67 protein-coding genes, 1 other RNA gene and 1 pseudogene (2 of these 69 cut by a window edge) are annotated in these 52,865 nt (G+C 60.3%); 28 read left to right on the top strand and 41 right to left on the bottom strand.

The window, feature by feature from the left end:
• Positions 1-72, top strand: partial view of a DNA ligase D gene (gene ligD, locus PYR65_RS06145; protein ID WP_276120323.1) — the end only. The gene continues 2,541 nt to the left of window position 1, outside the view; 72 of the gene's 2,613 nt are visible here — the last part of the coding sequence; its start codon lies off the left edge, out of view; the stop codon is at positions 70-72.
• A gap of 2 nt (positions 73-74) precedes the next feature.
• Here ligD and ybgC read toward each other — a convergent pair whose 3' ends face one another.
• Positions 75-518: a tol-pal system-associated acyl-CoA thioesterase gene (gene ybgC / locus PYR65_RS06140; protein ID WP_276120322.1), complete on the bottom strand. Its 444-nt coding sequence runs from the start codon at positions 516-518 to the stop codon at positions 75-77.
• Positions 519-643: 125 nt separating this feature from the next.
• On the opposite strand from ybgC, the gene PYR65_RS06135 reads away from it, so the two are divergent.
• The 3 genes from PYR65_RS06135 to PYR65_RS06125 are packed head-to-tail and all read left to right on the top strand — an operon-like array spanning position 644 to position 3,664.
• Positions 644-1,864, top strand: coding sequence for an NAD-dependent epimerase/dehydratase family protein (locus tag PYR65_RS06135; RefSeq protein ID WP_276120321.1), 1,221 nt, complete (start codon positions 644-646; stop codon positions 1,862-1,864).
• Positions 1,861-2,763, top strand: coding sequence for a glycosyltransferase (locus PYR65_RS06130; RefSeq protein ID WP_276120319.1), 903 nt, complete (start codon positions 1,861-1,863; stop codon positions 2,761-2,763). The genes PYR65_RS06135 and PYR65_RS06130 overlap by 4 nt, the downstream gene beginning before the upstream one ends.
• Positions 2,764-2,776: 13 nt before the next feature.
• Complete coding sequence (locus PYR65_RS06125) at positions 2,777-3,664, top strand: NAD-dependent epimerase/dehydratase family protein (RefSeq protein ID WP_276120318.1); 888 nt, start codon at positions 2,777-2,779, stop codon at positions 3,662-3,664.
• A 39-nt stretch (positions 3,665-3,703) separates the two neighbouring features.
• On the opposite strand, the gene PYR65_RS06120 is transcribed toward PYR65_RS06125, so the two are convergent.
• From PYR65_RS06120 to ruvC, 9 genes are all read right to left on the bottom strand, one after another.
• Positions 3,704-4,213 carry an NUDIX hydrolase gene (locus PYR65_RS06120; protein ID WP_276120317.1) on the bottom strand — a complete coding sequence of 170 codons (510 nt, stop codon included), beginning with the start codon at positions 4,211-4,213 and terminating at the stop codon, positions 3,704-3,706.
• A 3-nt stretch (positions 4,214-4,216) separates the two neighbouring features.
• Positions 4,217-5,089, bottom strand: a complete 873-nt coding sequence (locus PYR65_RS06115; RefSeq protein WP_276120316.1) for a metallophosphoesterase — start codon at positions 5,087-5,089, stop codon at positions 4,217-4,219.
• Positions 5,090-6,130: a Holliday junction branch migration DNA helicase RuvB gene (gene ruvB / locus PYR65_RS06110; protein ID WP_276120315.1), complete on the bottom strand. Its 1,041-nt coding sequence runs from the start codon at positions 6,128-6,130 to the stop codon at positions 5,090-5,092. It abuts the gene before it with no gap.
• A complete protein-coding gene (locus PYR65_RS06105) occupies positions 6,127-6,531 on the bottom strand; it encodes a PIN domain-containing protein (protein WP_276120314.1) in 405 nt (134 codons plus the stop codon). Before PYR65_RS06105 ends, ruvB begins: the two co-directional genes overlap by 4 nt.
• Positions 6,531-6,773: an AbrB/MazE/SpoVT family DNA-binding domain-containing protein gene (locus tag PYR65_RS06100; protein WP_276120313.1), complete on the bottom strand. Its 243-nt coding sequence runs from the start codon at positions 6,771-6,773 to the stop codon at positions 6,531-6,533. Before PYR65_RS06100 ends, PYR65_RS06105 begins: the two co-directional genes overlap by 1 nt.
• A 100-nt stretch (positions 6,774-6,873) precedes the next feature.
• Positions 6,874-7,491 carry a Holliday junction branch migration protein RuvA gene (ruvA, locus tag PYR65_RS06095; protein WP_276120312.1) on the bottom strand — a complete coding sequence of 206 codons (618 nt, stop codon included), beginning with the start codon at positions 7,489-7,491 and terminating at the stop codon, positions 6,874-6,876.
• A 57-nt stretch (positions 7,492-7,548) separates the two neighbouring features.
• Positions 7,549-7,962, bottom strand: a complete 414-nt coding sequence (locus PYR65_RS06090; protein ID WP_276120311.1) for a type II toxin-antitoxin system VapC family toxin — start codon at positions 7,960-7,962, stop codon at positions 7,549-7,551.
• Positions 7,962-8,210, bottom strand: a complete 249-nt coding sequence (locus PYR65_RS06085; protein WP_276120310.1) for an AbrB/MazE/SpoVT family DNA-binding domain-containing protein — start codon at positions 8,208-8,210, stop codon at positions 7,962-7,964. The genes PYR65_RS06090 and PYR65_RS06085 overlap by 1 nt, the downstream gene beginning before the upstream one ends.
• Positions 8,211-8,264: 54 nt before the next feature.
• A complete protein-coding gene (gene ruvC, locus PYR65_RS06080; protein WP_276120981.1) occupies positions 8,265-8,777 on the bottom strand; it encodes a crossover junction endodeoxyribonuclease RuvC in 513 nt (170 codons plus the stop codon).
• A 173-nt stretch (positions 8,778-8,950) separates the two neighbouring features.
• On the opposite strand from ruvC, the gene PYR65_RS06075 reads away from it, so the two are divergent.
• On the top strand, positions 8,951-9,952 hold the full coding sequence (locus PYR65_RS06075; protein WP_276120309.1) for an LLM class flavin-dependent oxidoreductase: 1,002 nt from the start codon (positions 8,951-8,953) through the stop codon (positions 9,950-9,952).
• Between the two features lie 49 nt (positions 9,953-10,001).
• On the opposite strand, the gene PYR65_RS06070 is transcribed toward PYR65_RS06075, so the two are convergent.
• The 8 genes from PYR65_RS06070 to PYR65_RS06035 form a co-directional block, all read right to left on the bottom strand.
• Complete coding sequence (locus PYR65_RS06070) at positions 10,002-10,358, bottom strand: cupin domain-containing protein (protein WP_276120308.1); 357 nt, start codon at positions 10,356-10,358, stop codon at positions 10,002-10,004.
• A gap of 92 nt (positions 10,359-10,450) precedes the next feature.
• Positions 10,451-11,197, bottom strand: coding sequence for a YebC/PmpR family DNA-binding transcriptional regulator (locus PYR65_RS06065; RefSeq protein ID WP_037099910.1), 747 nt, complete (start codon positions 11,195-11,197; stop codon positions 10,451-10,453).
• An 87-nt stretch (positions 11,198-11,284) separates the two neighbouring features.
• Positions 11,285-11,764 carry a hypothetical protein gene (locus PYR65_RS06060; RefSeq protein ID WP_276120307.1) on the bottom strand — a complete coding sequence of 160 codons (480 nt, stop codon included), beginning with the start codon at positions 11,762-11,764 and terminating at the stop codon, positions 11,285-11,287.
• Positions 11,765-11,781: 17 nt separating this feature from the next.
• Positions 11,782-12,621: an MBL fold metallo-hydrolase gene (locus PYR65_RS06055; RefSeq protein WP_276120306.1), complete on the bottom strand. Its 840-nt coding sequence runs from the start codon at positions 12,619-12,621 to the stop codon at positions 11,782-11,784.
• Positions 12,622-12,738: 117 nt separating this feature from the next.
• Positions 12,739-13,056: a BrnA antitoxin family protein gene (locus tag PYR65_RS06050; protein ID WP_276120305.1), complete on the bottom strand. Its 318-nt coding sequence runs from the start codon at positions 13,054-13,056 to the stop codon at positions 12,739-12,741.
• Positions 13,043-13,297, bottom strand: a complete 255-nt coding sequence (locus tag PYR65_RS06045; RefSeq protein WP_276120304.1) for a BrnT family toxin — start codon at positions 13,295-13,297, stop codon at positions 13,043-13,045. The genes PYR65_RS06050 and PYR65_RS06045 overlap by 14 nt, the downstream gene beginning before the upstream one ends.
• Before the next feature lie 54 nt (positions 13,298-13,351).
• Positions 13,352-14,176 carry a TIGR00282 family metallophosphoesterase gene (locus PYR65_RS06040; protein ID WP_276120303.1) on the bottom strand — a complete coding sequence of 275 codons (825 nt, stop codon included), beginning with the start codon at positions 14,174-14,176 and terminating at the stop codon, positions 13,352-13,354.
• Positions 14,154-14,765, bottom strand: a complete 612-nt coding sequence (locus PYR65_RS06035; RefSeq protein ID WP_276120302.1) for a 5-formyltetrahydrofolate cyclo-ligase — start codon at positions 14,763-14,765, stop codon at positions 14,154-14,156. The genes PYR65_RS06040 and PYR65_RS06035 overlap by 23 nt, the downstream gene beginning before the upstream one ends.
• A gap of 282 nt (positions 14,766-15,047) precedes the next feature.
• On the opposite strand from PYR65_RS06035, the gene PYR65_RS06030 reads away from it, so the two are divergent.
• Positions 15,048-15,260, top strand: coding sequence for a helix-turn-helix domain-containing protein (locus PYR65_RS06030; RefSeq protein ID WP_060639582.1), 213 nt, complete (start codon positions 15,048-15,050; stop codon positions 15,258-15,260).
• On the opposite strand, the gene PYR65_RS06025 is transcribed toward PYR65_RS06030, so the two are convergent.
• Positions 15,255-15,476, bottom strand: coding sequence for a hypothetical protein (locus PYR65_RS06025; protein WP_276120301.1), 222 nt, complete (start codon positions 15,474-15,476; stop codon positions 15,255-15,257). The two genes, PYR65_RS06030 and PYR65_RS06025, sit on opposite strands and share 6 nt — an antisense overlap.
• A 104-nt stretch (positions 15,477-15,580) precedes the next feature.
• On the opposite strand from PYR65_RS06025, the gene PYR65_RS06020 reads away from it, so the two are divergent.
• Entirely contained in the window at positions 15,581-16,453 is an 873-nt protein-coding gene (locus PYR65_RS06020) for a LysR family transcriptional regulator (RefSeq protein ID WP_276120300.1), read from the top strand.
• 21 nt (positions 16,454-16,474) lie between these two features.
• On the opposite strand, the gene ssrS is transcribed toward PYR65_RS06020, so the two are convergent.
• The 3 genes from ssrS to PYR65_RS06005 form a co-directional block, all read right to left on the bottom strand.
• Positions 16,475-16,634: non-coding RNA, 6S RNA (gene ssrS / locus PYR65_RS06015), on the bottom strand.
• 60 nt (positions 16,635-16,694) lie between these two features.
• On the bottom strand, positions 16,695-17,072 hold the full coding sequence (locus tag PYR65_RS06010; RefSeq protein WP_276120299.1) for a cell division protein ZapA: 378 nt from the start codon (positions 17,070-17,072) through the stop codon (positions 16,695-16,697).
• Positions 17,073-17,102: 30 nt separating this feature from the next.
• Positions 17,103-17,375, bottom strand: coding sequence for a DUF4164 domain-containing protein (locus tag PYR65_RS06005; RefSeq protein WP_060639397.1), 273 nt, complete (start codon positions 17,373-17,375; stop codon positions 17,103-17,105).
• Positions 17,376-17,715: 340 nt separating this feature from the next.
• Between PYR65_RS06005 and tkt the strand changes: the two genes are divergently transcribed.
• The 6 genes from tkt (at position 17,716) to PYR65_RS05975 (ending at position 24,983) form a co-directional block, all read left to right on the top strand.
• The gene (gene tkt / locus PYR65_RS06000; protein ID WP_276120298.1) at positions 17,716-19,698 is read left to right on the top strand and encodes a transketolase; all 1,983 of its coding nucleotides are present in this window, start codon (positions 17,716-17,718) and stop codon (positions 19,696-19,698) included.
• 74 nt (positions 19,699-19,772) lie between these two features.
• Positions 19,773-20,783 (top strand): type I glyceraldehyde-3-phosphate dehydrogenase, encoded by a 1,011-nt coding sequence (gene gap / locus PYR65_RS05995; protein WP_060639395.1) that lies wholly within the window; start codon positions 19,773-19,775, stop codon positions 20,781-20,783.
• 83 nt (positions 20,784-20,866) lie between these two features.
• Positions 20,867-21,430, top strand: coding sequence for a putative glycolipid-binding domain-containing protein (locus PYR65_RS05990; RefSeq protein ID WP_276120297.1), 564 nt, complete (start codon positions 20,867-20,869; stop codon positions 21,428-21,430).
• A 13-nt stretch (positions 21,431-21,443) separates the two neighbouring features.
• Complete coding sequence (locus PYR65_RS05985; protein ID WP_276120296.1) at positions 21,444-22,643, top strand: phosphoglycerate kinase; 1,200 nt, start codon at positions 21,444-21,446, stop codon at positions 22,641-22,643.
• A 219-nt stretch (positions 22,644-22,862) separates the two neighbouring features.
• The gene (locus PYR65_RS05980) at positions 22,863-23,888 is read left to right on the top strand and encodes a class I fructose-bisphosphate aldolase (protein WP_276120295.1); all 1,026 of its coding nucleotides are present in this window, start codon (positions 22,863-22,865) and stop codon (positions 23,886-23,888) included.
• Between the two features lie 174 nt (positions 23,889-24,062).
• Positions 24,063-24,983 (top strand): PhzF family phenazine biosynthesis protein, encoded by a 921-nt coding sequence (locus PYR65_RS05975; RefSeq protein ID WP_276120294.1) that lies wholly within the window; start codon positions 24,063-24,065, stop codon positions 24,981-24,983.
• Positions 24,984-25,009: 26 nt separating this feature from the next.
• On the opposite strand, the gene PYR65_RS05970 is transcribed toward PYR65_RS05975, so the two are convergent.
• The 3 genes from PYR65_RS05970 to PYR65_RS05960 form a co-directional block, all read right to left on the bottom strand.
• Positions 25,010-25,378 (bottom strand): response regulator, encoded by a 369-nt coding sequence (locus PYR65_RS05970; RefSeq protein ID WP_276120293.1) that lies wholly within the window; start codon positions 25,376-25,378, stop codon positions 25,010-25,012.
• A complete protein-coding gene (locus tag PYR65_RS05965) occupies positions 25,371-26,885 on the bottom strand; it encodes a sensor histidine kinase (RefSeq protein WP_276120292.1) in 1,515 nt (504 codons plus the stop codon). Before PYR65_RS05965 ends, PYR65_RS05970 begins: the two co-directional genes overlap by 8 nt.
• 125 nt (positions 26,886-27,010) lie before the next feature.
• A complete protein-coding gene (locus PYR65_RS05960; protein ID WP_156383220.1) occupies positions 27,011-27,166 on the bottom strand; it encodes a hypothetical protein in 156 nt (51 codons plus the stop codon).
• A gap of 179 nt (positions 27,167-27,345) precedes the next feature.
• On the opposite strand from PYR65_RS05960, the gene PYR65_RS05955 reads away from it, so the two are divergent.
• From PYR65_RS05955 to rcdA, 3 genes are all read left to right on the top strand, one after another.
• Entirely contained in the window at positions 27,346-28,626 is a 1,281-nt protein-coding gene (locus PYR65_RS05955) for an MFS transporter (protein WP_060639389.1), read from the top strand.
• On the top strand, positions 28,623-28,811 hold the full coding sequence (locus PYR65_RS05950; protein ID WP_276120291.1) for a DUF1192 domain-containing protein: 189 nt from the start codon (positions 28,623-28,625) through the stop codon (positions 28,809-28,811). The genes PYR65_RS05955 and PYR65_RS05950 overlap by 4 nt, the downstream gene beginning before the upstream one ends.
• Before the next feature lie 380 nt (positions 28,812-29,191).
• Positions 29,192-29,710 carry a protease adaptor protein RcdA gene (gene rcdA, locus PYR65_RS05945; protein WP_060639387.1) on the top strand — a complete coding sequence of 173 codons (519 nt, stop codon included), beginning with the start codon at positions 29,192-29,194 and terminating at the stop codon, positions 29,708-29,710.
• A gap of 87 nt (positions 29,711-29,797) precedes the next feature.
• On the opposite strand, the gene PYR65_RS05940 is transcribed toward rcdA, so the two are convergent.
• From PYR65_RS05940 to PYR65_RS05915, 6 genes and pseudogenes are all read right to left on the bottom strand, one after another.
• Complete coding sequence (locus PYR65_RS05940) at positions 29,798-30,442, bottom strand: CDP-alcohol phosphatidyltransferase family protein (protein ID WP_276120290.1); 645 nt, start codon at positions 30,440-30,442, stop codon at positions 29,798-29,800.
• Entirely contained in the window at positions 30,432-30,845 is a 414-nt protein-coding gene (locus PYR65_RS05935; protein ID WP_407951280.1) for a hypothetical protein, read from the bottom strand. Before PYR65_RS05935 ends, PYR65_RS05940 begins: the two co-directional genes overlap by 11 nt.
• Positions 30,830-31,780: a phosphatidate cytidylyltransferase gene (locus tag PYR65_RS05930; protein WP_276120288.1), complete on the bottom strand. Its 951-nt coding sequence runs from the start codon at positions 31,778-31,780 to the stop codon at positions 30,830-30,832. Before PYR65_RS05930 ends, PYR65_RS05935 begins: the two co-directional genes overlap by 16 nt.
• Positions 31,777-32,421: a lysophospholipid acyltransferase family protein gene (locus PYR65_RS05925; protein WP_276120287.1), complete on the bottom strand. Its 645-nt coding sequence runs from the start codon at positions 32,419-32,421 to the stop codon at positions 31,777-31,779. The genes PYR65_RS05930 and PYR65_RS05925 overlap by 4 nt, the downstream gene beginning before the upstream one ends.
• A 97-nt stretch (positions 32,422-32,518) precedes the next feature.
• Positions 32,519-32,749 (bottom strand): annotated as a pseudogene (locus tag PYR65_RS05920) (GFA family protein); the annotation flags it as partial.
• 16 nt (positions 32,750-32,765) lie between these two features.
• Positions 32,766-33,191, bottom strand: a complete 426-nt coding sequence (locus PYR65_RS05915; protein ID WP_276120286.1) for a rhodanese-like domain-containing protein — start codon at positions 33,189-33,191, stop codon at positions 32,766-32,768.
• A gap of 87 nt (positions 33,192-33,278) precedes the next feature.
• Between PYR65_RS05915 and ftrA the strand changes: the two genes are divergently transcribed.
• Positions 33,279-34,265, top strand: a complete 987-nt coding sequence (gene ftrA / locus PYR65_RS05910) for a transcriptional regulator FtrA (RefSeq protein WP_276120285.1) — start codon at positions 33,279-33,281, stop codon at positions 34,263-34,265.
• A gap of 82 nt (positions 34,266-34,347) precedes the next feature.
• Here the strand turns inward: ftrA and rpmE are convergent, their stop codons facing one another.
• Entirely contained in the window at positions 34,348-34,569 is a 222-nt protein-coding gene (gene rpmE, locus PYR65_RS05905) for a 50S ribosomal protein L31 (protein WP_037099961.1), read from the bottom strand.
• 217 nt (positions 34,570-34,786) lie between these two features.
• Between rpmE and PYR65_RS05900 the strand changes: the two genes are divergently transcribed.
• Both PYR65_RS05900 and PYR65_RS05895 read left to right on the top strand, forming a co-directional pair.
• On the top strand, positions 34,787-36,592 hold the full coding sequence (locus PYR65_RS05900) for an ABC transporter transmembrane domain-containing protein (RefSeq protein ID WP_276120284.1): 1,806 nt from the start codon (positions 34,787-34,789) through the stop codon (positions 36,590-36,592).
• Positions 36,593-36,709: 117 nt separating this feature from the next.
• Positions 36,710-37,699 (top strand): Bug family tripartite tricarboxylate transporter substrate binding protein, encoded by a 990-nt coding sequence (locus PYR65_RS05895; RefSeq protein ID WP_276120283.1) that lies wholly within the window; start codon positions 36,710-36,712, stop codon positions 37,697-37,699.
• A 45-nt stretch (positions 37,700-37,744) separates the two neighbouring features.
• On the opposite strand, the gene PYR65_RS05890 is transcribed toward PYR65_RS05895, so the two are convergent.
• The 7 genes from PYR65_RS05890 to PYR65_RS05860 all read right to left on the bottom strand — a co-directional run bounded on the left by PYR65_RS05890 (position 37,745) and on the right by PYR65_RS05860 (position 45,261).
• On the bottom strand, positions 37,745-39,388 hold the full coding sequence (locus tag PYR65_RS05890; protein ID WP_276120980.1) for an FAD-binding dehydrogenase: 1,644 nt from the start codon (positions 39,386-39,388) through the stop codon (positions 37,745-37,747).
• Between the two features lie 98 nt (positions 39,389-39,486).
• Positions 39,487-40,518: a peptidoglycan -binding protein gene (locus PYR65_RS05885; protein ID WP_276120282.1), complete on the bottom strand. Its 1,032-nt coding sequence runs from the start codon at positions 40,516-40,518 to the stop codon at positions 39,487-39,489.
• Positions 40,518-41,618: a MotA/TolQ/ExbB proton channel family protein gene (locus PYR65_RS05880; RefSeq protein ID WP_276120281.1), complete on the bottom strand. Its 1,101-nt coding sequence runs from the start codon at positions 41,616-41,618 to the stop codon at positions 40,518-40,520. The genes PYR65_RS05885 and PYR65_RS05880 overlap by 1 nt, the downstream gene beginning before the upstream one ends.
• 158 nt (positions 41,619-41,776) lie before the next feature.
• A complete protein-coding gene (locus PYR65_RS05875) occupies positions 41,777-42,577 on the bottom strand; it encodes an inositol monophosphatase family protein (RefSeq protein WP_060639377.1) in 801 nt (266 codons plus the stop codon).
• 70 nt (positions 42,578-42,647) lie between these two features.
• A complete protein-coding gene (gene efp, locus PYR65_RS05870; RefSeq protein ID WP_276120280.1) occupies positions 42,648-43,211 on the bottom strand; it encodes an elongation factor P in 564 nt (187 codons plus the stop codon).
• A gap of 106 nt (positions 43,212-43,317) precedes the next feature.
• Positions 43,318-44,598 carry a tetratricopeptide repeat protein gene (locus tag PYR65_RS05865; protein ID WP_276120279.1) on the bottom strand — a complete coding sequence of 427 codons (1,281 nt, stop codon included), beginning with the start codon at positions 44,596-44,598 and terminating at the stop codon, positions 43,318-43,320.
• Positions 44,599-44,607: 9 nt separating this feature from the next.
• A complete protein-coding gene (locus PYR65_RS05860) occupies positions 44,608-45,261 on the bottom strand; it encodes a thiamine phosphate synthase (protein ID WP_276120278.1) in 654 nt (217 codons plus the stop codon).
• 103 nt (positions 45,262-45,364) lie between these two features.
• On the opposite strand from PYR65_RS05860, the gene PYR65_RS05855 reads away from it, so the two are divergent.
• Together PYR65_RS05855 and PYR65_RS05850 are read left to right on the top strand one after the other, a co-directional pair.
• Positions 45,365-46,144 carry a sulfite exporter TauE/SafE family protein gene (locus PYR65_RS05855; protein ID WP_060639374.1) on the top strand — a complete coding sequence of 260 codons (780 nt, stop codon included), beginning with the start codon at positions 45,365-45,367 and terminating at the stop codon, positions 46,142-46,144.
• Between the two features lie 131 nt (positions 46,145-46,275).
• Positions 46,276-46,536, top strand: coding sequence for an ArsR/SmtB family transcription factor (locus PYR65_RS05850; RefSeq protein ID WP_060639373.1), 261 nt, complete (start codon positions 46,276-46,278; stop codon positions 46,534-46,536).
• 205 nt (positions 46,537-46,741) lie between these two features.
• On the opposite strand, the gene PYR65_RS05845 is transcribed toward PYR65_RS05850, so the two are convergent.
• On the bottom strand, positions 46,742-46,915 hold the full coding sequence (locus PYR65_RS05845) for a YdcH family protein (RefSeq protein WP_037099985.1): 174 nt from the start codon (positions 46,913-46,915) through the stop codon (positions 46,742-46,744).
• A 177-nt stretch (positions 46,916-47,092) separates the two neighbouring features.
• Here PYR65_RS05845 and PYR65_RS05840 point away from each other — a divergent pair, with 177 nt between their 5' ends.
• From PYR65_RS05840 to PYR65_RS05810, 7 genes are all read left to right on the top strand, one after another.
• On the top strand, positions 47,093-47,296 hold the full coding sequence (locus PYR65_RS05840) for a YdcH family protein (RefSeq protein ID WP_060639372.1): 204 nt from the start codon (positions 47,093-47,095) through the stop codon (positions 47,294-47,296).
• A 115-nt stretch (positions 47,297-47,411) separates the two neighbouring features.
• Positions 47,412-47,876: a 5-(carboxyamino)imidazole ribonucleotide mutase gene (gene purE, locus PYR65_RS05835; protein WP_060639577.1), complete on the top strand. Its 465-nt coding sequence runs from the start codon at positions 47,412-47,414 to the stop codon at positions 47,874-47,876.
• Entirely contained in the window at positions 47,873-48,922 is a 1,050-nt protein-coding gene (locus PYR65_RS05830; protein WP_276120277.1) for a 5-(carboxyamino)imidazole ribonucleotide synthase, read from the top strand. The genes purE and PYR65_RS05830 overlap by 4 nt, the downstream gene beginning before the upstream one ends.
• 183 nt (positions 48,923-49,105) lie before the next feature.
• Complete coding sequence (ykgO, locus tag PYR65_RS05825) at positions 49,106-49,231, top strand: type B 50S ribosomal protein L36 (protein ID WP_034855034.1); 126 nt, start codon at positions 49,106-49,108, stop codon at positions 49,229-49,231.
• A gap of 175 nt (positions 49,232-49,406) precedes the next feature.
• A complete protein-coding gene (locus PYR65_RS05820) occupies positions 49,407-50,000 on the top strand; it encodes a hypothetical protein (RefSeq protein WP_276120276.1) in 594 nt (197 codons plus the stop codon).
• A gap of 95 nt (positions 50,001-50,095) precedes the next feature.
• Positions 50,096-51,118: an alpha/beta fold hydrolase gene (locus tag PYR65_RS05815; RefSeq protein ID WP_276120275.1), complete on the top strand. Its 1,023-nt coding sequence runs from the start codon at positions 50,096-50,098 to the stop codon at positions 51,116-51,118.
• Between the two features lie 75 nt (positions 51,119-51,193).
• On the top strand, positions 51,194-51,913 hold the full coding sequence (locus PYR65_RS05810) for a hypothetical protein (RefSeq protein ID WP_276120274.1): 720 nt from the start codon (positions 51,194-51,196) through the stop codon (positions 51,911-51,913).
• A 68-nt stretch (positions 51,914-51,981) separates the two neighbouring features.
• On the opposite strand, the gene pyk is transcribed toward PYR65_RS05810, so the two are convergent.
• Positions 51,982-52,865, bottom strand: partial view of a pyruvate kinase gene (gene pyk, locus PYR65_RS05805; RefSeq protein WP_276120273.1) — the 3' portion only. It continues 556 nt past the right edge of the window; 884 of the gene's 1,440 nt are visible here — the last part of the coding sequence; its start codon lies beyond the right edge, outside the window; its stop codon occupies positions 51,982-51,984.

Raw genomic sequence — 52,865 nt, 5'->3', positions numbered from 1 at the left:
TGGGCGGACGCCAAGGACTGGAAACAGAGCCTGACAAAGGCCATGCTGAAGGCTGTTGACGCCGACGGCTGACGTCAGCTTTCCCCAAGAAACCTCTTGCCGAGCGCCTCCGGCAACCGGCGCGGACGGCCCTGCCCGTTGATGACGGCGATGATCACCTTGGCTGCGATCAACAGCGTACCCTCCCGGCGGATTTCCTGGGCGAGCACCATTTTGGCACCTCCCGCCTTTTCCGTCGCCGTGGTGATCGTCAGGATATCGTCCATGCGCGCCGGCTGCTTGAAATCGATCTCCATCCGGTGGACGACGAAGACCAGGCCTTCGCTATCCCCCGCGATTGCCAGCGTCGCCTGCTCGACACCCAGGAGCCGCAGGTAATCCGTGCGCGCCCGCTCCATGAAATGCAGGTACCGGGCGTGGTAGACGACGCCGGAAAAATCGGTGTCCTCGTAGTAGACACGCTGTAGCAGCCGGTGTCCGGCATCCGTCAGCTCGCCGGAAAGCGCAATCAAAGTCATCCGCAGCCTCGCAAAATTATTCTTTTTTCTGTGCAGGAACCAAACGGGTTTTGCAAGCATTGCAGGTTTGTCACAATGTTCTCCTATCACCGGCGCATGACTTCGATCCCACAGGAGATTGGCGCATGAAAATTGCAGTCCTTGGCGGTGACGGCTTTGTCGGTTGGCCGACAGCCCTGCATCTGTCCGATGCCGGACATGACATCCACATTCTCGACAACCTGTCCCGCCGCTGGATCGATACCGAGCTTGGGGTCCAGTCGTTAACCCCCATGGACAGCATTCAGGAACGCACGCGCATCTGGCATGCGCAGACCGGACGGCGTATCCATTTTCACCTGATCGATCTCGCCCGCGACTATGAGCTCTTGAAAAACTGGCTTGCGGAAAACCGCCCGGACGCCGTCATCCATTTCGCCGAGCAGCGGGCCGCACCCTATTCGATGAAGAGCGACCGTCACAAGAATTACACGGTCAACAACAACGTCAATGCCACCCATAACCTGTTGAACGCCATGGTCGAGATCGGCCTCGATGCGCATCTGGTCCATCTTGGTACCATGGGCGTCTATGGATATTCCACCGTCGGCGCGGCGATCCCGGAAGGCTATCTTCCGGTGGGCATCGAAACCGAAAGCGGGGAAACGGCAAAGCAGGATATCCTCTACCCCGCCAATCCCGGCTCGATCTACCACATGACCAAATGTCTCGATCAGCTGCTGTTCCAGTTTTACGCCAAGAATGACGCGCTGCGGATCACCGACCTGCACCAGGGCATCGTCTGGGGCACCCATACCGAACAGACCCGCCGCCATGAACAGTTGATCAACCGCTTCGATTATGATGGCGACTATGGCACTGTGCTCAACCGCTTCCTCATTCAGGCGGCGATCGGATATCCGCTGACCGTGCATGGTACCGGCGGCCAGACGCGCGCCTTCATTCACATCCAGGATTCGGTCCGCTGCATCGAGCTGGCGCTGAAAAACCCGCCGCAGCGCGGCGCCCGCGTCGAGATCTTCAACCAGATGACCGAAACGCACCGGGTCCGCGATCTCGCCGAAATGATCGCCGGCCTTACCGGTTCCGAGATTGCCTGGCTGCCCAATCCGCGCAAGGAAGCGGCCGAAAACGATCTGGTCGTGCGCAACGAAAAATTCCGCCAGCTGGGCCTCAATCCGATCACGCTGCAGGACGGTCTGCTGGAAGAAATCGTCGATGTCGGCAAGAAATACGCCTACCGCGTCGATCGCAGCCGCGTGCCGGCCGTTTCCGCCTGGACCAAGGACATCGCCGCCAAGATTAATCATGATCCGGAAGGAAGAAGGCTGAAATCGGTTTCATGACGCAGCCAGGAATTGCTTCCAATGGCATCGCGCCTTCCGGCTCTGCCGGATCGCGGCACGCCTTCGTGACGCTGGTGACGAATGCGGATTATGCGATGGGCGCAACCGCACTTGCCCGTTCAATCCGACGAACCGGGGCGCAAGCCGATATCGTCGTTCTGCACACGGGCGGCGTCCCAGAATACGCGCTGGCGCCGCTCGCGCAGTTCGGCTGCCGTTTCGCCGCGACCGAATTGCTGCCACTCTCGGACGCTTTCAACGCGCGGCATGCCCGGACGTCGCTGCACAGCGCAGCCCCTTTTACCAAGGGTCGCAAACCTGACTTTCACTCGCCACTCGACAATTTCTGCAAGCTGAGACTGTGGCAGCTGACCGAATATGAGCACTGCATCTTCATCGATGCCGATGCGCTGGTCTTGAAAAACATCGACCGCTATTTCGGCTATCCGGAATTTTCGGCGGCACCCAATGTCTATGAAAGCCTTGCCGATTTTCACCGGCTGAACTCCGGGGTCTTCGTTGCAACACCGAGCCTTCAGACATTCGAAAACATGCTGGCAAAGCTCGATACACCCGATGCCTTCTGGCCACGCACCGACCAGACATTTCTGCAGAATTTTTTCACAGATTGGCATGGCCTGCCTGTCACGATGAATATGCTGCAATATGTCTGGCTCAACATGCCGGACCTTTGGGATTGGCCATCGATCGGCGTGCTGCATTACCAATATGAAAAACCGTGGGAAAAGGATCATCCCAAAGCCGAAAGACTGCGACCGCTGATCAATCTCTGGCATGCTTTCCTGACCGGCGACGCTATCCCGGAGATTGCCGCATTGCCAAAACCGGCCAAGCCCAATCCCGGTAAGCCCAATCCGGACATATCAGGCCCGAAGTGACATCAGGAAGCTCATGACACGCGTTCTCGTTTCCGGCGGCACCGGCTATGCCGGCCGCTTCATTGTCGAGCACCTGCTGGCCAATGGCTACAAAGTCACCGTCGGCGGCCGCACCGCGCCGGAGCCTGGTTTCTTCTCAAAGGATGTCGCCTTCGTGCCCCTGCGGCTCGATCCCGATGCTGACCAGATCGAGGCTTTCGATCACGTCTATTATTTCGTCCATGCCGCCTTCGATCACCTTCCCGGATACTACCGGGGCGGTGAAGGCGACGATCCGCAAGGGTTCCGCCGCGCCAATCTCGACGGCACGGTGCGGCTTTTTGAGACTGCCCGCGATGCCGGCGTGCGCCGCTGCGTTTTCCTCTCCAGCCGCGCCGCCTACGGACCGCAACCGCCTGGAACGGTTCTGAAAGAGGATATGCACGGCAAGCCTGATACGCTTTATGGCGAGGTCAAGCTGCAGGCCGAGCGCAGTCTCTTGTCCCTCTGCGGCCACGGCTTCGTTACCGCAAGCCTGCGCGCAACCGGCATCTATGGCCCCGCAGGCGCCGGACAGCGGCAGAAATGGGCGGGACTTTTCGAGGACTATCTTGCCGGCAAGCCTGTTCCGGTCAGGGACAGCACCGAAGTCCATGGCGACGACGTCGCCCGCGCCGTGCGGCTGATGCTGGAAACAGACACCGTGCAGATCAACGGCGAAACCTTCAACGTCTCCGATCTCTCGACCGACACCCATGAAATCCTGTCGATCCTCCAGCACCTCGCGCACTGTCCGCACCCTCTGCCGCCCGCCGGCGATCAGGCGGCGTTAAACCCGATGGGCACCTGCAAGATTGAGGCACTGGGCTGGAAGCCGGGCGGCCTGGAGCTGCTGCGGGAAACGATAGGGCAGTTGGTTTAGCTCTGGTCTAGCCCAACAGATCCCAGCCCACGCCGTGATCTACCGTTCAGGATTACCGTCATCCCAGATGATATGGACCGGCGACGGCGGCAGGTGCTCAATCTGTTCGGCGATGAAATAGGGCGGAATATCGAGCGCCGTCAGCGCTGCTCTGGTCGCCTTTACCCATTTGAATTCAAGATCGCTCCTGCCATCCCGCAGGCGATGAACGATCTCGCTTTGATGAAAGGGAAAATGTTCCGGGATTTCCATTTCGTAATAGAAACCGATCTCATGATAGTCCCGGTCCTCGTAGCGGAAGAAGTTTTCTACCGTCCAGAGCATGCGGCCAACGCGGACCTCGACGCCCAGTTCCTCGATCATCTCGCGCTTCAGCGTTTCCACCGAGGTCTCGCCGATCTCGGCTCGCCCACCCGGGAACGTCCAGAAATTCTCATGTGTTGCCCGATGCACCAGAACATTGCCATCGCGAAACCCAAGCCCGGCGATGCGGAAATTGAACCGTTTTCCCTGCGGTCCATCCATCCGGATCATCTTGCGTTTGGGCATGAACTATCCGAGTTCGACAATAACGATTTCCGGCGGTGAGCCGAAGCGGACTGGCATGATCGAGCAGCCGAGCCCGCCCGAAACGATCAGATTGCGGCCGTCTTCCACCACATGGCCGTAGGCGTAACGGTTACGGAAGCGCGATGGTACGACAGGCGAGTAGCCGAACAGACGGATCTGCCCGCCATGCGTATGCCCCGACAGAGTCACGGCCACCCTGTCCGGCACCTCTGGAAAAACGTCCGGCTCATGCGCCATCAGGATAACGGGCGCCTCGTCCGTGACCTGCGCCAGGGTTCCCGGCAGATCGTCAAGGCCGATGCGCGGTCCGATCTGATCGGCAAGGCCCGCCAGCCAAAACCCTTGGCCATCCTTCTCAAAACGGGTCGCCCGGTTCTCGTACACTGGCACGTTGATCGAGGCCAGCGCCTTATGCACGATCGTCGGCCCCGCGCCCGCGATCATCGCGTCGGGGTCGTCGATCCAATCATGGTTTCCCATCACCGCGTGAACGCCAAGAGGCGCTGCAAGGCGGGCAAGCTCGCCTGCCCATTCGCTTGAGGTGACCCGGTGACCTCCCATCCGCATTCCCGACAGAAAATCGCCCAACAGGAGGATCATGTCGCCATTCAGCGCATTCGCCTGCGCACAGATATCGCCGATCCGGCGGGGAGACATAAACGGTCTGCAGGCATGGATATCAGCCAGGATCACCAGCCGCAGCTTCAGCCCGGCCGGCCAATTCTCCGGCATCAGATGGTAGCGAACGATGCGCGGCCGTCCCACAGGCTCTATTCCCACGGCATAGGCACCGGACGCCACGCCCGACAACAACAGCGCGCCGAGCGTTCGCACAAAACCGCGCCGCGTCAACACTCAATCATCCTCTTGGAACAGACGGAACTGCGTGGCTTCCAGATCCTTCGGCACCTGCAGTCCGAGGTGTTTCCAGGCGTTTGCAGTTAAAATACGCCCGCGCGGCGTGCGCTGGATGAAGCCCTGCTGGATCATATAGGGCTCGATAATATCCTCGATCGCATCGCGCGGCTCCGACAGCCCCGCCGCAATGGTCTCGATCCCGACCGGGCCGCCACCGAAATTGAGCGCGATCATCGTAAGGTAGCGCTTGTCGAGTTGATCAAGGCCCATATTATCGACCAGAAGCCGCGTCAGCGCCTCGTCGGCAATCTGCTTGGTGACGGCTTCGGCCTTTGCCACCTCTGCGAAATCCCGCACCCGGCGTAAAAGCCGCCCGGCAATCCGCGGCGTGCCGCGCGCACGGCGGGCAATTTCGCGCGCGCCGTCATCAGTAATACCAAGCCCCATCAACCGGGCGCCACGGCGAACGATCGATTCCAGTTCCTCCACCGTATAAAAATTCAGCCGCACCGGGATGCCGAAGCGATCACGCAACGGCGTCGTCAAAAGCCCGAGCCTTGTGGTGGCCGCAACCAGCGTGAATTTCGACAGGTCGATCTTCACCGACCGTGCTGCCGGTCCCTCGCCGATGATCAGATCCAGCTGGAAATCCTCCATCGCCGGATAGAGAATTTCTTCTACGGCCGGGTTCAACCGGTGGATTTCATCGATGAACAGCACATCGCGATCCTCGAGATTGGTCAAAAGTGCTGCAAGATCCCCCGCCTTGGCGATTACCGGGCCGGATGTCGACCGGAAATTGACACCGAGTTCCTTGGCCATGATCTGCGCCAGCGTGGTCTTGCCCAGGCCGGGCGGGCCAACGAACAACACATGATCCAGCGCCTCGCCCCTATTCTTCGCCGCCTCGATGAACACTTTCAGATTGGCACGCGCTTCCGCCTGGCCGGTAAACTCGTCCAGCGATTGCGGCCGCAACGTCGTATCGAGGTCCTCGCCGCGCTTTTCCGGTGTGATCAAACGTGCGGCATCGGTCATGCGAGAAGTTCCATTCCGGGGACTGTTTTGGCGGCTTTCGCGTCGAAAGTGATGGTGTGTGCGCAGTCCGAAAGCCGGTTCAATTCACCAATCAGCGCATCGGATATATCTGCGCCCAAAAGTCTCGATATAGTGATTGCATTGCCGACGATTTCGTATTGGTCAATTTCCAGATCGCTCCGCTCCAGAAGCGCCTGGGCCAGTGCCAAAAGCTGAGGCTTCTGGTAGCCGTATTGTCTGCTCAGTGTCCACAACGTCTCAATCAGCACGACGATATTGATGAAAAATACATCGCCATCCTCAAGCGTCGAGACCAATCGCGCAACGGACGCATATTGCTTGGCATCATCCTTCACAAAGAGACGCACCAGAATGTTGGTATCCACGCCGATGCGCGCCATCACTCAGCGTCTGCCGGCCGCATGGAACCTACCACATGTTCGGATGCTCCGCCGGCTGCTGCTTCCGACAAATCGTCAATCGTCGCACCTGCTCCGTATGGCGGCTTGCCCAATATGCCGGCCAAGTCGGCAAAACTCTTGTTGCGGGGAATAACGATCATTTCACCGTCGCGCACCCACACATAGCATTTATCGCCGGGCTTGATGTTCAGCGCGTCACGCACCGCCTTCGGTACGGTCATCTGACCTTTTGACGTAATCGTCGCATGATGTCCCATCATAGACCCCAACCAAAATCCTTACTTTTCTAAAATAGTAAGGCGGCGCACGGAAAGCAACACACTATCGCGCCAGTTCCTTCAACCCCAAGCGGATGAGCTTCGCACTATCCAGCCCCTCGCCGCCATTCTTCAACGCCGCCGCGACCGCATTGGCAGCCTGGTCGCGCGAGTAACCGAGATTGCTGAGCGCCGACACCGCATCCGACACCGGCGCAGAGGCGACGCCTTCGCCAAGCTCCTGCTTCAATCCGATATTGGCGCCTGCCTCACCTGCAAAGGCCGGTGCCTTGTTTTTGAGTTCGGTGACGATGCGCACGGCAACCTTCGGGCCAACCCCCGGTGCGCGCGAGACGGCGGTCTTGTCCTGCAATGCGATGGCATTGGCCAGTTCGCCCGGCGTCAACACGGAGAGAACCGCAAGCGCCACCTTGGAGCCAACACCCTGCACGCTCTGCAGCAACCGGAACCATTCCCGCTCCAGCGCCGACAGGAAGCCGAACAGCCGCAACTGGTCTTCGCGGACATAGGTCTCGATGAACAGCACGACGGCCTCACCGGACGACCCGATCTTCGACAGTGTCCTTGACGAGCAATGGGCGACATAGCCGACCCCATGCACATCCACCACGACATGGTCGTCACCGATCTCGTCGATCGTTCCCTTGAGCTTGCCGATCATGGCGCGCAATCCTTATTGGGTATGGCCTTCGTAGGTATGGTTTTCATAGTCTGGCCGTCATGGATGAGTTTCCGGCGTGATCAGTTCGACGGAGGGGAAATAGAGTTTGTATCGCGAGGGATCGCGGGTCAAAATTCGGTAGCCACGCACGGCCGCATGGGCGCCAATATAAAAATCCGGCAGGGGCGACCGTTTATCCCCGCCTGATTTCCGGTACCGTAGAAACGCCTGTCCAGCGGCGTGCGCGGCTTCCCATGGCAAATCCTCCCGCTGAAAGGCAGACGGCGAAAGGACCGCATCCAGGGTTGACGCAAGCACAAAGCCTGCGGCCATTTCGGCATAGATCAATGGGTTGATGACAACCGAGCCGTCGCGCTTGGCATCCGCCAACCGCAGCGCTGACCAATCTTCAAACGGACTGCCTATGTGAAACACATCGATCAGGACATTTGTATCGACCAATGTCGCCATCAGTCCCTCAACAGCCGGTAAAATTCATCTCCGTCCATGCCGCCCAGATTCATCGAGCCCTTATGACGGTTCAGATGATCGGAAAATTCTTGGACTGAACGTTCAACAACTGCCTGAGCCGGCTCGATACGGCGCAGCACCGCCTCGTTTCCTTTGAGAACGAACTCCACGCTCGCCCCGGGCTGGATGCCGAGATTCGACCGTACATTCTTCGGAATGGTCACCTGACCTTTTTCTGTTACACGCATAGTAATACCTCTGAGGTATTACTTATACGAAACACAGAACAAGTCAAGAACAAACTATCCCGCCAATGCCGCCATGCGCATCCGGGCACCGCCGCGATTATGCGCATGGCAGATAGCGATCGCCAAGGCGTCGGCGGCATCATTGCCTTTGAATTCCGCTTTCGGCATCAAAATCTTCAGCATCATATGAATCTGCTGCTTTTCGCCATGACCAACGCCGATCACCGCTTTTTTCACCGCATTTGGTGCATATTCGGCTACTTGCAGACCGGCTCGGGCCGGAACAAGCATAGCGATGCCGCGTGCCTGGCCGAGCTTCAGCGTTGCCACGGCGTCCTTGTTGACGAAGGTCTGTTCGACCGCTGCCTCGTCAGGCTTGTGCGTGTGGATGACATCGACCAGACCGTCGTGCAACTGGCAAAGCCGCGACGCTAGATCCATATCGCCATCCGAGGTGACGGTGCCAGACGCCACGAAGCGCAGGGAGTTGCCGAGCGTATCGATAATACCCCAGCCGGTGCGGCGCAGGCCTGGATCGATGCCGATGATACGAATCGTGTTGTGCATGGTCGGAAGCTTAATACTCATGCCCGGACGCTGCCAGCAAAATGTGAACAAACCAAAAACATCCGCCACGATTTGACGTCGCCGGTTCAATCACGTTTCATTGCCAGGCTTGGATTTACGGAATTCGATCTTACATAGGCTTCTATCAGTTCCATTCATCGAAGGCTTTTCCCATGGTGCCCTTTTCGATCCTCGACCTTTCCCCAATCACGCAAGGGTCGACCACCTCCCAAGCCCTGCAGAATTCCCGCCGCCTCGCGCAGGAAGCGGAAGCCTCCGGCTACAAGCGCTTCTGGCTGGCTGAGCATCACGGCATGAAGGGGATCGCCAGTGCAGCAACCGCGATCGTCATTTCGCATGTGGCGGCCGGCACCAAGACGATCCGTGTCGGCTCCGGCGGCATCATGCTGCCCAACCATTCGCCGCTGGTGATCGCCGAACAATTCGGGACGCTCGCAGCGCTCTATCCCGGCCGCGTCGATCTCGGCCTTGGCCGCGCGCCGGGAACCGATATGCGTACGGCATCCGCACTTCGCCGCAACATGGAGGCGAGCGCCAACAATTTCCCCAATGACGTCGTCGAGTTGCAGGCCTTGCTCGGCCCCATCAAGGACGGTCAGGACCTGATTGCGGTGCCTGGCGCCGACAGCAATGTGCCGATCTGGCTGCTCGGCTCCAGCCATTTCAGCGCCCATCTCGCCGGCATGCTCGGACTGCCCTTCGCCTTTGCCTCGCATTTCGCCCCGGACATGCTGTTGTCGGCACTGGAAATCTACCGCGAGCGTTTCGAGCCGTCGCAATATCTCGATCAACCCTATGCCATGGTCGGCATCATGGGGGTCGCTGCCGATACGGATAAGGAGGCCAGTCACCTCTTCACCTCGATGCAGCAATCCTTCGTCGCTCTACGGCGCAATGCCCGCGGCCAGTTTCCGCCGCCGGTGGAAACGATGGATGGCCTGTGGAGTGACAACGAGCAGATCTTCGTCGATCACGCCATGACCTATGCGGTCGTCGGCGGGCCGGAGACCATCAAGACGAAGCTCGACGGGTTCATCGACCAGACGGATGCCGACGAGGTGATCGTTTCCATGCCTATTTTCGACATGGATGCCCGGCTGAAATCGGTGCGTTTGTTTGCGGATGCCCAGCAACGGCTGGCCAATGCGGCATAAAAAATAACCCCGGAAAACATTCCGGGGTAGCTATCACCTTAGTCTGAGATCAGGCCGAAACCTTGAAATCAAAATGCTTGCGCACCGTTTCGAGGATTTCCCAGGTTCCTTTGAAATCCGCCTCGACGACAAAGGCATCGCCCGCAGAAACCGTAACGGGCGTGCCGCCATCCGGCGTGATGATGATCTTGCCGGCGATCATGTGCACGAATTCATAGGCCGTGTAGGTGGCGTGATAGGTGCCGGGCGTTGCTTCCCAATAGCCTGAGACCATCGAGCCATCCGAAGACGTGTGCAGCGCCCAGGTCTTCATCGACGGCGTGCCGGACACGACAACCCAGCCATCCAATGTTGCCGGATCGCCGTCGGCGGGCGTGGGTGCCGCAAGTTTCGTCACTGTCTGCATATCAACATCCTCTCGAAAAGAGGCGAGCTTAGAGCGCTTCTGCCGGAACCGGCTGGCCAATTCCGACAGGCGATGACGCTGACCGGGGCAATTTAAGCCGAAAGCTTGGCCATCACTTCGTCGGAGACTTCGAAGTTGGTGTAGACGTTCTGCACGTCGTCATCATCTTCAAGCGTGTCGATCAGCTTCATCAGCGACTGGGCGCGCTCTTCATCGACGGGCACAGTATTCTGGGCCTTCCAGATCGCCTTGACGGTATCGGCTTCGCCGAGCGTTGCTTCCAGCGCCTTGGAGACATCGCCAATATCCTCAAAGCCGCAGATGATGAAGTGACCGTCCTCGTCAGTCGTCACGTCCTCGGCACCGGCTTCGATTGCCGCTTCCATCACCGTGTCGGCATCGCCGGCGGACAGCTTGTAGGAAATTTCGCCGACGCGATCGAACGAGAAGGAGACAGAGCCGGTTTCACCCAGCGCGCCGCCGGCCTTGGTAAAGGTCGAGCGGACATTGGACGCCGTGCGGTTGCGGTTGTCAGTCAGGGCCTCGACGATGACGGCGACGCCGCCCGGGCCATACCCTTCATAGCGGACTTCTTCATAGTTCTCGCCGTCGGCACCAGAGCCCTTCTTGATGGCGCGCTCGATATTGTCCTTCGGCATCGACTGTGCCTTGGCATTCTGGATCGCCAGGCGCAGGCGCGCGTTCATGGTCGGATCGGGCAGGCCGCCCTTGACCGCAACGGTAATTTCACGCGCAAGCTTGGAGAACATTTTCGACCGCACGGCATCCTGACGGCCCTTGCGGTGCATGATGTTTTTGAACTGTGAATGGCCGGCCATGGCGCCCTCTTCTCATGCTAGTCATGTTTGGAATTGGGCGCCTTATAGTTTCATTGGCGCTTTGCGTCCAGAAGGGCCGGCTTTTTTTCAGTTGGCGGCCAGCCGCTTGCGGCTGAGAAAGAACGAATGGCCATCGTTTCGTTCGCAGGACAGGCCCGTTCGCGTCGAAAGACACGAAAAAGGTCCGGCAGACCAGGTCTGACCATAGTCGAGCACCGGCCCCGCTGAACAGCAGCTCGGGTCCCCGACATCATGGGCAAGACGGGCAGCGCCCTTGCGGGATAAAGTGGCACGGACATAACGCGGCTCGACGCGGTCGCAGGCAAGCTCCGGCCCGCCATCGGCAGGCTGATAGACATCAGTGCCGCCTTCGGGCGTATAGATGCAACCGATATTGCCGGACGGCAGCACGAATTCTTCCTGGCGGCCGACTGTCTTCGTCTCCGGTACGGTGACGGGCGTCTTGCCGCCTTCTGCAGCGGGAAGCCGCGGCGGCGGAGCACCTTGTGCCAGAACCGTAGATATCATCGAGAAAACGGCAAGAAGGCAGGCTGCGAGACATTTCATTCCAGGAATCCCAAAGACTATAAGCCTTGCAGGATATAAATCAGCGGCTTCTTTGGCAAGGAACGCATCGACACGGTGACGCTCGCCTGCGTGGCAAAGCTTTTGTCGAAACCATCGCCGAACATCTGCAGGAAACGGGTGACCGGAGGCCCACGCTGGTGCATGGGCAGGATTAGCGAGGACCGCAGCCGCGACACGACCCGGCTCATGCTGTCGGCACCCATCGTCAGCCCGCCATCCACCGGCACCATCAGCACATCGAGACGGCCGATCTCGGCATAATCCGTATCGTCAAGTTCATGATGCAGATGGCCGAGATGACCGATACACAGACCTGCGACCTCGAAGATGAAGATCGAATTGCCGTCCCGCTCCATCACCGTGCCGCCAGAGCGGATATCCGTCGTCACATTGCGGATATAGGCATCACCGGCAATGGCGTCATGATCTGCCGGTTGCCCGTTATCGCCCCAGCCATGCAACACCTGCTTGATCGCCGGATCCGGCGTCAGCGTATAGTGGTTGGGATTAGCCTTGTTCATGGTGACGACATCGGGCAGCTTCGGCGTCGCCAACCAGCCGCTATAATCTGTGGCGATCGACACACCCCCTGGCGTTTCGATAAGAAACGTCGAATGCCCGACATAGGTAATCGTCACCTGTTCATTGGCGGCTGCCTGGACGCCGAAAGCGGCTGACGGCTTGAAACTGGCAAAAGTGACATCGGGAAGAGACTGGGCGATCGCCTGGCATTGGCTGACCGGCGGGCGGGCGCTCTGCGCATGCGCAGGCATCGGCCATAGGGCGTGCAGAAGAACGATGGCTGCAAAGGCAAGCAGGATCAGTCGCGGCATCATGCACCTCTTCAAGCCAAGGTTGGCATGGGCTGAGAGGATAAACAGGCAAGACGCAACGTCCAGTCCGGATCGCCGGACCGCCACTCACGATTGCGTCATCGCGGCCAAAAATTTTGATCAGATTTTAGCCTGTTTCAAGATCTCGTTGACGCGCGCCTGCCAGCCCTTGCCCGTCGCCTTGAACTTGGCAATGACATCCGGATCGAGCCGCAGCGACACCTGCTGCTTGCGCGCTTCAACGGCGGGGCGGCCGCGCGACCGGCGGATGCTTTCGGCAAATTCGGGGAAAACCTCGGCGAAAGGGCGCGCGCGCTTGAAGTCTTCTTCCGTCCATTCCGGATTGTCGGGATCCGCCGCAATACCAGCCTGAATACGGGCTTCTTCTTCATCCGTGAGCGGCGGAATATCATACTTGAAACTCTTAGCACTGGTCATAAAGCTTCCTTTCCATTCGGCTTGCAGCCCGCATTGAGATGATGGATATGCCTTCGCTGCCCAGCCTGAAAAATACGACAGATATCTTTCCGTCGTCGAAGAGACCGATGGCTTTCATCCGGTTCAACTTGGTCTCGACAATGAGGGCGCTTTGGAAAAAGCCCATGTCGAGCGTCACAAAATCAAACCCATGCTTCGCTAAATTCAGTCTTCTCTTATTCTCATCATAGACAATTTTCATAATTTTTGTATCACATTTATTGATCGTGACATTATGAAAGCGGCTTGGAAAACGTTACCCCCAGAAAGCCGGGATCGTTTCGGAAAGCCGGGGTCCAATTCTCAGCGGCGCGATATTCTCAGCCAGACCGGTGCGGTCGGAAATTTCGACGCCGACGCCGCAAAGGGTGGCTGGACCGGAGGCGGCCTCGAAACGGCCTTTCGGCATCTTGGAAATGAAGCGGTTCAGCGGCTCTTCCTTTTCCATGCCAAGCGAAGAATCGTAATCGCCGCACATGCCGGCATCCGACATATAGGCCGTGCCGCCATTGAGGATTTGCGCGTCGGCGGTCGGCACATGCGTGTGCGTGCCGACGACGAAGCTGGCGCGGCCATCGACGAAATGGCCGAAACATTGTTTTTCGCTGGTCGCTTCCGCATGGAAGTCGAAGATGATCGCGTCAGCCTGTTCCTTCAGCGGGCAGGCGGCCAGAATGCTTTCCGCCGCCTTGAAGGGGTCGTCGAGTTCCGGATGCATGAAGACGCGGCCCATGACATTGGCGACAAGCACGCGGGCGCCGTTGCGGGCGAAAAAGAGATTGGAGCCGCGACCCGGCGTGCCAGCCGGATAATTGGCGGGCCGCAGAAACTGGTCGTGCCGCTGGCAAAAGGACACGGCTTCCTTCTGGTCCCAGACATGGTTGCCGGTGGTCACCACATCGGCGCCAGCATTGATGGTCTCCAGAAAGATATCTTCGGTGATGCCGAAACCGCCGGCGGCATTCTCGCCGTTGACAACGACGAAATCGAGTTTCAGGTCGCTGATCAGGCCGGGAAGTTTTTCCCAGACCGCCGTCCGGCCAGTCTTGCCAACCATATCACCCAGAAACAGAAGTCTCATATTCGCTTATTCCTAGCCCGAAGATCCGGAGCCCGCTTTCGGTCAGCAGGGCGTCCAGCGCCACATCATGCGGCTCTGCCGGCACTGATGCCACTTCCTGGCAGTCAAATGCAATCCCGATCAGCCTTGGTGTACGGCCTTTCAGGCGCAAACGCTCGATGGCGCGGTCGTAATATCCCGCTCCATAGCCGATCCTGTGGCCCGTCCTGTCGAAGGCAGACAGGGGTACCAGCAGGATATCCGGATCGAGAACCGGCGCATCCTCGGCCGGCCCGGTGGTGCCGAACCCCGTCTCGACGATTGGCGCGCCCGGCACCAGTTCGCGAAAGACGATCGTCTGCCTGTCGATGATGGCAGGAAGGCAAAGCCGGGCGCCGCGTTCTTCCAGCCGCGCCATCAGCGGCCGGATATCAACCTCGGAGCGGATCGGCCAGAAGCCGGAAATCACCTGACCCGGCAAAAATTCGATCGCATCACCGGCATGGTCGAGCATCTTCAGGCTTGCCGCGATGCGCGCCTCCGGCGCCATCGAATCGCGCACCGCCAGGCGTTCCAGACGCAGCGCAGCTTTCAGTTCCCTCGGTGTCATCGCCGTGCTCTCCCGGTCTGCCAATGTTCCTATCTAGTCCATCAACAGGCGCCAGGGAAACCGCGCAACCGGCATATAATGCCGCATTTTGCCCCACAACCGCGCAGTTTTCCCAAACTGGCACGATGTTAGAGGTCTGTTCATCATGCAAGCCGGTTCCACTTTCCCCTCCCGTTTTCGACGTGCAAGAGAGGGCGGCAATCAACATCAGACAGACAGTTCGGTGCCCGCTTCCGGCGATGCGGGGAACTGTTCAGCTTTTAGACGGAGCCGGATATGTCCATGAAGGACAAGATGCTGCAGGAACTCGATCCCTTGGAATTGCGCTGCCTGTCTTTGGCCGCGCGCGGGCGCACCCGGGATGATATCAGCCGGGAAACCGATATCTGCCGCAAGAAAATAGAACAGGCCTTCGCGTCTGCGATGGAGAAACTGCAGGCGGGCAATGTCGCAGAGGCGATTTTCCGCGCAGCCCGGATGGATTTGATCTCATAACATCCAGAAGCGATGCCGCCCGGCACCATCAGCCGCATCACGCCCCGCATCCGCTCCGTCCAAGCCGATATCATCGAACAGATGCGCATTTTTGCGCGCCGATATCTCGGTGAAGGCCTGCCGCGCCAAGCGCCTTTGCCGCCATTGTGCAAGCATGTCCCAAATCCCTCTGCTCAATCTGGCGGGCCACCGCCGTCTTCTGTAATCGTGCTTCATGACCAGACGCTCCCGCGTGCTCCCATGGAGTATCGGACGTCCATTGACATCAATCCAACGAATTGCGAACATGCCTGCCATTAGAAAACATGATGGCGGGCGCGATGTTTCCTCCTCTCGAAAGCGATCTCCTGCGCACCTTCGTGGCCGTGGCCGAAAGCGGCAATTTTACCAAAGCGGGGGAGAAGGTCGGCCGGACGCAATCCGCTGTCAGCATGCAGATCAAGAAGCTCGAGGATATTTTGGGCGAAAGCCTGTTCGAGCGCGGATCGCGCGGCGTCAACATGACCGGCCACGGCATCAGGCTGCTGGACAATGCCCGGCGTATCGTCACGATGCTGGACGACACGGCCGCTTCGATCCGGCTTCCGGCACTCGATGGCTCCGTCAGGATCGGCATTTCGGAGGAATATATCAACTCGACCTTGCCGAAAGCGCTGGGCGCCTTCGCCGCCGTTCATCCGGGCGTCGAGGTGACCGTGCAGCAGGGCGTCTCGATGTCCAACCTTGCAGCGCTCGATGCCGGTGAGATCGATATCGCTGTGGTCTTCGAGCCGGGCGGCCCGACGCGCAATGAGGTGCTGATGGTCGATCCAACTGTCTGGGTGACCTGCGACCAGCATGGCGCGCATATGCGCCAACCTCTGCCGATCGCCACCTATACCTATCTGAAAAACGGATGGTGCGATGAACTGGCGCTTCGCAGCCTGACAAAACGCGGCATCGAAAGCCGCGTCGCCTATATCAGCCGCACCAGCAGCGGCCTGATCGCCGCCGTCACCTCGGGCCTATCCATCGCCCCCCTCACCCGCTCCAGCATCCCCGCCGGCTGCCGCGAACTGACAGCCGCCGACGGCTACGATGTCATCGACTTTTCAAACGTCGTGATGAAGACCAGGCCGCGCGGCAACAAACGGATCGTCGAAAGCATGTCCAACGCCATCCGCGAGGCCTTCCGGCCGGCAGCGCAGGGATAAAATTTCTGAGAAGAAGATAAGGTGCGATCCACACGACCGATGGACTTTTTACGATCCTGGGTGCCTACAAACGTAGGTGGGCGCCATGTGACCTAGCCCACGGGCCAGGTCAGGGACAGCTCCCTTTGGATCGAGTATGGCCCCAGGGATTGTGGTGTCCTGTCGGGAGGCGCAGACCGCAAGGTCAATATAGAGTGCATTGGAGGCTCGCGCCAGTGGCACGTGCTGAACTTGTTGAAATTCAGTGCGGCGCAGGCGTCGTCTTGCCGCTGAGCTTGGCGGCGATCTCGTGGATCTGGGTTGTGACTTCGGCAAGCGCCGTGGCGAGCACATCCTCGTTCTTCTGCTGGTCCGAGAGCGTGGCGACGCGGCCCTGTTTCAGCGCGTCGGTCTCTGCCTGGATATTTTTCAGCTTGCGGTTCACTTCGCTGAGTTCATCCATCACCATGATGCCGGCCATCACGGTCAGGCGCAGATCGCCGATCTCGCCGAACTGGGTCTTCAGGTGGCTGACATATTGATCGAAGCGGGTGGCCAGTTCGGTCAGATGATCTTCCTGGCCCTCCTCGCATGCCATGCGATAGGCCTTGCCGTCGATCATCACCGTTACTTGCGCCATACGTCACCTGACCCGCAGGCGGACCACGCCTTAGCGGTCCAGCACTGCCCTTATCGTTTCCATGGCCGTCACCAGACGGCGCGAGACTTCGCGGTTGACTTCCTCAAGCCGGTTTGCCCGGAATTGCGATTGGTCGAGTTCCTGGGCGAGCCGTGAGCGGTCGGTGTTGACACGCCGCACTTCGCCTTCAATCTCGCCAAGGTCGCGCTCCCGGTCGAACCGTCCATCAATGGCATTCTCGAGGCTGCTCACTGCGCTGCGCAGCTCGTCGATCGCCGCCTTGACTGTCTTTCCTGCCGCCATCACGCTTTCCTGATACGCACCAGGCCGCGTCGAATCGCCGCCCCGAAGCCTGTATTTCAAGCCAATCACACTAATAAACCCATTCGGCAAGTCTCTACAACGCCAACGGCTTGCAAGGACTGCGTAACCTGTGGATCACGAATTTTAAATCGATTAGTATCGGTGAACCCCGTTTGTGGGGAGCGAACGGGAAACACGCGCAAAAAGAGCCTTCAAGCCCGGCCAAAAAGCCCGTATTTGTTGACTCCGTCGAAGCAGGTGCTATGTGTCACCCGCTTCTCATACGGTCTTTGGAGGATAGAGACCGTCCCCTGTCCACCGAACTCAAGCGGAACAGACAATGATCTCTCGCGAAAATCACGACCGGATGGCAAATGCAATCCGATTCCTCTCCATGGATGCCGTCGAAAAGGCCAATTCCGGCCATCCCGGCCTGCCCATGGGCGCTGCCGACGTGGCAACGGTGCTATTCTCCCGTTACCTGAAATTCGATCCGAAGGCGCCGCTCTGGGCAGACCGCGATCGTTTCGTCCTGTCGGCCGGCCATGGCTCGATGCTGCTCTACTCGCTGCTCTATTTGACGGGCTACGAAGACATGACCATCGAGGACATCAAGCAGTTCCGCCAGCTCGGCTCCAAGACCGCCGGCCATCCGGAATTCGGTCATGCCTCGGGCATCGAAACCACCACCGGTCCGCTCGGCCAGGGCATTGCCAATGCCGTCGGCATGGCGATCGCCGAGCGCAAGCTGGAAGAGGAGTTCGGCAGCGACCTGCAGAACCACCACACCTATGTTCTGTGCGGCGACGGCTGCCTGATGGAAGGCATTAGCCACGAAGCCATCGCGCTCGCCGGCCACCTCAAGCTGAGCAAGCTGGTGCTGTTCTGGGACGACAACAACATCACCATCGATGGCGCCGTCTCCCTGTCGGACTCGACCGACCAGATCGCCCGCTTCCAGGCCGTGCACTGGAACACGATCCGCGTTGATGGCCATGACCCCGACCAGATCGCCGCCGCGATCGAGGAAGCCCACAAGTCCGACCGCCCGACCTTCATCGCCTGCAAAACGGTGATCGGTTTCGGCGCTCCCAACAAGCAAGGCACCCACAAGGTCCATGGCTCGCCGCTGGGTGCCGAGGAAATTGCAGCCACCCGCAAGGCCCTGAACTGGGAATCCGAAGCCTTCACCGTTCCGGCAGACGTTCTCGACGCCTGGCGCACCGCCGGTGGCCGCTCGGCTGACGCACACAAGGCGTGGGACGGCCGCCTGGCCGCGACCGAAGCGACGAAGAAGTCCGAGTTCACCCGCCGCTTTGCCGGAACCCTTCCGGGCGATCTCGATGCCGCCATCGACAGCTACAAGAAGAAGCTGGCCGACGCTCCGCCGACGGTTGCCACCCGCAAGGCATCCGAAGATGCGCTCGAAGTCATCAACGGCATCGTGCCGGAAATGCTCGGCGGCTCGGCCGACCTGACGCCGTCCAACAACACCAAGACCAGCCAGATGAAGTCGATCACCCCGACCGATTTCTCCGGACGTTACATGCATTGGGGCATCCGCGAACACGGCATGGCTGCCGCCATGAACGGGATTTCGCTGCACGGCGGGTTGATCCCCTATTCCGGCGGCTTCATGATCTTCTCGGACTATTGCCGTCCGTCGATCCGCCTGGCTGCTCTTATGGGCATCCGCGTCATCCACGTTCTGACGCATGATTCCATCGGCGTCGGCGAAGATGGCCCGACGCATGAGCCGGTCGAGCACATGGCAGCTTTGCGTGCTATCCCCAATCTCCTGATGTTCCGCCCGGCAGACGCTGTCGAAACAGCCGAATGCTGGCAGCAGGCGCTGAAGGAACAGCACCGTCCGTCCGGCCTGGCGCTGACCCGCCAGAATCTCGCGCCGTCGCGCCTCACATACTCGGCCGAAAACCTCTCGGCCAAGGGTGCCTATGAGCTGATCGCCGCCGACAATGCCAAGGTCTCGATCTTTGCCTCCGGCTCGGAAGTCGAACTGGCCGTCAAGGCGGCTGGCGAACTGAACGGCAAGGGCATTGCGACCCGCGTCGTTTCGGTTCCCTGCTTCGAACTGTTCCAGGAACAGCCGGACGATTACCGCAAGGCCGTCATCGGCGATGCGCCGGTCAAGATCGCCGCAGAAGCCGCAGTCCGCCAAGGCTGGGACTACTTCATCGGCAATGATGGCGATTTCGTCGGCATGCACTCGTTCGGCGCTTCCGGCCCGGCCAAGGACCTGTTCAAGCATTTCGGCATCACATCGGACGCCATCGTTGCGGCGGCCGAAAAGAAGCTGGCCTGATTTTCCCCTTCGGAGCGCGTTCCCAACGCGCTCCGTTTTCCACATCGACACCTTAAGACAGGGAGAGACCTGAAATGACTGTAAAAGTTGCCATCAACGGCTTTGGCCGCATCGGCCGCAACGTCCTTCGCGCCATCGTCGAATCCGGCCGCACCGACATTGAAGTCGTTGCCATCAACGATCTCGGCCCTGTCGAGACCAATGCCCATCTGCTGCGCTACGATTCGATCCACGGCAAGTTCCCGGCCACGGTTCAGGTCGAAGGCGACACGATCATCGTTGCTGGCGGCAAGCCGATCAAGGTCACCGCGATCAAGGATCCGGCAACCCTGCCGCATGCCGCCATGGGCGTTGATATCGCCCTGGAATGCACCGGCATCTTCACGTCGCGCGACAAGGCTGCCCTGCACCTGCAGGCCGGTGCCAAGCGCGTCATCGTTTCGGCGCCTGCTGATGGTGCCGACCTCACCGTCGTCTTCGGCGTCAACCACACCGAGCTGACCAAGGAACACCTGGTCATCTCCAACGCATCCTGCACGACCAACTGCCTGGTTCCGGTCGTCAAGACCCTGGACGACGTCGTCGGCATCGATCATGGCTTCATGACCACGATCCATTCCTACACCGGCGACCAGCCGACGCTCGACACGATGCACAAAGACCTGTACCGCGCCCGCGCTGCCGCTTTGTCGATGATCCCGACCTCGACCGGCGCTGCCAAGGCCGTTGGCCTCGTACTGCCGCACCTCAAGGGCAAGCTCGACGGCACCTCGATCCGCGTTCCGACCCCGAACGTTTCCGTCGTCGACTTCAAGTTCGTCGCCAAGCGCGACACGACGGTTGCCGAAATCAACGGTGCGATCAAGGCAGCCTCCGACGGCGCGCTGAAGGGCATTCTCGGCTATACCGACGAGCCGCTGGTGTCGCGCGACTTCAACCATGACAGCCATTCCTCGATCTTCGCCAACGACCAGACCAAGGTTCTGGAAGGCAAGTTCGTCCGCATCCTGTCCTGGTACGACAATGAATGGGGCTTCTCCAACCGCATGGCCGACACGGCCGTTGCAATGGCAAAGCTGATCTAAAGTGGCGTACCCGGCCGTGCCTGCATGGTCAGCCATGCTTGGCAAAGGCCGGGTAAAACTGCCGCGCAGAGATGGAGACTTCCATGTTTCGGCACCCTTCCCTCAAGACGGTACGCTGGCGTCCGCTCGAAGGGGAAGGGCTCGAACATCTGACGATCGGGCCTCTTGAGGCAGGTATCCGCGCCTCCAGCGTCCTGATCGGCGAACGTGGCGGCCGCCCCTATGGCGTCCGCTACACGATCGACTGCGATGCGGCCTGGACCGTGATGTCCTTCAGCATCGAGACGACCGATGGCCGGCAGCTCGCCATGACATCCGACGGCAAGGGACACTGGCGCGATGGCACCGGCACCCCTCTCCCAGCCTTTGACGGATGTATCGATATCGATCTGGCCGGAACGCCCTTTACCAATACTTTGCCCATCCGCCGCCTTGGCCTGAAGCCGGAGGACGGCACCGCCAAACTCACCATGCTCTTTGTGCCCTTCGATACGTTCGAGCCCTTTCCCGATGGCCAGAACTATACATGCCTCGAAGACGGCCGCCTGTATCGATACGAGGCCGAGGACCGTTCCTTCACCGCCGAACTGCCGGTGGACGAAGACGGGCTGGTGATGGATTATCCCACCCTTTTCATAAGACTTTGACCGGAGACCCTCCATGACTTTCAAGACCCTCGACGACCTCACCGATATCGCCGGAAAGCGCGTGCTTGTGCGCGTCGATCTCAATGTTCCGGTCAAGGACGGCCAGGTCACCGATGCGACCCGCATCGAACGCATCATCCCGACCATCCGCGAACTCTCCGAAAAAGGCGCCAAGGTCATCCTTCTCGCCCATTTCGGCCGCCCAAAGGGCGAGCCGGTCTCCGACATGTCGCTGTCGCTGATCGCGCCTGCCGTCGAAGACATCCTCGACCAGCGCGTCCATTTCGCTGCCGATAGCATCGGCGAGAAGGCTTCATCGGCCATTGCCGGCATGAACGACGGCGACGTCCTGCTTCTTGAAAACACCCGCTTCCACAAGGCCGAGGAAAAGAACGACGCCGACTTCACCAAGGCGCTGGCCGCCAATGGCGACATCTATGTCAATGATGCGTTTTCCGCCGCTCACCGTGCCCATTCCTCGACCGAGGGTCTGGCCCGGCTGCTGCCCGCCTATGCCGGCCGCACCATGCAGGCCGAACTGGAAGCGCTGGAAAAGGGCCTCGGCAATCCGAAGCGCCCGGTCGTTGCCATCGTTGGCGGCGCCAAGGTTTCCACCAAGATCGACCTGCTGATGAACTTGGTGAAAAAGGTCGATGCCCTCGTCATCGGCGGCGGCATGGCCAATACGTTCATCGCCGCCCGCGGCACCAATGTCGGCAAGTCGCTGTGCGAGCACGATCTCGCCGATACCGCCAAGCAGATCATGATCGAAGCGGCGACGGCCGGCTGCGCCATCGTTCTGCCGGTGGACGGCGTCGTTGCCCGCGAGTTCAAGGCGGGCGCCGACAACGAAGTGGTTGATATCGAAGCAATCCCGGCCGATGCCATGGTGCTCGATGTTGGCCCGAAATCGATCGCCGCCGTCAACGAATGGGTGAGCAAGGCCGAAACGCTGGTCTGGAACGGCCCGCTCGGCGCGTTTGAGATCGCCCCCTTCGACAAGGCCACCGTTGCCGTTGCCAAACACGCGGCGTCCCGCACCAAGAGCGGCGCGCTCGTTTCCGTTGCCGGTGGCGGCGATACGGTGTCGGCAATGAACCATGCCGGTGTGGCCGATGACCTGACCTATGTCTCGACCGCCGGCGGCGCGTTCCTCGAATGGATGGAAGGCAAGCCCCTTCCGGGCGTCGATATCCTGCACCAGCAGAAGTAGGCGCAAGCGCTCACCGCACGCCAAATGTCGATCAAGCCCCCGGCTGCACGCTGGGGGTTTTTTCGTTGCAACGCACGCGAATTTGGATGCACTGCAAAAATAATCCCAATCTTTCAAACGATTAAATTTATTTTAATCGTTTTAAACAATTTAACTTCCGTTTTCCTTGCCGTATTCTTCTGCTATCCGCGATCCATCAGGATAATCAGGAGAACGCATATGAGCGAAAGACTGGAAGATATTGCAGCAGCCATGGTCGCCACCGGCAAGGGTCTGCTGGCAGCCGACGAATCCACGGCAACGATCGGCAAGCGCTTCGAGACGATCAGCCTGACCTCGACCGAAACGTCGCGCCGCGACTACCGCGAGATGCTGTTTCGCGCCGACGACGCGATGAAGGCCTATATTTCCGGCGTCATCCTCTATGAGGAAACCCTGTTTCAAAAGGCAGCCGACGGCACGCCGCTCGTCGATATCATCCGCGCAGCCGGTGCCGTACCCGGCATCAAAGTCGATACCGGTGCCAAGCCGATGGCAAAATTTCCGGGCGAGACGATCACCGAAGGCCTTGATGGCCTGGGTGCCCGCTTGAAGTCCTATTATGACGCCGGTGCGCGCTTTGCCAAATGGCGCGGCGTGATCTCAGTCTCCGACGTGCTGCCAAGCTTTGGCGCCATCAAGGCCAATGCACAGGCGCTCGCCCGCTACGCCGCCCTTTGCCAGGAAGCCGGCATCGTACCGATCGTCGAGCCGGAAGTGCTGATGGACGGCGCACCGGGCACCCACTCGATCGAACGCTCGCAGGAGGTCACCGAAGAGACGCTGCGCATCGTGTTCGAGGAACTGAACGACGCCCGCGTCAGCCTTGAGGGCATAATCCTGAAGCCGAGCATGGTCATCGACGGCAAGAAGGCGCGCAATGCTTCCGTCGCCGAAGTTGCCGAGCGCACGGTCCGGGTCCTGAAGCGCACCGTGCCGTCGGCCGTTCCGGGCATCGCCTTCCTCTCCGGCGGCCAGTCCACCGAAGAGGCAACGGCGCATCTCTCCGCCATGAACGCCGGATACGACCTGCCCTGGGGCCTGACCTTCTCCTATGGCCGGGCGCTGCAGACTGAGGCGCTCAATGCCTGGGGCGGCAAGCCGGAAAATGTCGCCGCCGGCCAGCGCGCCTTTGGCCACCGCGCCGAAATGTGCAGCCTTGCCGCGAAGGGTGGCTGGAAGAAAGAACTCGAAAAAGCCGCGTAACCTCAGAACGTTACGGAGGGGAGCAAGCCCGGCCCGCGCAAGCAGGCCGGGCTTTTTTCATTGCGCCACGGCATCACCGTCCTTCGATTGTCAGGGTGACAAGAACTCTGTTCGCTTGGCCCTCGACGCACGCTATCCCTGACAAACGGATCAGCCTTTCGAAGGGAAATCATCATGAACAGCGTTGCCTATGTCACCGTCGATGTCTTCACCAGCGAGCGGTTTTCCGGCAATCAGCTGGCCGTCATCCCCGATGCACGCGGGCTGACAAGCGCGCAGATGCAGGATATCGCCGCCGAATTCCGCTATTCCGAGGTCACCTTCGTTCTGCCGCCGCAGGATCCCGTGAACACGGCGCAGGTGCGCATCTTCACGCCGACGATGGAGATCCCGTTTGCCGGTCATCCCAATGTCGGCACTGCGTTTGTCCTCGGCCGCCAGCGCGAAATATTCGGCAAGGCTGCAGGCGACGTGCTCCGGTTCGAGGAAAAAGCGGGCATCGTCGAGGCTGAATTGAAGCGGGACGCACATGGTCAGGTGATTGGCGCGGCCATCTCTGCTCCGGAGCCACTGTCGCTCGGACCGCAGATCGATGTGGAAACCATTGCGCGCTGTGCCTCGATCGAGGCTAAGCAGATAGTGCTGACCACCCACGCCCCCATGATCGCCTCCGTCGGCCTTCCTTTCGCAGTTGCCGAACTGGCCGATCTCGGCACGCTCGGCAAGGCCTGCCCGAACACGGCGGCTTTCGCCGAGGCCGGAAGGCGGTACGCGCCGGACGATGATCAGTTTGCCCTGTTCATCTATGTGCGCCAGCCGGATAATCCGTGGGCTCTGCGCGCCCGGATGTTCGCGCCGCTTGACAATGTCATAGAAGACCCGGCAACCGGTAGCGCCTCCGGTGCGCTCGGTGCATTACTGACTTCGCTGCTGCCGGAGAGCGGCGCCCATATCGAAATCACCATCGAACAGGGCGTCGAGATGGGACGCTGTAGCGTGATCGGCGTGACGGCGGAAAAATCGGAGGGTCAGGTGCGCAGCATACGGATTGCCGGACAATGTGCCGCCGTCATGACAGGAACCATTCTCCTGTAGAGCATCGCGCAAAATTCCAAGCGGTGTCAGAGCGCCTGCGGTGCGGCTTGCTGCATCGCCTTTTCGAGATCGCTGCGATCGAAGGGCTTTTGCAGCACCCGGACCTTTTCGAACCCTTCCGCAAGCCCGGCCGCGCCATAGCCGCTGGCAAAGAGGAATGCTATTCCGCGCTGGCGCAGGATTTCGGCGATCGGGAAGGAGTGCTTTCCGGCGAGATTGATATCAAGAACCGCAAAATCGATATCCGCCGTCTGTGCCATCTGCAGCCCCGGCTCCAGCCGCATGGCAGGGCCGACCACATCAAACCCGAGTTCCGTCAGGTAATCTTCCACAAGCATGGCGACGAGGGCTTCATCCTCGACCAGGAGAACGCGTTTTTTCGCCTGGCTAGCCACCCGCAGCATTCTCCTCGATGGATTTCAGTGTGGTGTCCAGCGTGAAGATCAACCCTTCGGCGCCATAATCGATGCGCGCCGCGCCCCCAAGCTCCATCGGCAGCACCCGCAGGATCAGGCGCGAGCCGAACCCCTTGCGGTCCGATACCGGCGCAGACGGTCCGCCGATCTCGCGCCAGGTGAGCGTGAACGCACCGTCGCCGTGCCCTCTGCTCACCGACCAGTCGATCGCGACAATTCCTGTGTCGGTCGAAAGCGAGCCATATTTGAAGGCGTTCGTCGCCAGTTCGTGCAGCGCAAGCGCGATCGACAGCGCTGCTCTCGGTCCAAGCCGGACATGCGGGCCGTTAATCTGGAAGCGATCCCGTGCCGGGCCTTCGAACGCTTCGATCGATGAGGTCACCATTACCAAAAGGTCCGCACCGTCCCAGTTCTCGTCCGTGAGAATATTATGCGCGGCAGACAATGCCAGGATGCGGGCACTGATCGCACTGCTGGCCTCTTCCATCGTATGCGTTCCGCGCAGGGTCTGCATGACGATCGACTGCACGGATGCCAGCGTGTTCTTCACCCGGTGATTGAGCTCGTTGACCAGCAATTTCTGATGATTTTCCGCCCGCACCCGCTGCGTCACATCCGATCCCTGGACGAAGATGTTTGTCACCTTGCCATCGTCATCCTTGATGGGCTGGTAGACGAAGTCGAGATATCGCTCCTCGACCGCTTCGCCTGACCTTTGCAGAAAGACCCTTTCGGAAAATCGGCTTATCGCCTGACCTGTCTCAAACACCGTGTCCAGCAATTCTATAAAACCCTGGCCCATGATTTCCGGCAGAGCGTCATCGACGGCCTTTCCAAGCACTTCACGATTGCCGATCAGCCGCCGGTATTCGGGATTGACCAGTTCGAACCGGTGTTCGGACCCTTGCAGCATGGCCATGAAGGAGGGCGCCTGCTCGAACAATTGCTGCAGCCGCTCATGTTCGGCGGCATTGCGCCGGTCGGCCAGCACGCGTTCGGTGGTCTCGACCACAATGGCGATGACACCGGCCGGGCGGCCGTGTTCGTCGAGAACCGGCGAATAATCCAGGTCCATCCAGACCTGCTCCGGAACGCCCTTGCGATGCAGCGTCAGTTCCTGATCGCGATAGGCAAGCGTGCCACCGGCCAGGCCGACCTTCATGACATTATCGTTGAAATCGGCGACCTCTGCCCAGCCCTCGCGGACATTCGAGCCGAGCAGTTGCGGATGGCGGCCGCCGGCAAAGATGGAATAGGCGTCATTATAGATCATCACGCCTTCCTGCCCCCAGAGCATGACGATCGGTACGGGCGACTGCAACAGAAGCGACGTTGCCGTCTTCAGACAGCCGGGCCATTCGGCAGCCGGACCAAGCGGCGTTGCACCCCAGTCCAGCGCGCGGATGAGGCCACCCATCTCGCCCCCATCTCCCAGAAACTCGAATTCGTCTTTATCATTTCGAGTTTCATTCAGTCCGAGGCTCATGGCCCAAGCCCTTTCACGGCAACTGCAACGCAGTTCAAATTATCAATTATTTCCACAAGGAACGGGATTTAATGCACTATTTTAAAACGGCAAGACTGATGGCGGCGGGTTTGGCGCAAAGTTTTTCAGGGCCGGATCAGCACCGTGATCATCATCACCGCGATTGCAAACACGGCGATCTTCCAGAAATCACGGCGCTGGCGCAGGCCAGGCAGGTTGAGTGGCTTCAACACCTGGATGAGCATCGCCAAAAGCAGAAGAACCGTTAACGCTTTCGACATTGTTTTCTCATTTGTTGAAAAGAGCTTAGGCACGTTTACGGCCCGTCACACCCGCGTCACTTTTGCGCGCGATCTGGGTTAGAGCGTCTTTTGCGGTCTCACTCAATGAAAAATTCCGGCTGGCAATTGTGGCGGCATCGCCCTACCCTTAGCCGCAGCCCGGAACCAGCGGATTTCAAATGCGAAAAAACCTTCTTCCTGTCGCCGCACTCCTGCTTGGAACGCTGTTTCTCTTCCTTGGAAACGGCCTGCACAGTCTGCTTCTGCCGGTGCGCGGCACGACCGAAGGCTATTCGACGACGTTGCTCGGCCTGCTCGGCACCTCCTGGGCCAGCGGCTTCGTTCTCGGCTGCCTGCTTGCCCCGACGATCGTCAAGCGCGCCGGCCATGTGCGTGCCTTCAGCGGCTTTGCAGCCCTTCTCGCCATCATCGCTCTTCTGACCGGCCTGCTGGTGGATCCGATCTGGTGGGTGGTGCTGCGCGCCTTCACCGGCTTTTCCACGGCGGGCACATCGATGATCATCGAAAGCTGGCTGAACGAGCGCGCCACCAATGAAAGCCGTGGCGCGATCTTCTCGCTCTATATTGCCATCACTCTGATGGGCGTCGTCGGTGGCCAGCTGATGATCCCGTTTGGCGATACCGGCACGACGACATTCTTCATGATCTGCGGCATCGTCTATTGCCTGGCCATGCTGCCGACATTGCTGTCAACCGCTGCCTCGCCGCAGCCGCTGAAACAGGTGAGCCTCGACCTGCGCGGCCTCTACCGCAATTCGCCGATCTCCTTCCTCGGCATCCTGCTCGTGGGCATCGCCAACGGCGCCTATGGCACGCTCGGCGCCGTCTTTGGCCGCCAGGTGGGACTGACCGACAGCAATGTCGCGCTGATGATGAGTACGACGATCTTTGCCGGCGCGGTCATGCAGTTCCCGGCCGGCCGGCTTTCGGACATGATCGACCGCCGCTATGTTCTGGCGGCGCTCGCAGCCGTCGCCGCCGTCGCCGGCATGCTGATCTTCCTGATCGAGCCGACCCATGTGATCATGCTGATCACCCTTGTCGGCATCTACGGCGCAACAGCCAATGCGCTCTATCCGATCGCCGTTTCGCATGCCAACGACTTTGCGACGCCGGAGGATTTCGTCAAGATTTCCGGCGGACTGCTTTTGCTCTACGGCATTGGCACGATCATCGGCCCGACCATCGGCGGCCCGATCATGACTGTGACCGGCCCCTACGGTCTGTTCATGATCACGGCCTGCGCCCATGTGCTGATCACCGCTTACGCGATCTTCCGCAGCCGCATGCGCGCCGCCGTGCCGGCGTCCGAACGTGATGCCTATTCGACGATCAATCCCGGCACGTTGACGACGCCGGAGAGCCTGCAGCTTTCGCCGCGGGCCGCCCCCTTCGAGGAAGAACTGGATGGCCAGGAGCCGGAAAGGAAGACCCAATGAGCCTGTTTGACGACGACCGCCCAAAGAAACAACCGGCCCACGAAATCGGCGCGGACCTGACATTGATTTCGGCCGATGAGCTTTCGCAACGCATCGGCCTGCTGCAACAGGAGATCGCGCGGCTGGAAGCCGAGCGGGACAGAAAGTCTGCCAGCAAATCGGCGGCCGAAAACTTCTTCCGTTAATAGTTTTCCATTTTGGGAAAGAACGGACGGGCCTCAAAACACGGCCGTATTTTGCCCTGATTCCGTCCGTTGAAAGAGTTCATTAAGCATTATGAGGTATTACTGGGATATCCGGATCGCTCTGGACTCAGACATTTCACCCTCGGCGAATGGTCTGATTTTTCTCCCTGTTTTACCTTGAGAGCCGCTTTTGCGGCTCTTTTTTTGTCTTTTTTTCCACAATTAGCAGAGAATTGTGGAGATTAACCCTTTCTTAAGAATAGGCTTGCGCGGAATGCGCTATGGGATCATGTTCAAACTATCAAATGGATGGATGGAAACTTTTTGTTAACCCGTCCGTTACCTGAACAAGTCGATGCGTTTAACCAGGGAATCAAACCATGTCCGAACGGGGATTGAATACTGTGAGCTTCGCGGGGCACGCTGCGTCTTCGGCGCAGTTCAAGGTGCTCTACGCAGAAGGCATGGGCCTGGTTGAAGAAACGGCAAGCTATCTCGACGGCCCCGGCCGTAGCGCATCCAAGGTTCTGCCACGCATGGCATCGGTCCTGTACGCGGCAGAATCGATGCGCCTCACCACCCGCCTGATGCAGATGGCATCCTGGCTGTTGCTGCAGCGCGCCGTCAACAATGGCGAGATGAACCGCGAACAGGTTCTCTCGGAAAAGAACAAGGTTCGCCTCGACAGCTTCAACGTCGATCGCACCGCGCCGGGCTGGAACGACCTGCCGGAAGGTTTCCGCGATCTGATCGACCGCTCGCTGCGCCTGCAGAACCGCGTCGCCCTGCTCGACCGCGAAATCTACCGCCCGGCGGAAGCCCAGAACTTTCTTCCCGACAACCAGAACGGCGTCAAGGCCCAGCTTAACCTGCTGCAGACGGCTTTCGGCACCAACTGATCCACGAGTGCCAACGCATCCAGAACGTCAAACCCGGCCGATGCGCCGGGTTTTTTGTGTCTGCCGATCGTTGCGATCGATATTGGGTTAGACAGTCCCTTTCAAACGGCGGATCAATGTGCGGCTGCGGCGGAGGGCCGTGAGTGCTGCGCCGATCGCCACGATCCAGAGCGCCGCCATCAGCACCTCATTGTGCCCGCCCCAGAGCGGCTCCAGAACCGAAAGAGCCGCAGCCGCCGTGATGGTGGCCATGCGATGCTGCTTGGCCATCGGGCCTGAAAAGTCACTTGGCTGTCCCGTGGCACGGCCGAGTTCGCGCACATAGGCGGTAAGAACTGCAAAGCCCCCCGCTGCCCAGCCAAGACCCGGCATGCCGATGCCATAGCCGGCGCCGGCAAAGATCAGGAGATCGGCAACGCGGTCCGGGAACTCGTTCCAGAACGGCCCATCCGGCGCCCCCTTGCCGCCTTCCACCGCGACCATGCCATCGAACAGGTTGCAAAGCAGCCGGAGTTGGCAAAACAGGATCGCCAGGATGAGGAAGAGGATACGGGAGCCTCCCGTACTTTGCCCCGCCAGCACGAATGCACCTCCGGCAAGCGCCGCCGCCACCATACTCGCCTGCGAGATTTGGTTGGGCGTGATCGCGCGTGCCGCCAGCCACCGTGCGATGGCGCCGGCCCATCGGGTATTGCGGCTTGCCAGCGGCCGCCGGTCGCCTTTATCCGTCATGATCGCTCCCTTTTCGTCTCGACAGTGAATAATTATAGATCGATGCGTAGCTGGTAGAGACCAGAAGCGGCACGGCGATGGTGCTGGCAATTTCAGGCGTGCCGATCAGCGCATGCAGGACAGTCAGCAGGCTTGCAGACCCAAGGCATGCGATCAGCGGCGGCGCCCACAATCCCGCCGCGCCGGTAAACCGTCTGGACAGCGCGTCGATCACGGACTTCAAAAACAGCGTCAGGCAAGCCGACAGCGCGCCCTGCAGAAGCCCCGAATAGAGCGGCTGCGGCATGGCATGGGCGCGATTGGCAAACATTGCCCAACCGCCCATCGCCAGGAAGGCGAACAGCACATGCACCGTGCCGCTGCCTGCCCATCGCTTGAGCGTTGCCCTCACGACAGCGACCACCAGTAGCGCACGATGTGAAAAAAGATCGGCGCGGAAAAGACGACGGAGTCCAGCCGGTCGATCAGCCCGCCATGGCCCTCGATCAGATTGCCCCAGTCTTTCACGCCGCGATCGCGCTTGACCGCCGACAGGACCAGCCCGCCGAAAAAGCCCATGATGGTGATGATGAAGGCAAGCACCCCCGCCTGGAATGGCGTAAACGGTGTGATCCACCAGAGCGAGGCGCCGATCAGCGTGGCGCTGATGACGCCGCCCACAAAACCCTCGACGGTCTTTGACGGCGACAGGTTCGGGGCGATCTTGGTGCGGCCGAACAGCTTTCCCCAGACATATTGCAGCACATCGCTCAACTGCACGACGATCACCAGAAAGGCGATCAGAAGCACATTGCGCCCCTCATAACCGGGGATGGTCAAGGTCAGCAGCGCCGGCACATGCGAGGCGCAGAAAACGCAGATCATCAACGCCCATTGCACTTCGGCGATGCGGATCAGGAACCGCTCGGTATCGCCCCGCAGCACCGAAATGATCGGCATCAGCAGGAAGGCATAGACCGGAATGAAGATGGCGAAGATGCCGTATTCCTCCGCCCAGAGCAGGTAATACTGGATCGGCAGCACGATGAAGAAAGCAGACGCCAGCGCCCAGTGATCGGCGCGCCTTGTGTTGATCAGCGTGACGAATTCCCGCAAGGCGGCAAAAGAGCAGAAGGCAAAGAGAATGAGGACGCCGGCCCGGCCTGCGATGAAGGCAATGCCGATCAGAATGACCATCACCCACCAGGCCTTGATGCGGGCGTTGAGGTTTTCGACCGCGTCATTCGGCCCGGTGGCGGCAAAGCGCCGCTGCAGGACATAACCGATAGCGGACGCAAAGATCAGCACGCCGAAAATGCCGAAAACGAGGGTGAGAAGGTCGGAGCTTGCCGTGTTCATTCGCCGCTTCCCAATGGTTTTGGAGCCAGGGCCAGAAGGGCCGCCTGCATGCGCTCGAGAAAGGCATCCTTGCCCTCATTGGGCGCGATGCGCAGCGCGTCGCCGAACGTGACGGTGCAGATCAGCGGTATCGGCACGATCTCGCCCTTGGGCATGACCCGGTTGAGATTGTTGATCCAGACCGGCACCAGGTCGACATCCGGACGTGCCGAGATCAGATGAAAAAGGCCGCTCTTGAACGGCAAGAGCCGCGCATCTGTCTGGTTGCGCGTGCCCTCCGGAAAGAGGATCAGCGACGAACCGTCATCGATCGCCGTGGTCATCAGGGCAATCGGGTCTTGCGTCCGCTTCTCCCGCTCGCGCTCGATCAGCACGGCGTTAAAGACATCGCGGCCGATGAAGGTGCTGACCTTCGATTTCAGCCAATATTCGGCGCCAGCCACCGGTCTTGCCTGTTTTCGCAAGCGCGGCGGCAAAACCGCCCAGACCAGCACAAAATCGCCATGGCTGGAGTGATTGGCAAAATAGACGCAAGGCCGCGACGGCAATCCGTGCTCCGGCCAGATGGCCCGAACCGCAGTGATCGCACGGGCAAACAGAACGAAGGCCGCCGCAGCGAACTCCGCAATCATGATCTTCATGCTTATCCCACCCCCGTCAACTCTGTGACGCCGGTTGGAACCTTAGCGGCGGCTGAAGCGCGAGGGAAGCCGCCATGAAAGCTTCTGGCGCGTTATCCTATGCTGGCGGCATTCTGTCGAATTTTGGCAGATCCGGATCGAGATGATCCCAGGCACAACCGCTCTTATGGTAAGTCACCGCTTGCGGTTCATGCCGGCTGGGATCGTCGAGGCTGGTGGCATGAATCGTGAAAAGATCAGGCATGGCCGCAAAGGTCAGATAAACCGGCGCGCCGCAGGTTGGGCAAAAGGCATGCCGCTTGATGCCGCCGCTATCGCCTGCGACCTCCCTGACCGGCTGGCACTCACGCCGCCTTGCGAAAGACGCCCGGCTCGGAACCAGCAGCAAAGGGTAACCCTTCATCAGCCCATCCGGTGATGCCGCCGATCATGATCTTCACCGGCCGTCCAAGCCGCGCGAGCTTTAGCGCAGCCTGGTCCGCCCCGTTGCAATGCGGGCCGGCACAATAGGCAACGAACAGCGCATCTTCAGGCCATTCCGCCATGCGCTCATGCGTCATTTCGCGGTGCGGCAGGTGAAGCGCGCCCGGAACATGGCGGCGTGCGTAAGCATCAGGCGAACCGACGACGTGCAGAAGAACAAAGTCCTCATCGCCAGAGGCCAGAGCAGATGCGACATCGGCGCAATCGGTCTCCACCGAAAGACGCTTCAAGAAATGATCAATAACGGCATCGGACGATGCGGCGGGATAGTCAGTGACATAACTCATTTCGGCCTCCATTGTGATGACGTGGAATTCCTAGACCACATCCGCACACAGTTGCAGATGGCATTATCGCCATATATAATCAATATCATGCCAAATACGCTTCAGGCTTCGTCCACCCGCAATCCCCTCGTTGTCGCCATCGCCTATGATGGCCTGTGCACGTTCGAGTTCGGCGTTGCAGTCGAGGTTTTCGGCCTTTCGCGGCCGGAGATGGGCCCAGACTGGTACCGCTTTGCCGTTGCCGGGATCGACGACGGCGAAATGCGCGCGACAGGCGGCGTCCGGTTTATGGTCGATGGCGGGCTGGAACTTCTATCACAAGCCGATACGATCATCGTGCCGGGTTGGCGGGGCGTCGAAACGGCGGTGCCCGCTGCTCTGTGCGACGCGCTGAATAAAGCACACGATCGCGGCGCCCGGATTCTTTCAATATGCTCAGGCGTATTCGTTCTCGCCGCTGCGGGGCTTCTCTCCGGAAAACGGGCAACGACGCATTGGCGTTACACGGAAATCTTGAGGCAGCGATATCCGGAAATTCTGGTCACACCCGATGTGCTGTATGTCGATGAAGGCAACGTCCTGACGTCAGCAGGCAGTGCCGCTGGTCTTGATCTCTGCCTGCATCTGATACGCCGCGACTTCGGCACGGCAGCCGCCAACACGGTCGCGCGCCGGCTTGTCGTGCCGCCCCACCGCGACGGCGGACAGGCCCAGTTCATCGCGCAGGCAGTTCCAAAGCCCCATGAGAGCAGCCGGCTCGGACCCCTGCTGGATCATATGCGTGCGCATCTGGGCGGCGACCACGCGCTCGAAGCCCTGGCCATGCGGGCCGGCATGAGCAGGCGCACCTTTCTGCGGCGCTTTGAAGCCGCCACAGGCCTGACGCCGGCGCGGTGGCTGCTCGCCGAGCGCCTGTCGCGCGCCCGTGACCTGCTGGAGACTTCGCAAGCATCGATCGAGACAGTGGCCGAGATTGCCGGCTTTGGAACGACTGCGACATTGCGCCATCACTTCCGCAAGCACCTGTCCACGACACCCGCCGCTTACAAGGAGACGTTCGGTAAGGCGCAGTAAGCGCGAAAGACCTCGAAATCCACAACGCAAAAAAGCCCGGACAAACCGGGCTCTCTCGAGATCGTCTTCCAGCAGGAAAGTCTTAGAGGCCGAGGCCTTCGAAGCGCTTCTTGAACTTGGAAACGCGGCCGCCGCGGTCCAGCATCTGCTGGTTGCCGCCGGTCCATGCCGGATGCGACTTCGGGTCGATTTCGAGGTTCATGGTCTGGCCTTCCGAACCCCAGGTCGAGCGGGTTTCGTAGGACGTGCCGTCTGTCATGACGACTTTGATCATGTGGTAAGCGGGATGGATATCAGCCTTCATAACAATCTTCCTGCAAGTTCCAGGGTCCAATTGTCGCAAGCCCTTTGCGGGCCATTGCGGCATGGGGACCGAACACGTAAATGAAGCCGCAGACCACGAGAGGAACCACGGCTTCCCAATTTGATGCCGTGCCTATACATGATGGTCATGAGGATAACAAGTACCGCCGGAGCAGACTCGTGCGAGTTTTGCAGCTTCTTCCGGTATTGGAGGTCATGTGTCGAATGAGGTCGTTCAACCGGCGGGACGAAAGTCCGTCCGCCCGCTGGTCAAGCTGCTGCCCTATATCCAGCGCTATCGCAATCTCGTCATCGGCGCCGGCATTTCGCTGGTCGCCGCCGCCGTGACAACGCTGACGCTGCCGATGGCGGTGCGCCGGATGATTGACCACGGCTTCTCCAATTCCGATTCCGGCTTCATCAATACCTACTTCTCGATGCTGATGATCCTGGCGGTCATTCTGGCGCTTGCCAGTGCGGCCCGCTACTATTTCGTCATCACGCTCGGCGAGCGGATCGTCTCGGATCTGCGCCGCGATGTGTTCGACCATATTACCCGGCTTTCGCCCTCCTTCTTCGACGTCAACCAGTCCGGCGAGATCGTCTCGCGGTTGACGGCCGATACGACGCAGATCAAGTCCGCCGTTGGCGCAACGGCGTCCGTGGCGCTGCGCAACATCATCCTGTGTCTCGGGGCCATCGGCATGATGGTCTATACCAGCCCCAAACTGTCTAGCCTTGTGATCGCAGCCATTCCGGTGATCGTCTTCCCGCTGGTCGGGTTCGGCCGCTCGGTGCGCCGCCGGTCGCGTGAGGCGCAGGATACGCTGGCCGCCGCCTCGGCCTATGCCGGCGAGGCGATTTCGTCGGCCCGCACGGTCCAGGCCTTCAATGGCGAAGCCGCAGCGCAAGCGCGGTATGGCCGCGCTGTCGAAAGCGCCTATGAGGCCGCCCGCGCCGCCATCAAGGCCCGCTCGATCCTCACAGCCTTTGCCATCACCATGATCTTCGGCAGCGTCGTGGCCGTCCTGTGGTTCGGCGCACAGGACGTGCTGTCGGGCACGCTTTCGGCGGGCACGCTCGGCCAGTTCCTGCTCTATTCGGTCTTTGCCGCAGGCAGCCTCGGTGCGCTCTCGGAAGTCTGGGGCGAACTGTCCCAGGCAGCCGGTGCCGCCGAGCGCCTGAGCGAACTCCTGGCAGAACAGCCCGAGATCACCGCGCCTGCCCATCCGCTTCCCATGCCGGAACCGGCTGAAGGGGCTGTGGCCTTCGAGGACGTGCATTTCGCCTATCCGTCGCGGCCGGGCTACAAGAGCGTCAAGGGCCTGAGCTTTGCCGTCAAGCCGGGCGAAACCGTTGCGATCGTCGGCCCCTCGGGTGCCGGCAAGAGCACGGTCTTTTCGCTGCTTTTGCGCTTCTATGATCCGGTCAAGGGCGCAATCAGCGTCGATGGCGCCGATATCCGCGCTGTCGATCCGAACATGCTGCGCCGCCGCATCGCTATCGTCCCGCAGGACGTGACAATCTTTGCCGCCTCCATCCATGACAATATCGCCTTCGGCCTGCCATCGGCGTCCCGCGAAATGGTCAAGGCAGCCGCCATTGCCGCCCAGGCCGATGAATTCATTGCCAGGCTCGATCATGGCTATGACACAGAGGTCGGCGAACGCGGCATCACCCTGTCCGGCGGCCAGCGGCAACGCATCGCCATTGCCCGCGCCATCCTCAAGGACGCACCTGTCCTGCTCCTCGATGAAGCGACCTCCGCGCTCGACGCAGAGAGCGAAACGCTGGTGCAGAAGGCGCTGGATGGCCTGATGCGCGAGCGCACCACGCTGGTCATCGCGCACCGTCTCGCGACCGTGCTTAAGGCCGACCGCATCCTGGTCATGGATCAGGGCCGGATCGTCGAGGAAGGCACGCACGCTTCCCTCGTGCGTCAGGGCGGACTTTATGCCAAACTCGCCCGGCTGCAGTTCGACTATGACGCTCCAGAGGCAGGCAAGATCGTGACGCTCGGCTAACGCGCTTAACGGTTAATCTTTTACTCAGGGTTGCTCTTCTGGTGCATCGCGTTATGGTTGGAGGCAGAAACGGCGTGAGCCGTTTGGACAACCAACGCCCCTTGGGAGGAGATTTGAATGGCATTATCACTGTTGAAACGGCGCACTGCACTGGCTCTTGCGATGGTGGCGGCATCGGCGCTTGCGCTGGGCACGGCAGCCCAGGCGCAGGAATTCCCCGACCGCACGATCACCCTCGTGGTGCCGTTTGCGGCCGGTGGCTCGACCGACGTCGTCTCCCGTATCATCGGCCAGAAGATGTCGGACGATCTTGGCCAGCAGATCGTCGTGGAAAACATCGCCGGTGCCGGTGGAAATCTCGGCGCCGACCGTGTCGCACGGGCAGATCCGGATGGCTACACCATCCTGATGGGGACAGTTGCGACGCACGCACTCAACCCTTTGATCCTGAAGACCAAGCCCTATGATCCGGAAAAGGATTTCTCCCCGGTTTCGCTGCTGGTGCTGGTCCCTAACGTGCTCGTCGTCAACCCGGAACTACCGGCAAAGAATGTTGCGGAACTGGTGGCCCTGCTGAAGGCGGCGCCGGATCAATATTCCTACGCATCCTCCGGCAACGGCACGCCGCTGCATCTTTCCGGCGAACTCTTCAAGAAGCTGGCCGGCGTCAGCATGCAGCATGTGCCCTACAAGGGATCCGGCCCGGCGCTGAACGATGTCATCGGCAATCAGGTGCCGATTATGTTCGACAACCTTCCCTCATCCTCCGGCCATATCAAGTCCGGAACCTTGCGGGCGCTGGGCGTGACCACCAAGGAGCGCGCGGCATCCTTCCCGGATGTGCCGACCATCGCGGAAACCATTCCTGGCTATGAGACCTATACCTGGAACGCGCTCTTTGCCCCGGCAGGCACGCCGAAAGAGGTTGTTGACCGCCTCAATGCTGCGGCCAAGAAGGCGCTCGCCGACCCGGCTGTTGCCGAGCGAATGAAGGAATTCAGCGCCACCATCGTCGCCTCGACGCCGGAGGAACTCGCCACCCATGTGACGGCGGAACTGGCCAAATGGGGCCCGATCGTCAAGGACGCCAACGTCCAGCTCGATTGATCATCGACAGCTCCCCGGTCAATCCGGGGAGCATTTTCTCTCTGTTCACGCGCCGGCGCTGCGCCCGGCAACCCGTCCTGAAAACAGGCATCCCCCCAGAAACGTACCTTCCAGCGCGTTGTAACCATGCATGCCGCCACCGCCGAAACCGGCGACTTCGCCGGCCGCATAAAGCCCCGACACCGGCGCTCCCGACAATTCCAGCACCCGGCCGTTCAAATCGGTCTGCAGTCCGCCCAGCGTCTTGCGCGTCAGAATATTCAGCCTGACCGCAATCAGCGGCCCGGCCTTCGGATCGAGCAGCCGGTGCGGCTTGGCCGTCCGCATCAGCCGGTCGCCAAGATAATGGCGCGCACCGCGGATGGCGGTCACCTGCGCGTCCTTGGAAAAGGCATTGCCGATCTCCCGGTCGCGCGCCTCGATCTGCCCGCGCAGGTGGTCCAGCGACAGGCGTCCCTCACCGCTCAAGGCATTCATCGCCTCGACCAGATCCTCCAGCCGGTCGCGCACGATGAAATCCTCGCCCTTGTCCATGAACGCCTGCACCGGACCGGGCGGATTTTTGCCCAGCCGCTTCAGCAGCAGCGGAATATCCTTGTTGGTCAGGTCCGGGTTCTGTTCGGAGCCGGACAGCGCGAATTCCTTCTTGATGATCGCCTTGGTGAGGATGAACCAGCTATAGTCTGCCCCGCTTTTGCGGATTGCCTTCAACGTGCCAAGCGTATCGAAGCCCGGCATGGCCGGTGCCGCAAAGCGGTTGCCGTCGGCATCGCACCAGAACGAGGATGGCCCCGGCAGGATGCGGATACCATGGTTGGTCCAGACCGGATCGAAATTCCTCAACCCTTCGGTATAATGCCACATGCGGTCCTTGTTGATCACCGAGCCGCGCGCATACTCTGCGATCTCGATCATGCGCCCATCGACATAATCAGGCACGCCGCTGACCATGAACTTCGGCGGTGGTCCCAGACGATCGGCCGGCCATTGGCGGCGCACCATATCGTGATTGCCGCCGATACCGCCGGAGGAAACGACGACCGCGCCGGCCTCAAACCAGAACTCATCGACCACCTCGCGCGAACTGCGCTGACCGCGCGGCACGCCGTCATTTTTAAGAACCGAGCCGCGCGCGCCGGTTACTGCGCCATTGGTCATGATCAATTCATCGACCTGATGGCGGAACCGGAAGCGGATGCGGCCCCTTGCCTCGAGCGCCCGCGCCCGGGCGATAAACGGCGCCAGCACACCCGGCCCTGTCCCCCATGTCACATGAAAGCGCGGCACGGAATTTCCGTGACCGTCGGCCAGGCCGCCGCCACGTTCCGCCCAGCCAACCACCGGAAACCAGCGCATGCCCTGGCTGTGCAGCCAGGCGCGTTTTTCGCCCGCGGCAAAATCGAGATAGGCTTCCGCCCAGCGGCGCGGCCAGAAATCCTCGGGGCGATCGAACTGCGCAGAACCCATCCAGTCCTGGCGGGCGAGATCAAGCGTGTCGCGGATGCGCATGCGCCGTTGTTCTGGGCTGTCGATAAACAGAAGACCGCCAAGCGACCAGAAGGCTTGGCCCCCAAGATTTTGCTCGCCTTCCTGGTCAAGCACGATCACCCGCAGGCCGCGATCGGCCGCTTCGACGGCTGTTACCAGACCCGCAAGCCCCGCGCCGATCACCAGAACATCACAATCCATCGGCATCCTCCGCAATTCCACCTGCGCAGATATTACGCACACGTAAACGTCAGAGCAACGGCGGCAGGACTGGAAAATCGCAAGGGCGGCGGCGCCCGTTATTTCTCGGTGAGCTTCAGCTCGATGCGGCGGTTCTGCGAGCGCGCCTCCGGCGTATCGCCCTCGGCAATCGGCTGGAACTCGCCAAAGCCGGCGGCCACCAGACGGTTGGCCGGAACGCCCCTGGAAATCAGGAATTTCACCACCGACGTGGCGCGGGCCGACGAAAGCTCCCAGTTATCGACATAGCGGCCCGTGCCCGAGAGCGGCACATTGTCGGTATGGCCATCGACGCGCAGCACCCAGTTGATCTCGGAGGGAATTTCCTTGGCCAGATCAAGCACCGCCGAAGCGAGCTTGTCCATCTCCTCCTGCCCCGCCGGGTTCAGCTCATTGCCGCCGGACGGAAACAGCACTTCCGACTGGAACACGAAACGGTCGCCGACAATGCGGATATTCTCGCGGTCGGAGAGGATTTCGCGCAGGCGGCCGAAAAAGTCGGAGCGATAGCGGTTGAGTTCCTGCACGCGCTGCGCCAGGGCCACGTTCAGGCGGCGGCCGAGATCGGCAATTTTCGTCTGCGATGCGTTGTCCTTGGCCTCGGACGCCTGAAGCGCGCCCTCGATGGCGGCGATCTGGCTGCGCAATGCGGCGATCTGCTGGTTGAGCAGATCGATCTGGCTCATGGCCCGCGTGCTGACCTGCCTTTCCGCATCAAGCTTGCCCGTGAGGTCGCCGATCTGCTGGTTGGCGCTATCGGAGCTACCCGCCCCCTGCTCCAGCAGCGCCTGCAGCCGCGAGCGCTCGCCTTCGGAGGTCGCAAGCGAAGCCTGCATATTGGCCAGCGAATCCTCAAGATCCTGCTTTCCGCCTGTTTCGAGAGCCAGAAGCTGGGTCAGTTCGTTGATCTGGCTGTTCAGCCGGTTGAGCACATCATCCTTGCCGCTGATTTCGCGGCTGAGCAGAAACTGCCCGAGCACGAAGACGCAGAGCAGGAACATGATCGAGAGCAGCAATGTCGACAGGGCATCGACAAAGCCCGGCCAGTAATCGACCGTCCTCTGGCTGCGGCCCTTGCGCGCCAGTGCCATCAGTCATTCCCTCCGGTGTCTTCGACGCGGGCAAGCCGTGCCGGCGTTTTGTCCGGATGTGTCGGGGCCTTGTCCTGGCCGATCCGTGCCGAAAGCTTGTCGAGCGTCTTGCGCATCGACTTTGCCTCTTCCTGTTGGGCCTCGATCCAGTCGCGCAGCATCTGCTGCTCGCCGCGCATGTTTTTCACCAGGCCCTGAATGCCTTCTGCAAGGCTTGCCATCGCAGCCGTCGTGCGCTGGTTCATGCCGCCGTCCTGGTTGAGCCGGGCCAGCTGTTCCGTTAGCTGACGCAATTCCTCGGGCGCGGCCGCTCCAGGCTTGCCGGTGACCGCAATCTGGTCGGAACTGACATCGGTCACCGATGACAGCCAGTTTTCAAGCTCGGTGTAGAAACGGTTCTGCGCGCGTCCGGCCTGAAGGTCGAGGAAACCGAGGATCAGCGAACCCGAGAGACCGAACAGTGATGTGGAAAACGCCGTACCCATGCCCGTTAGAGGTGCGGACAGGCCGGTCTTCAAAGCGGCAAGGACATCCTCGGTGCTTCCCGTTCCGGCATCCAGCGACTGGATGACGGTATTGATCGAGCCGATCGTGCCAAGAAGGCCCCAGAACGTGCCAAGCAGACCGAGGAAGACCAGAAGGCCGATCAGGTATCGCGAGGTGTCGCGTGATTCGTCGAGACGGGTGGCAATCGAATCAAGAATGGACCGCAGCGCCGTCGTCGAGATCGACATGGAATGACGCTGGCCGATCAGCGCCCGCATCGGCGCCAGCAGCACCGGATCGCGCCCGACCTTCTCGGCGCTGCCGGCAGCGCGGAAGGAATTGAACCAGCGGACTTCCGGCCGCAGGCTGAACACATGGTTGAAAACCAGGAGGACGCCAATCAGCAGAACGCCGAAAATCAGCCCGTTCAGGCCCGGATTGCTCAGAAATGCCGCCTGTGCCTGGCGAAACAGGATGGCAGCCACGAAGCCGACGATAATCAGGAAAATCACCATGGTCCAGAAAAAGACCATCGGGCTCGACAGCTTGTTGGGATTATACCCCTCGTTCAAACCTCCGCCGGCATCCCATCCCGACAGTTCCAATTTCGCCATGGGGTTCTACTCTCCGGTTTGCCAGTGCTGCGGCCGTGCCTGCCAAACAGGTAGGGCGACGCTGGGCGGAGACTAGAGGAACTTTGCGCCAAATTGAAGGGGAAACAACGGGCAACTTCAACAGGATGAAACAGCCGCCCGTTCAGACCGCCGTGGGCTTACTTGCCCGGAATGGGGCGATGCAGCACATCATGCAGCGCCTTGCGGATATATTCGTTGCCCGCAACAATCGAACCATCGTCCATCGGCTTGTTGCCGCCGTCAATATCGGCAACCCAGCCGCCGGCTTCGCGAATGAGAAGAATACCGGCTGCCAGATCCCACGGCATCAGGCCGCGTTCCCAGAAACCATCAAACCGGCCGGCAGCGACATAGGCGAGATCAAGCGACGCCGCGCCCATACGGCGGACACCGGCGACTTCGCCCATCACATGGCGCAGTTCGACCAGATAGGTGCCATGATTGGCAACGCCCAAATGCGGTGTTCCGGTGCCAATGACGGCATCGGACAGATTCTTGCGGGCAGCGACGCGCAGACGGCGGTCGTTGAGGAAGGCTCCACCGCCACGCTCGGCCGTATAGAGCTCATCGGTCGCCGGATTGAGAATGACGGCAGCAACGACTTCGCCCTGACGCTCAAGCGCCACCGAAATGGCAAAATGCGGAATGCCGTGCAGGAAATTGGTCGTGCCATCGAGGGGATCGACGATCCAGCGATGCGCACCATCGGTGCCGGCGATCTCTTCACTTTCCTCGCCGAGGAAGCCATAGGTCGGGCGGGCCTTCAAAAGCTCCTCGCGCAGCACCTTTTCCGCCTTGCGGTCGGCCTGCGAAACATAGTCGCCCGGTCCCTTCAGCGAAACCTGCAGGTTCTGCACTTCGCCGAAATCGCGCGCCAGGGACTTGCCGGCCTTGAATGCGGCCTGAACCATGACATTGAGAAGAGCTGAGCGTGCCATTTTGGCTTTCCTTCGAAACAGAAAACCGGCCGCAGGAACGGCCGGAGAAATTCAGATATGCCGCTGCGGATCAGTCCGCGCGGCGGAGATAGGTAATTTCATTGGTATCGACCAGAATGCGCTCTCCAGTCTCGACGAACGGCGGAACCATGACGCGAACGCCATTTTCCATGATCGCCGGCTTGTAGGAGGACGCAGCCGTCTGCCCCTTCACCACCGGATCCGCTTCCGCGATCGTCAGAACCACCTGGTCCGGCAGCGAGATGCCGATCGGCTTCTCGTCGTAGAGCTTGACCGTCACCATCATGCCGTCCTGCAGGAAGGTGGCGCGATCGCCGACGAAATCCTTCTGCAATTCCAGCTGTTCATAGCTCTCATTGTCCATGAATACCAGCGCATCGCCCTGTTCATAGAGAAACTGGAAGTCTTTCAGTTCCAGGCTGACCCGTTCAACGGTTTCCGACGAGCGAAAACGCTCGTTGAGCTTGGTGCCATCGATCAGGTTCTTCAGTTCAACCTGATTGAAAGCCCCACCCTTGCCGGGCTTGACGGTATTGCACTTCACGGCAGCCCATAGACCGCCATTGTGCTCGACCACGCTGCCGGGGCGAATTTCGTTGCCGTTGATTTTCATGGGGAGCATTCCCTAAAGAACCGAGAGCCGCCCCTACGGCCAGCCAATCCGGCGCTTCAAGACCACAAAACCCCCGAAAGTTCAAGTCTTGCCGCAGAAACTCTGCTTACGAAGAGCGGTATTTGTTGGCAGCGCTGATCGCCGCTTTCTGCTCTTCATCCGTAATACCCAGATAGAAATCCTCAAGCGACGGGTCCTTCAGCCCGGCCCGGCGCGACAGGATATACCATTTCGCAGCCTCGATCGGATCGGGCCGCGTGCCGATCGCATTGATATAGAGATGCGACAGCTTGTTCTGCGCCACGACATTGCCGCCGGCGGCAGCCCGTGACATCCACTTGAAGCCTTCTTCCAGATTGCGCTCGCCGCCAATGCCATCGACCATCCAGATGGCAAGATCGAGTTGGGCAGTATCATAACCTGCTGTTGCGGCTCTCAGCAGCCAGTCGCGCGCCTTCGCCCGCTTGCTGTCATCAATGCCATCGACATTCAGATAGATCTGCGACAGGGCATATTGCGCATCCGCAATCCCCTGCTCTGCCGACTTCTCATAATAGGGAAGTGCAGCCTTCAGGCCCTTTTCGCCCGGCATGTCGGCGACCAGCAATTGGCCGTAATTGAACTGCGCCGAAGAATTGCCGAGATCGGCAGCCTTCTTCATCAGCTCTTCCGACCTTTTCTTGTCGCGCGCGACATCGCGGCCTTCCATCAGGAGAAGCGCATATTTGAACATCGCCGCAGGATCACCGGAATTGGCGGCCTGGCCATACCAGAACGCCGCATCTTTTCTGTTGCGGGCGACCCCGAGCCCCTGCGAGAAGATTTCCGCAACCAGCGTCTGCGCTGCCGCATCCCCAAGCTGGGCACGCGGCAAGGCCAGTTCCATCGCCGTCAGATAATAGCCGCGCTGAAACGCCCCATAGGCATCGTCAGCCTTGCCTGCAAACGGCTTTTCCTGCGGCAAGGCCGGCAGTTCGGCACCCATCCGCTCCAGAACATTGACGCCGGTCGAGGGCTCCAGCTTGTTGGCATCGGCCTTTTTCGCCTCGTCATCGGCCTTCTTTGCCGCTTCGGGAGACTGGAAGGCCGGAATTTCGCCCTCCGGAAGTGCCGCTCCGTTGAACGGCGTGATGCGGCCGCGCTTCTCCACCACGCCCTCATCGTCCTGGACGACAGCCGGTGCGCCACCGTTGACACCCGGTGCAGCATCGCTGACGCCCGGTGCAGCATCGCTGACGCCCGGTGCAGCATCGCTGACGCCCGGTGCAGCATCGCTGACACCCGGCAGCGCATCGTCGGCACGAAGGCCGGATGGCGCAGCCAGAAACGCCGCCCCTAGGAAAAGGAGATGAATGCGGCGCAGCGATGGGAAAGGACGGATCAACATGTAAATGTCTTAAGCTTCAAACCGTGGCGCTTTTTCGTCCAGAAGCGCATTGACGCTCGCAACGATCGCAGGCGCCTGTTCCGGCTCCGCAAACACCGCAAGACGCAAAGCGACGAACTCGGCTCCGCTCTCGGCAACGGTCAGCACCGATTCCGGATCGGTACCGCCCATGACGATGCAGGGAATTTCGATCATCGACGCCCACCACTCGGCCAGCGCCACGTTCTTCGGATGCGCTTCCGGCTTGATATCGCCATCGACCTTGCCGAAAAACACATAATCCGGGCGGATCTCACCCATCTCCAGAGCATGATGACGATCGGTGGCATTGCCGCCGCCGACGATCAGCTTGGGGGAAAATTTTTCCATCGCTTCCGAAAGGTCGGCCGCGTTGCCGGTTACATGCAGGCCATCGGCCTTGGCCCGGCCCGCAACCCGCGTATCGCCCGCAACCAGGGCCGCAGCCCCCGCGTCCTGGATCAGCGGCACCAGGATTTCGGCATGTTTCTGGAAGGTGTGATCGTCCAGCCCGTATTGCGGCACGATCACCGAGGCCACATCGCCGCCACGCAAAGCGCCGCTGAGAATTTTCGCGCGGCTGTCCACATCGGCGATATCCGGCACGATCAGGACCAGGCGGCAGCGATTGTCTGTATTGCTCATAATGTCTCTTGTTCCGGTGAAATGCGCGGCCGCGCATCACACCTACTCGATTTCGATCTGCAAAAGCGATAGACCCTAGCGGCAAAAGGATCAACCGATACCCATGCTTCCCGATTTTGAATTCTATGCCATCGCTATTCCGGCGGTCCTGCTCGTCGGCTTTGCCAAAGGCGGCATGGGCGAAGCGCTGTCTCTGATGGGCGTGCCGCTTCTATCGCTCGCGGTCTCGCCGGTTCAGGCGGCAGCCCTGCTTTTGCCGATCCTGATCGCCATGGATCTGGTGGCGCTCTGGACATGGCGAAAGCATGGCGACATGACGACGCTGAAGATCCTGTTGCCCGGCGCCCTCATCGGCATTGCCATCGGCTGGGCCACGGCGGCCTATGTCCCGCGCGATGCGCTGAGATTGATCATCGGCGCGATCACCGTTCTCTTCGTGCTGCGCTACGTCTATAATCTCTGGCGTGCGCGCCAGGGCGTCGTCACACCCGCCAAGCCGCAACGGCCGGTTCAGGCAACATTCTTCGGCGGCCTTGCCGGGTACGGCAGCTTCGTTGCCCATGCCGGCGGCCCGCCCTTCCAGATCTACACATTGCCCCTAAAACTGCCGCCGCGCGAATATACCGGCACGATCGTGCGGTTCTTCGCCATCCTCAACGCCGTCAAGCTCATTCCCTATTTCGCGCTCGGACAGCTCGATCTCAGCAATCTGACCACATCCCTGACGCTGTTTCCGCTGGCAATGCTGGCAACCCTGGCCGGAGCCTGGGTGGTCCGGCGCATGCAGCCGCAGGTGTTTTATCCGTTCATGTATACGATGGCGTTCCTGGCCGGGTCGAAGCTTGTCTATGACGGCATTATCGCGCTGGCTGCAGGATCATGATTATCCGGCGCCGACGCACCTCTCAAAAATGATCAAAAATGCGCGCTAAAATTGCATAAATGATGTAAAATTCCATACTGCACTGCACAATTCCGCTTGCCGGACGCTGCGAATTCTCCTAGCTTTCGCCCATGTCCAACGCTGATCCTTTCGATGCGATCTCTGACCCGAACCGGCGGTATCTGCTGGAGGAATTGCGGCGTGCGCCGCGCACGGTCAATGAACTCGCCGAGGGATTGCCAATCAGCCGTCCTGCCGTATCGCAGCATCTGAAAGCCTTGCTGGATTCAAATCTGGTCTCCGTCTCCGCCAGTGGCACGAAACGGATTTACGCGATCAACAAGCCGGGCTTTGACCGGGTCAATCTCTGGCTGGATCAGTTCTGGTCGTGAAGGATTTGGGGCCCAGGGACGTTCAGAGGGCCAGACATCGGGAGACTAAAACCTGCGGAGTTTTGGCGAACGTCATGTCCGCACCAGCCAACTCCGCTTATCGACAACGCCTTGAACCCGGCCTTCAAAATTCGCTTTGGCTTTCCGGTGATCAATAGATGCGCTGGAACAAAAGTCTCCCGATGAATGAGATTGTCTTAGCTTATCAGTGAGTTGAAGAGCGAATCTTCTCGATTTCGTCCTTCAAGCGCAGCTTGCGGCGCTTAATGTCAGCAATGTGCTGATCCTGGACAGACGGCTGGGTCAGGGCCGAGTGGAGCTCCTGCTCCAAAACACCATGTTTTTTCTCAAGCGTTGCAAGATGAGCCTCAATTGTCATGTGGCAGTCCCTTCCTTTTGCTTGCACCCGATCGGTAAATGCCGGGTTTCCACGTATTAACCGAGATAGTGTGCCATGCTATTTTTCATTTGTCGAAGGCGAATTCATGGCGAAGGATAACTTCCCGTTACCAACAATTCTGTGCTAGAGCGACGCTCGATTTATGGGGAACATTGCATGCCAGATCAGGATCAGGCCGAACTCAGACTGAGCGTAGCGCGGCTGAGGCAGGAACATGAAGACTATGATGTTGCGATCAACGCCATGATCCAGACGGGCTGCGATGCCCTGCGCATCCAGCGGATGAAGAAGAAGAAACTGGTCATCAAGGACAAGATCACCAAGATCGAAGACATGATCATTCCCGATATCATCGCCTGAACCCGTGCGTGTCCGGATAAGGGCATGCTGAGAACGCTCCGGCCGGACCTTCGGCCTTGAACCAAGCGGAACGAACAACGTGACGAAAGCAGCAACCCCGCCCGTCGCCATCATCATGGGCAGCCAGTCCGACTGGGAAACCATGAAGAATGCCGCCGACACGCTCGACGCCCTCGATATCGCCTATGACGCCCGTATCGTTTCGGCACATCGCACGGTCGATAGGCTGATCAATTTTGCAAGGGGCGCGCGCGACGAGGGTTTCAAGGTGATCATTGCTGGTGCAGGCGGTGCGGCCCATCTGCCCGGCATGACGGCTGCGATGACGGCCCTTCCAGTATTCGGCGTTCCCGTGCAGTCCAAGGCCCTTTCCGGTCAGGACAGCCTCCTCTCCATCGTCCAGATGCCGGCCGGCATTCCCGTCGGCACATTGGCGATCGGCCGCGCCGGCGCCATCAATGCCGCCCTTCTTGCTGCCGCCGTTCTGGCGCTGAGTGACCCAGACCTTGCCGACCGGCTGGACGACTGGCGCGAACAGCAAAGTGCGGCGGTCGCCGAATATCCCGTGGACCAGGCATGAGAACGATCGGCATCATCGGCGGCGGCCAGCTCGGCCGCATGCTGGCCATGGCGGCAGCCCGGCTGAATTTCCGCACCATCATTCTGGAGCCGCAGATCGACTGTCCGGCAGCGCAGGTTGCCAATAGCCAGATCGTCGCCGCCTATGATGACACAACCGCGCTGGAACGGCTTGCCGGCGAATGTGACGTCGTCACCTACGAATTCGAAAACGTTCCTGTCGATGCCGCCGAGCATCTGTCGCTAACCCTCCCCGTCTATCCGCCGCCACGGGCGCTTGAGGTCTCGCAGGACCGCGTGAGCGAAAAGCAGTTTCTCAACGGCTGCGGCATCGAGACCGCACGCTTCCACCCGATCGGCAGCCAGGACGATCTGGAACGGGCACTCGCCGACTTCTCGGGCCAAGGTGTTCTGAAAACCCGCCGCCTCGGCTATGACGGCAAGGGCCAGCGCGTGTTTCGCAGCGCAGCTGACGACCCCGCCGGTGCATTCCTTGCCCTTGGCGGCGTTCCCGCCATTCTCGAAAGCTTCGTGCCGTTCGAACGCGAAATCTCCATCATCGCCGCGCGCGGCACCGATGGCACCATCGCCTGCTACGACCCGGCCGAAAACATCCACCGCCAGGGCATTCTCCACACCTCGACCGTGCCGGCCACGATCAATGACGCAACGGCCGAGGCGGCCCGTCTGGCCGCCACGGCGGTGCTGACGGCGCTTGGTTATGTCGGCGTCATCGGCGTCGAGTTTTTCGTGCTTGCGGACGGCACGCTGATCGCCAACGAGATCGCTCCGCGCGTTCACAATTCCGGCCACTGGACGGAGGCGGCCTGCGTGGTCTCGCAGTTCGAGCAGCATATCCGCGCCGTCACTGGACTGGCCCTGTCGGACGGTGCCCGCCATTCCGATTGCGTGATGCAGAACCTGATCGGCGACGATATCGGCGACCTGCCGGAATGGCTTGCAAAGCCCAACACGCTGGTTCACCTCTATGGCAAGACGGAAGCGCGGCCGGGGCGCAAAATGGGGCATGTCACCTGGCTTGCCTGAGGGTTTAACCCACAGAAAAGCCAACAAACGCTGCGAAAACAGGCTCTCTGCGGTTGACACGTTTACGATGCCGGGTTATTTGCCTGCCACCCTAAGAGCGCGCTCGGCCTTAACGGTCTGCAAGCGCGCTTTTGATTGTTAAAGACCGGCGAATTCAATTCGCCGAAACTGCGGATCAGAAAAATGAAGATCAAAAATTCGCTTAAGTCGCTGAAGGCCCGTCACCGCGAAAACCGTCTGGTTCGCCGCAAGGGTCGCGTCTACATCATCAACAAGCTGAACCCGCGCTTCAAGGCCCGTCAGGGCTGATCCATCGTGCGCGCCGGAAGTCTGTGCTTTCGGAACGGCAACGCATGGATCGAGTGCGCTCGCGGACGCTTGCTTGCAACACAGCAGGCTCCCCAAGCGGTTCATCGGTTTGATGTCTCAAATTTGATTTGATCTTCGGCCATGGCAGGCTACCTTATCTGCCATGGTTAAACTCATGTCTTCATCTTTGATTCTCGCTGGCTTGCTGGCCGCATCTGCCGCCGGCACCCTGCCCGCCCTCGCCGCTGACGCGGCTCAGGCCTCGGTAACGTCTGAATTGACGACGCCCAAGCAGCGAATCGACACACTCTTTACCGAACTGAAGCGGGAACGCGATCAGGACAAGGCACGCGAGATTTCCAACCGGATCCGTGTGGAGTGGCAGGATTCCGGCAGCGCCACCACCAACCTCCTGATGCAGTGGGCTGCCAAGGCCGTCGAAACAAACAAGCAGGCCGCAGCGCTCGATATTCTCGACCAGGTCATCGCCCTGTCGCCAAGCTATGTCGAAGGCTGGAACCAGCGGGCAACGCTGCATTACCAGATGGGCAACTACCGCAAGTCCATGTCCGACATCAACCGCGTGCTGGCGATCGAGCCTCGCCATTTCGGCGCGCTTGCCGGCATGGCCGCCATCCTCACATCATCCGGACAGGATGAACTGGCGCTGCGCGCCTGGGAACAGTTCCTCGATATCTATCCCGCCGACCGCAAGGCGCAGGAACAGCTTGGCACGCTTGAAGAAAAACTTGCCGGCAACCGCACATAATTCTGCCGGTCGCGCGAAACCGCAGCGCCCTCATCTTCGTATCGGACGATAACCGAGCCATCCGGCCGATCTGCCTGCGCGAAGAAGAGTGATTGATGAAGTTTGTTTTCAGGAAAGTCATGCTGGTCTTTGCATCCCTGTTTCTCGCCGTCCTCGTCACAGGGTTTGGTTTCAGCGCCTACCAGGCATCAGCCTTCGAGCGCGACAATCCCAATAGCGGCGAGCGGATCGATGTCGGCGGCTACAAGATGAACAGCGTCTACGTGCCCCGCCCGAAGAACGCCGATCTTCCCACCCTGGTCTTCATCCATGGCGCAAGCGCCAACCTGCGCGACCCGATGGTCGCCTTCAGGAGCAAGCTCGAAGGCCGCGCCGACATGCTCTTCCTCGACCGTCCCGGATTAGGCTTTTCCGATCGTGGCGGCCCGCAAAATGCCTATCCCGACGGTCAGGCCGATGCGATCGCCGCCCTGATGAAAAAGCGCGGCATCAAGAAAGCCATCATCATCAGCCATTCCTTCGGCGGCGCCATCGCGGCCACCTTCGCATTGAACCACAAGGACATGGTGGCAGGCCTCCTGTTTTTATCCCCCGCCACGCATCCCTGGCCGGGCGGCATCGAATGGTATTACGGCATCACCAAAACGCCGGTGCTCGGCTGGCTGTTTGCCACTCTGGTGGCGCCGCCGATCGGCCTTGTCTCGATCGACAAGGCAACCAAATACGTGTTTGCGCCCAATCCTCGCCCGGACAGCTATATCGAAGACACCGCCGCCTATCTGGCGATCAGGCCGGCCGCCTTTCGCAACAACGCCATCGATATCGCCAATCTGCTGGAATACGTGAAGCTGGTCGCGCCGCGCTATAAGGAAATCAAGACCCCGACCGTGATCATCACCGGCGATGCCGACCGCGTCGTCCTGCCGGAGATCCACTCGCGCCAACTGCACGAGGCCATCAAGGGATCGACCTTGCTGCGTATTCACAATCTCGGCCACAAGCCGGATTACATCGTCACCGACCTGGCAATTTCAGCAATCGAATCGCTGGCGGGCAAGAAGCGTGACCTCGATGCGCTGGCGGCCAAGGCGCAGGCCCGTATCACCGTCGTCGACTAGGTAATTGAAACAACTTTCCGCCAGCCCCATGCAAGCTGGCGATTGCACTTTGCGGCCTCAATCCGGAGGCCATTCATGCAAGTAGGCAGCATTGCCAGCACCTATCCCTTCCGCACCACGACAGCGGCGGGAACCGCGCCGGGTGGGGTGGCAAGCGATCCACAAAGCCTGCGGGACCGCGCGCTCGACCTCTTGAAAACCACCGCCGAAGCGGATGCAGACAGCATCAAGGCACGCGCGAAACAAAGACTTGAGGATGCCAAGACCCGGCTGGACTATCTGCGCCGCTGGAATTTCGATCCGGAAGTGCTGGCCCGGCAGGCTGGCCACCTGGCCCGCGAACTGGGCGCGGCAGCCAAGGATTTTGCCGCGGCCGTGAACGCCGGATCAAACACCGGTGCAGCAGCGTCCGGCTCCACAGAGGCGCAAACAACGCTTGCCGGGCAGACCGATGCGCAAACAGCCGATCCGGCCGGCAGCGGCGAAGAAAAAACGTCTTTTGCCCAGAAGGCCTATCAGGACATGATGGCGGACGGCACCGATAAAAAGACTGTCTCCGCCGATGACCGCAGGACGCTTGAGGAATTCAAGGCCGTGGCGCAGGAGATCAAGGCGCTGCTCGAAGAGGCCTTGCGCCGTCTGCGCGCGCAAAAGAATGCCGACCAGAATGCCATCACGGACGCCCAGACATCCGGCGAAAGCCTGAACAAGGCAATCCAGGGCCTGAACAGCGCGCTCGGCAGCGGCTCTCCCGCCGGGGTCACGGCCGCGATCCCCATCAGCATCACCATCTGACCGGATAGGCCGCAAAACAAAAAACCGCCGGATCGCCCGGCGGTTTTTTCATGAATACGGGACAAACGTCAGACGCCGCTCAGGCCATCCGAGCCGATATAGGCGATCCGCAGCATGTTGGTGGCGCCCGGTGTTCCCAGCGGTACGCCGGCCGAAATGATGACCCGGTCGCCGGGCTTGCCGAAGCCCTCGGAAGCAACGATGCGGCAAGCGCGGTTGACCATGTCGTCGAGATCGGTCGCATCGGAGGTGACCACGCAATGCAGGCCCCAGACGACGGACAGACGGCGGGCCGTCTGGATGACCGGGGAAAGCGCCAGGATCGGAACCTGCGGACGCTCGCGCGCGGTGCGCAGGCCCGTGGTGCCCGACGACGTGTAACAGACGATGGCCGAAAGCTTGAGCGTCTCGGCGATCTGGTGGGCAGCCAGCGAAATCGCGTCGGCACCGGTAGCCTCAGGCGGCGTGCGCTGCGCGTAAATGATGCCGGGATAATGCGGATCGGTTTCGATCTTGCTGGCAATCGACGCCATCGTCGCAACCGCTTCCACCGGATAGTCACCCGAAGCGGATTCGGCTGACAGCATGATCGCGTCAGCACCTTCGAACACGGCGGTCGCAACGTCGGACACTTCGGCGCGGGTCGGTACCGGTGCCGAAATCATCGATTCCAGCATCTGCGTGGCGACCACGACCGGCTTGCCGGCGCGGCGGGAGGCGCGGATCAACTGCTTCTGCAGGCCGGGAACGGCCTCGAGCGGCATTTCCACGCCCAGGTCGCCACGGGCAACCATCAGCGCATCGGAAAGCTCGATGATCTCGTCGATACGCTCAATCGCCTGCGGCTTTTCGATCTTCGACATCAGGCCGACACGGCCGCGCGAAATCTTGCGCACTTCGGATAGGTCTTCCGGACGCTGAATGAACGACAGCGCAACCCAATCGACATCTT

Source organism: Pararhizobium qamdonense (assembly GCF_029277445.1).
Lineage (GTDB): Bacteria > Pseudomonadota > Alphaproteobacteria > Rhizobiales > Rhizobiaceae > Pararhizobium > Pararhizobium qamdonense.
The sequence above is the reverse complement of the archived record's forward strand: the minus strand, read 5'-3'. Positions and strand labels throughout refer to the sequence as shown.

Coding starts and splice junctions, on each gene's coding strand:
- ybgC (WP_276120322.1), bottom strand. CDS start 518: ATGACTTTGATTGCGCTTTCCGGCGAGCTGACGGATGCCGGACACCGG.
- PYR65_RS06135 (WP_276120321.1), top strand. CDS start 644: ATGAAAATTGCAGTCCTTGGCGGTGACGGCTTTGTCGGTTGGCCGACA.
- PYR65_RS06130 (WP_276120319.1), top strand. CDS start 1,861: ATGACGCAGCCAGGAATTGCTTCCAATGGCATCGCGCCTTCCGGCTCT.
- PYR65_RS06125 (WP_276120318.1), top strand. CDS start 2,777: ATGACACGCGTTCTCGTTTCCGGCGGCACCGGCTATGCCGGCCGCTTC.
- PYR65_RS06120 (WP_276120317.1), bottom strand. CDS start 4,213: ATGCCCAAACGCAAGATGATCCGGATGGATGGACCGCAGGGAAAACGG.
- ruvB (WP_276120315.1), bottom strand. CDS start 6,130: ATGACCGATGCCGCACGTTTGATCACACCGGAAAAGCGCGGCGAGGAC.
- PYR65_RS06105 (WP_276120314.1), bottom strand. CDS start 6,531: ATGGCGCGCATCGGCGTGGATACCAACATTCTGGTGCGTCTCTTTGTG.
- PYR65_RS06100 (WP_276120313.1), bottom strand. CDS start 6,773: ATGACCGTACCGAAGGCGGTGCGTGACGCGCTGAACATCAAGCCCGGC.
- ruvA (WP_276120312.1), bottom strand. CDS start 7,491: ATGATCGGCAAGCTCAAGGGAACGATCGACGAGATCGGTGACGACCAT.
- PYR65_RS06090 (WP_276120311.1), bottom strand. CDS start 7,962: ATGGCGACATTGGTCGATACAAATGTCCTGATCGATGTGTTTCACATA.
- PYR65_RS06085 (WP_276120310.1), bottom strand. CDS start 8,210: ATGCGTGTAACAGAAAAAGGTCAGGTGACCATTCCGAAGAATGTACGG.
- ruvC (WP_276120981.1), bottom strand. CDS start 8,777: ATGCACAACACGATTCGTATCATCGGCATCGATCCAGGCCTGCGCCGC.
- PYR65_RS06075 (WP_276120309.1), top strand. CDS start 8,951: ATGGTGCCCTTTTCGATCCTCGACCTTTCCCCAATCACGCAAGGGTCG.
- PYR65_RS06070 (WP_276120308.1), bottom strand. CDS start 10,358: ATGCAGACAGTGACGAAACTTGCGGCACCCACGCCCGCCGACGGCGAT.
- PYR65_RS06065 (WP_037099910.1), bottom strand. CDS start 11,197: ATGGCCGGCCATTCACAGTTCAAAAACATCATGCACCGCAAGGGCCGT.
- PYR65_RS06060 (WP_276120307.1), bottom strand. CDS start 11,764: ATGAAATGTCTCGCAGCCTGCCTTCTTGCCGTTTTCTCGATGATATCT.
- PYR65_RS06055 (WP_276120306.1), bottom strand. CDS start 12,621: ATGATGCCGCGACTGATCCTGCTTGCCTTTGCAGCCATCGTTCTTCTG.
- PYR65_RS06050 (WP_276120305.1), bottom strand. CDS start 13,056: ATGACCAGTGCTAAGAGTTTCAAGTATGATATTCCGCCGCTCACGGAT.
- PYR65_RS06045 (WP_276120304.1), bottom strand. CDS start 13,297: ATGAAAATTGTCTATGATGAGAATAAGAGAAGACTGAATTTAGCGAAG.
- PYR65_RS06040 (WP_276120303.1), bottom strand. CDS start 14,176: ATGAGACTTCTGTTTCTGGGTGATATGGTTGGCAAGACTGGCCGGACG.
- PYR65_RS06035 (WP_276120302.1), bottom strand. CDS start 14,765: ATGACACCGAGGGAACTGAAAGCTGCGCTGCGTCTGGAACGCCTGGCG.
- PYR65_RS06030 (WP_060639582.1), top strand. CDS start 15,048: ATGAAGGACAAGATGCTGCAGGAACTCGATCCCTTGGAATTGCGCTGC.
- PYR65_RS06025 (WP_276120301.1), bottom strand. CDS start 15,476: ATGAAGCACGATTACAGAAGACGGCGGTGGCCCGCCAGATTGAGCAGA.
- PYR65_RS06020 (WP_276120300.1), top strand. CDS start 15,581: ATGTTTCCTCCTCTCGAAAGCGATCTCCTGCGCACCTTCGTGGCCGTG.
- PYR65_RS06010 (WP_276120299.1), bottom strand. CDS start 17,072: ATGGCGCAAGTAACGGTGATGATCGACGGCAAGGCCTATCGCATGGCA.
- PYR65_RS06005 (WP_060639397.1), bottom strand. CDS start 17,375: ATGGCGGCAGGAAAGACAGTCAAGGCGGCGATCGACGAGCTGCGCAGC.
- tkt (WP_276120298.1), top strand. CDS start 17,716: ATGATCTCTCGCGAAAATCACGACCGGATGGCAAATGCAATCCGATTC.
- gap (WP_060639395.1), top strand. CDS start 19,773: ATGACTGTAAAAGTTGCCATCAACGGCTTTGGCCGCATCGGCCGCAAC.
- PYR65_RS05990 (WP_276120297.1), top strand. CDS start 20,867: ATGTTTCGGCACCCTTCCCTCAAGACGGTACGCTGGCGTCCGCTCGAA.
- PYR65_RS05985 (WP_276120296.1), top strand. CDS start 21,444: ATGACTTTCAAGACCCTCGACGACCTCACCGATATCGCCGGAAAGCGC.
- PYR65_RS05980 (WP_276120295.1), top strand. CDS start 22,863: ATGAGCGAAAGACTGGAAGATATTGCAGCAGCCATGGTCGCCACCGGC.
- PYR65_RS05975 (WP_276120294.1), top strand. CDS start 24,063: ATGAACAGCGTTGCCTATGTCACCGTCGATGTCTTCACCAGCGAGCGG.
- PYR65_RS05965 (WP_276120292.1), bottom strand. CDS start 26,885: ATGAGCCTCGGACTGAATGAAACTCGAAATGATAAAGACGAATTCGAG.
- PYR65_RS05960 (WP_156383220.1), bottom strand. CDS start 27,166: ATGTCGAAAGCGTTAACGGTTCTTCTGCTTTTGGCGATGCTCATCCAG.
- PYR65_RS05955 (WP_060639389.1), top strand. CDS start 27,346: ATGCGAAAAAACCTTCTTCCTGTCGCCGCACTCCTGCTTGGAACGCTG.
- PYR65_RS05950 (WP_276120291.1), top strand. CDS start 28,623: ATGAGCCTGTTTGACGACGACCGCCCAAAGAAACAACCGGCCCACGAA.
- rcdA (WP_060639387.1), top strand. CDS start 29,192: ATGTCCGAACGGGGATTGAATACTGTGAGCTTCGCGGGGCACGCTGCG.
- PYR65_RS05940 (WP_276120290.1), bottom strand. CDS start 30,442: ATGACGGATAAAGGCGACCGGCGGCCGCTGGCAAGCCGCAATACCCGA.
- PYR65_RS05930 (WP_276120288.1), bottom strand. CDS start 31,780: ATGAACACGGCAAGCTCCGACCTTCTCACCCTCGTTTTCGGCATTTTC.
- PYR65_RS05925 (WP_276120287.1), bottom strand. CDS start 32,421: ATGAAGATCATGATTGCGGAGTTCGCTGCGGCGGCCTTCGTTCTGTTT.
- PYR65_RS05915 (WP_276120286.1), bottom strand. CDS start 33,191: ATGAGTTATGTCACTGACTATCCCGCCGCATCGTCCGATGCCGTTATT.
- ftrA (WP_276120285.1), top strand. CDS start 33,279: ATGCCAAATACGCTTCAGGCTTCGTCCACCCGCAATCCCCTCGTTGTC.
- rpmE (WP_037099961.1), bottom strand. CDS start 34,569: ATGAAGGCTGATATCCATCCCGCTTACCACATGATCAAAGTCGTCATG.
- PYR65_RS05895 (WP_276120283.1), top strand. CDS start 36,710: ATGGCATTATCACTGTTGAAACGGCGCACTGCACTGGCTCTTGCGATG.
- PYR65_RS05890 (WP_276120980.1), bottom strand. CDS start 39,388: ATGGATTGTGATGTTCTGGTGATCGGCGCGGGGCTTGCGGGTCTGGTA.
- PYR65_RS05885 (WP_276120282.1), bottom strand. CDS start 40,518: ATGGCACTGGCGCGCAAGGGCCGCAGCCAGAGGACGGTCGATTACTGG.
- PYR65_RS05880 (WP_276120281.1), bottom strand. CDS start 41,618: ATGGCGAAATTGGAACTGTCGGGATGGGATGCCGGCGGAGGTTTGAAC.
- PYR65_RS05875 (WP_060639377.1), bottom strand. CDS start 42,577: ATGGCACGCTCAGCTCTTCTCAATGTCATGGTTCAGGCCGCATTCAAG.
- efp (WP_276120280.1), bottom strand. CDS start 43,211: ATGAAAATCAACGGCAACGAAATTCGCCCCGGCAGCGTGGTCGAGCAC.
- PYR65_RS05865 (WP_276120279.1), bottom strand. CDS start 44,598: ATGTTGATCCGTCCTTTCCCATCGCTGCGCCGCATTCATCTCCTTTTC.
- PYR65_RS05860 (WP_276120278.1), bottom strand. CDS start 45,261: ATGAGCAATACAGACAATCGCTGCCGCCTGGTCCTGATCGTGCCGGAT.
- PYR65_RS05855 (WP_060639374.1), top strand. CDS start 45,365: ATGCTTCCCGATTTTGAATTCTATGCCATCGCTATTCCGGCGGTCCTG.
- PYR65_RS05850 (WP_060639373.1), top strand. CDS start 46,276: ATGTCCAACGCTGATCCTTTCGATGCGATCTCTGACCCGAACCGGCGG.
- PYR65_RS05845 (WP_037099985.1), bottom strand. CDS start 46,915: ATGACAATTGAGGCTCATCTTGCAACGCTTGAGAAAAAACATGGTGTT.
- PYR65_RS05840 (WP_060639372.1), top strand. CDS start 47,093: ATGCCAGATCAGGATCAGGCCGAACTCAGACTGAGCGTAGCGCGGCTG.
- purE (WP_060639577.1), top strand. CDS start 47,412: ATGGGCAGCCAGTCCGACTGGGAAACCATGAAGAATGCCGCCGACACG.
- PYR65_RS05830 (WP_276120277.1), top strand. CDS start 47,873: ATGAGAACGATCGGCATCATCGGCGGCGGCCAGCTCGGCCGCATGCTG.
- ykgO (WP_034855034.1), top strand. CDS start 49,106: ATGAAGATCAAAAATTCGCTTAAGTCGCTGAAGGCCCGTCACCGCGAA.
- PYR65_RS05820 (WP_276120276.1), top strand. CDS start 49,407: ATGTCTTCATCTTTGATTCTCGCTGGCTTGCTGGCCGCATCTGCCGCC.
- PYR65_RS05815 (WP_276120275.1), top strand. CDS start 50,096: ATGAAGTTTGTTTTCAGGAAAGTCATGCTGGTCTTTGCATCCCTGTTT.
- PYR65_RS05810 (WP_276120274.1), top strand. CDS start 51,194: ATGCAAGTAGGCAGCATTGCCAGCACCTATCCCTTCCGCACCACGACA.